The 57,671-nt window shown below is 66.2% G+C and carries 51 protein-coding genes, 2 tRNA genes and 1 pseudogene (1 of these 54 running past the window's edge); 25 read left to right on the top strand and 29 right to left on the bottom strand.

From position 1 onward, the window contains the following. Positions 1-719 precede the first annotated feature (719 nt). A complete protein-coding gene (gene purU, locus ACX9NE_RS16840) occupies positions 720-1,592 on the top strand; it encodes a formyltetrahydrofolate deformylase (protein ID WP_459364819.1) in 873 nt (290 codons plus the stop codon). Here the strand turns inward: purU and ACX9NE_RS16845 are convergent. Next, positions 1,589-2,647, bottom strand: coding sequence for an NAD-dependent epimerase/dehydratase family protein (locus ACX9NE_RS16845; protein WP_459364818.1), 1,059 nt, complete (start codon positions 2,645-2,647; stop codon positions 1,589-1,591). The two genes, purU and ACX9NE_RS16845, sit on opposite strands and share 4 nt — an antisense overlap. A gap of 84 nt (positions 2,648-2,731) precedes the next feature. On the opposite strand from ACX9NE_RS16845, the gene ACX9NE_RS16850 reads away from it, so the two are divergent. Continuing rightward, positions 2,732-3,019: a metallophosphoesterase gene (locus ACX9NE_RS16850; protein WP_459364817.1), complete on the top strand. Its 288-nt coding sequence runs from the start codon at positions 2,732-2,734 to the stop codon at positions 3,017-3,019. A gap of 199 nt (positions 3,020-3,218) precedes the next feature. Here the strand turns inward: ACX9NE_RS16850 and coaD are convergent, their stop codons facing one another. The 6 genes from coaD to ACX9NE_RS16880 form a co-directional block, all read right to left on the bottom strand. Beyond that, a complete protein-coding gene (gene coaD / locus ACX9NE_RS16855) occupies positions 3,219-3,704 on the bottom strand; it encodes a pantetheine-phosphate adenylyltransferase (protein WP_459364816.1) in 486 nt (161 codons plus the stop codon). A gap of 100 nt (positions 3,705-3,804) precedes the next feature. After that, on the bottom strand, positions 3,805-4,359 hold the full coding sequence (gene rsmD / locus ACX9NE_RS16860; RefSeq protein ID WP_459364822.1) for a 16S rRNA (guanine(966)-N(2))-methyltransferase RsmD: 555 nt from the start codon (positions 4,357-4,359) through the stop codon (positions 3,805-3,807). Continuing rightward, positions 4,356-7,739 carry a pyruvate carboxylase gene (locus tag ACX9NE_RS16865; RefSeq protein ID WP_459364815.1) on the bottom strand — a complete coding sequence of 1,128 codons (3,384 nt, stop codon included), beginning with the start codon at positions 7,737-7,739 and terminating at the stop codon, positions 4,356-4,358. The genes rsmD and ACX9NE_RS16865 overlap by 4 nt, the downstream gene beginning before the upstream one ends. A 13-nt stretch (positions 7,740-7,752) precedes the next feature. Beyond that, positions 7,753-8,376 (bottom strand): vitamin K epoxide reductase family protein, encoded by a 624-nt coding sequence (locus tag ACX9NE_RS16870; protein WP_459364814.1) that lies wholly within the window; start codon positions 8,374-8,376, stop codon positions 7,753-7,755. A gap of 4 nt (positions 8,377-8,380) precedes the next feature. Beyond that, on the bottom strand, positions 8,381-9,148 hold the full coding sequence (locus ACX9NE_RS16875; RefSeq protein WP_459364813.1) for a DsbA family protein: 768 nt from the start codon (positions 9,146-9,148) through the stop codon (positions 8,381-8,383). A gap of 72 nt (positions 9,149-9,220) precedes the next feature. Beyond that, positions 9,221-10,339, bottom strand: a complete 1,119-nt coding sequence (locus ACX9NE_RS16880) for an alpha/beta hydrolase (protein ID WP_459364812.1) — start codon at positions 10,337-10,339, stop codon at positions 9,221-9,223. A gap of 322 nt (positions 10,340-10,661) precedes the next feature. Between ACX9NE_RS16880 and ACX9NE_RS16885 the strand changes: the two genes are divergently transcribed. Then, positions 10,662-11,510 carry an aldo/keto reductase gene (locus ACX9NE_RS16885; RefSeq protein ID WP_459364811.1) on the top strand — a complete coding sequence of 283 codons (849 nt, stop codon included), beginning with the start codon at positions 10,662-10,664 and terminating at the stop codon, positions 11,508-11,510. 12 nt (positions 11,511-11,522) lie between these two features. On the opposite strand, the gene ACX9NE_RS16890 is transcribed toward ACX9NE_RS16885, so the two are convergent. The 3 genes from ACX9NE_RS16890 to ACX9NE_RS16900 are packed head-to-tail and all read right to left on the bottom strand — an operon-like array spanning position 11,523 to position 16,116. Next, positions 11,523-12,236 (bottom strand): HNH endonuclease family protein, encoded by a 714-nt coding sequence (locus ACX9NE_RS16890; RefSeq protein ID WP_459364810.1) that lies wholly within the window; start codon positions 12,234-12,236, stop codon positions 11,523-11,525. Beyond that, the gene (recG, locus tag ACX9NE_RS16895; RefSeq protein WP_459364809.1) at positions 12,233-14,464 is read right to left on the bottom strand and encodes an ATP-dependent DNA helicase RecG; all 2,232 of its coding nucleotides are present in this window, start codon (positions 14,462-14,464) and stop codon (positions 12,233-12,235) included. Before recG ends, ACX9NE_RS16890 begins: the two co-directional genes overlap by 4 nt. After that, positions 14,464-16,116 (bottom strand): DAK2 domain-containing protein, encoded by a 1,653-nt coding sequence (locus ACX9NE_RS16900; protein ID WP_459364808.1) that lies wholly within the window; start codon positions 16,114-16,116, stop codon positions 14,464-14,466. The genes recG and ACX9NE_RS16900 overlap by 1 nt, the downstream gene beginning before the upstream one ends. Before the next feature lie 214 nt (positions 16,117-16,330). Here ACX9NE_RS16900 and rpmB point away from each other — a divergent pair, with 214 nt between their 5' ends. From rpmB to ACX9NE_RS16925, 5 genes are all read left to right on the top strand, one after another. Beyond that, on the top strand, positions 16,331-16,525 hold the full coding sequence (gene rpmB, locus ACX9NE_RS16905) for a 50S ribosomal protein L28 (protein WP_036354526.1): 195 nt from the start codon (positions 16,331-16,333) through the stop codon (positions 16,523-16,525). Positions 16,526-16,800: 275 nt separating this feature from the next. Continuing rightward, the gene (locus ACX9NE_RS16910; RefSeq protein ID WP_459364807.1) at positions 16,801-17,244 is read left to right on the top strand and encodes a nuclear transport factor 2 family protein; all 444 of its coding nucleotides are present in this window, start codon (positions 16,801-16,803) and stop codon (positions 17,242-17,244) included. A gap of 29 nt (positions 17,245-17,273) precedes the next feature. Further along, positions 17,274-18,410: a sulfotransferase family protein gene (locus ACX9NE_RS16915; RefSeq protein ID WP_459364806.1), complete on the top strand. Its 1,137-nt coding sequence runs from the start codon at positions 17,274-17,276 to the stop codon at positions 18,408-18,410. Then, the gene (locus ACX9NE_RS16920) at positions 18,407-19,651 is read left to right on the top strand and encodes a DUF1214 domain-containing protein (protein ID WP_459364805.1); all 1,245 of its coding nucleotides are present in this window, start codon (positions 18,407-18,409) and stop codon (positions 19,649-19,651) included. Before ACX9NE_RS16915 ends, ACX9NE_RS16920 begins: the two co-directional genes overlap by 4 nt. Next, positions 19,651-20,481 carry an oxidoreductase gene (locus ACX9NE_RS16925; RefSeq protein ID WP_459364804.1) on the top strand — a complete coding sequence of 277 codons (831 nt, stop codon included), beginning with the start codon at positions 19,651-19,653 and terminating at the stop codon, positions 20,479-20,481. Before ACX9NE_RS16920 ends, ACX9NE_RS16925 begins: the two co-directional genes overlap by 1 nt. A gap of 1 nt (position 20,482) precedes the next feature. On the opposite strand, the gene ACX9NE_RS16930 is transcribed toward ACX9NE_RS16925, so the two are convergent. Further along, positions 20,483-20,833, bottom strand: a complete 351-nt coding sequence (locus tag ACX9NE_RS16930) for a nitroreductase family protein (protein ID WP_459364821.1) — start codon at positions 20,831-20,833, stop codon at positions 20,483-20,485. Further along, positions 20,830-21,443: pseudogene (locus tag ACX9NE_RS16935) on the bottom strand (zinc-binding dehydrogenase). The gene ACX9NE_RS16930 and the pseudogene ACX9NE_RS16935 overlap by 4 nt, the downstream one beginning before the upstream one ends. A gap of 196 nt (positions 21,444-21,639) precedes the next feature. On the opposite strand from ACX9NE_RS16935, the gene ACX9NE_RS16940 reads away from it, so the two are divergent. The 4 genes from ACX9NE_RS16940 to ACX9NE_RS16955 all read left to right on the top strand — a co-directional run bounded on the left by ACX9NE_RS16940 (position 21,640) and on the right by ACX9NE_RS16955 (position 25,766). Beyond that, entirely contained in the window at positions 21,640-22,014 is a 375-nt protein-coding gene (locus ACX9NE_RS16940) for a hypothetical protein (RefSeq protein ID WP_459364803.1), read from the top strand. Beyond that, a complete protein-coding gene (locus ACX9NE_RS16945) occupies positions 22,011-24,380 on the top strand; it encodes a TPR repeat region-containing protein (RefSeq protein WP_459364802.1) in 2,370 nt (789 codons plus the stop codon). The genes ACX9NE_RS16940 and ACX9NE_RS16945 overlap by 4 nt, the downstream gene beginning before the upstream one ends. An 8-nt stretch (positions 24,381-24,388) precedes the next feature. Further along, positions 24,389-25,189 carry a hypothetical protein gene (locus tag ACX9NE_RS16950; RefSeq protein WP_459364801.1) on the top strand — a complete coding sequence of 267 codons (801 nt, stop codon included), beginning with the start codon at positions 24,389-24,391 and terminating at the stop codon, positions 25,187-25,189. Between the two features lie 181 nt (positions 25,190-25,370). Further along, positions 25,371-25,766, top strand: coding sequence for a hypothetical protein (locus ACX9NE_RS16955; protein WP_459364800.1), 396 nt, complete (start codon positions 25,371-25,373; stop codon positions 25,764-25,766). A gap of 12 nt (positions 25,767-25,778) precedes the next feature. Here the strand turns inward: ACX9NE_RS16955 and ACX9NE_RS16960 are convergent, their stop codons facing one another. The 4 genes from ACX9NE_RS16960 to ACX9NE_RS16975 are packed head-to-tail and all read right to left on the bottom strand — an operon-like array spanning position 25,779 to position 28,513. Further along, positions 25,779-26,564: a hypothetical protein gene (locus tag ACX9NE_RS16960; RefSeq protein ID WP_459364799.1), complete on the bottom strand. Its 786-nt coding sequence runs from the start codon at positions 26,562-26,564 to the stop codon at positions 25,779-25,781. Continuing rightward, complete coding sequence (locus tag ACX9NE_RS16965) at positions 26,561-27,244, bottom strand: uracil-DNA glycosylase (protein WP_459364798.1); 684 nt, start codon at positions 27,242-27,244, stop codon at positions 26,561-26,563. Before ACX9NE_RS16965 ends, ACX9NE_RS16960 begins: the two co-directional genes overlap by 4 nt. Further along, the gene (locus ACX9NE_RS16970) at positions 27,241-27,531 is read right to left on the bottom strand and encodes a DUF1330 domain-containing protein (RefSeq protein ID WP_459364797.1); all 291 of its coding nucleotides are present in this window, start codon (positions 27,529-27,531) and stop codon (positions 27,241-27,243) included. Before ACX9NE_RS16970 ends, ACX9NE_RS16965 begins: the two co-directional genes overlap by 4 nt. Before the next feature lie 19 nt (positions 27,532-27,550). Further along, positions 27,551-28,513, bottom strand: coding sequence for a thiamine-phosphate kinase (locus tag ACX9NE_RS16975; protein ID WP_459364796.1), 963 nt, complete (start codon positions 28,511-28,513; stop codon positions 27,551-27,553). Between the two features lie 174 nt (positions 28,514-28,687). Here ACX9NE_RS16975 and ACX9NE_RS16980 point away from each other — a divergent pair, with 174 nt between their 5' ends. Further along, positions 28,688-29,197 (top strand): DUF3515 domain-containing protein, encoded by a 510-nt coding sequence (locus tag ACX9NE_RS16980; RefSeq protein WP_459364820.1) that lies wholly within the window; start codon positions 28,688-28,690, stop codon positions 29,195-29,197. On the opposite strand, the gene ACX9NE_RS16985 is transcribed toward ACX9NE_RS16980, so the two are convergent. Beyond that, positions 29,194-30,303 carry a D-alanine--D-alanine ligase family protein gene (locus ACX9NE_RS16985; RefSeq protein ID WP_459364795.1) on the bottom strand — a complete coding sequence of 370 codons (1,110 nt, stop codon included), beginning with the start codon at positions 30,301-30,303 and terminating at the stop codon, positions 29,194-29,196. The two genes, ACX9NE_RS16980 and ACX9NE_RS16985, sit on opposite strands and share 4 nt — an antisense overlap. 78 nt (positions 30,304-30,381) lie before the next feature. Then, complete coding sequence (locus ACX9NE_RS16990; RefSeq protein ID WP_459364794.1) at positions 30,382-31,389, bottom strand: NAD(P)H-dependent glycerol-3-phosphate dehydrogenase; 1,008 nt, start codon at positions 31,387-31,389, stop codon at positions 30,382-30,384. Between the two features lie 127 nt (positions 31,390-31,516). Here ACX9NE_RS16990 and cofC point away from each other — a divergent pair, with 127 nt between their 5' ends. The 3 genes from cofC to mutT1 all read left to right on the top strand — a co-directional run bounded on the left by cofC (position 31,517) and on the right by mutT1 (position 35,458). Further along, the gene (cofC, locus tag ACX9NE_RS16995) at positions 31,517-32,164 is read left to right on the top strand and encodes a 2-phospho-L-lactate guanylyltransferase (RefSeq protein WP_459364793.1); all 648 of its coding nucleotides are present in this window, start codon (positions 31,517-31,519) and stop codon (positions 32,162-32,164) included. Positions 32,165-32,242: 78 nt separating this feature from the next. Next, a complete protein-coding gene (locus tag ACX9NE_RS17000; protein ID WP_459364792.1) occupies positions 32,243-34,438 on the top strand; it encodes an RNA degradosome polyphosphate kinase in 2,196 nt (731 codons plus the stop codon). A gap of 63 nt (positions 34,439-34,501) precedes the next feature. Beyond that, on the top strand, positions 34,502-35,458 hold the full coding sequence (gene mutT1, locus ACX9NE_RS17005) for an 8-oxo-(d)GTP phosphatase MutT1 (protein WP_459364791.1): 957 nt from the start codon (positions 34,502-34,504) through the stop codon (positions 35,456-35,458). 59 nt (positions 35,459-35,517) lie between these two features. Here mutT1 and ACX9NE_RS17010 read toward each other — a convergent pair whose 3' ends face one another. From ACX9NE_RS17010 to leuC, 3 genes are all read right to left on the bottom strand, one after another. Continuing rightward, positions 35,518-36,180 carry an HU family DNA-binding protein gene (locus ACX9NE_RS17010; RefSeq protein ID WP_459364790.1) on the bottom strand — a complete coding sequence of 221 codons (663 nt, stop codon included), beginning with the start codon at positions 36,178-36,180 and terminating at the stop codon, positions 35,518-35,520. Between the two features lie 212 nt (positions 36,181-36,392). Then, positions 36,393-36,989 carry a 3-isopropylmalate dehydratase small subunit gene (gene leuD, locus ACX9NE_RS17015; RefSeq protein ID WP_459364789.1) on the bottom strand — a complete coding sequence of 199 codons (597 nt, stop codon included), beginning with the start codon at positions 36,987-36,989 and terminating at the stop codon, positions 36,393-36,395. Positions 36,990-37,026: 37 nt separating this feature from the next. Continuing rightward, entirely contained in the window at positions 37,027-38,466 is a 1,440-nt protein-coding gene (gene leuC / locus ACX9NE_RS17020; RefSeq protein WP_459364788.1) for a 3-isopropylmalate dehydratase large subunit, read from the bottom strand. An 80-nt stretch (positions 38,467-38,546) separates the two neighbouring features. On the opposite strand from leuC, the gene ACX9NE_RS17025 reads away from it, so the two are divergent. Together ACX9NE_RS17025 and ACX9NE_RS17030 are read left to right on the top strand one after the other, a co-directional pair. Continuing rightward, complete coding sequence (locus ACX9NE_RS17025; RefSeq protein ID WP_459364787.1) at positions 38,547-39,248, top strand: IclR family transcriptional regulator; 702 nt, start codon at positions 38,547-38,549, stop codon at positions 39,246-39,248. Between the two features lie 31 nt (positions 39,249-39,279). Beyond that, positions 39,280-39,792 (top strand): PPOX class F420-dependent oxidoreductase, encoded by a 513-nt coding sequence (locus ACX9NE_RS17030; RefSeq protein ID WP_459370829.1) that lies wholly within the window; start codon positions 39,280-39,282, stop codon positions 39,790-39,792. Between the two features lie 17 nt (positions 39,793-39,809). Here the strand turns inward: ACX9NE_RS17030 and ACX9NE_RS17035 are convergent. The 4 genes from ACX9NE_RS17035 to ACX9NE_RS17050 form a co-directional block, all read right to left on the bottom strand. Further along, positions 39,810-39,882 (bottom strand) — tRNA-Glu (locus tag ACX9NE_RS17035). Positions 39,883-39,965: 83 nt separating this feature from the next. Continuing rightward, positions 39,966-40,037 (bottom strand) — tRNA-Gln (locus ACX9NE_RS17040). Positions 40,038-40,174: 137 nt separating this feature from the next. Next, entirely contained in the window at positions 40,175-41,647 is a 1,473-nt protein-coding gene (gene gltX / locus ACX9NE_RS17045) for a glutamate--tRNA ligase (protein WP_459365175.1), read from the bottom strand. After that, positions 41,644-42,441 (bottom strand): fumarylacetoacetate hydrolase family protein, encoded by a 798-nt coding sequence (locus ACX9NE_RS17050; RefSeq protein WP_459365174.1) that lies wholly within the window; start codon positions 42,439-42,441, stop codon positions 41,644-41,646. Before ACX9NE_RS17050 ends, gltX begins: the two co-directional genes overlap by 4 nt. A 1,085-nt stretch (positions 42,442-43,526) precedes the next feature. Here ACX9NE_RS17050 and ACX9NE_RS17055 point away from each other — a divergent pair. Further along, positions 43,527-44,798, top strand: a complete 1,272-nt coding sequence (locus ACX9NE_RS17055) for an MFS transporter (RefSeq protein ID WP_459365173.1) — start codon at positions 43,527-43,529, stop codon at positions 44,796-44,798. 229 nt (positions 44,799-45,027) lie between these two features. On the opposite strand, the gene ACX9NE_RS17060 is transcribed toward ACX9NE_RS17055, so the two are convergent. Beyond that, complete coding sequence (locus ACX9NE_RS17060; RefSeq protein ID WP_459365172.1) at positions 45,028-47,481, bottom strand: PE family protein; 2,454 nt, start codon at positions 47,479-47,481, stop codon at positions 45,028-45,030. 82 nt (positions 47,482-47,563) lie between these two features. On the opposite strand from ACX9NE_RS17060, the gene ACX9NE_RS17065 reads away from it, so the two are divergent. After that, positions 47,564-47,737, top strand: a complete 174-nt coding sequence (locus ACX9NE_RS17065; protein WP_459365171.1) for a hypothetical protein — start codon at positions 47,564-47,566, stop codon at positions 47,735-47,737. A 649-nt stretch (positions 47,738-48,386) separates the two neighbouring features. On the opposite strand, the gene ACX9NE_RS17070 is transcribed toward ACX9NE_RS17065, so the two are convergent. Beyond that, on the bottom strand, positions 48,387-49,397 hold the full coding sequence (locus ACX9NE_RS17070) for a 3-isopropylmalate dehydrogenase (protein ID WP_459365170.1): 1,011 nt from the start codon (positions 49,395-49,397) through the stop codon (positions 48,387-48,389). A gap of 76 nt (positions 49,398-49,473) precedes the next feature. Then, complete coding sequence (gene serA, locus ACX9NE_RS17075; protein ID WP_459365169.1) at positions 49,474-51,060, bottom strand: phosphoglycerate dehydrogenase; 1,587 nt, start codon at positions 51,058-51,060, stop codon at positions 49,474-49,476. Between the two features lie 310 nt (positions 51,061-51,370). On the opposite strand from serA, the gene ACX9NE_RS17080 reads away from it, so the two are divergent. Further along, the gene (locus tag ACX9NE_RS17080; RefSeq protein WP_459365137.1) at positions 51,371-52,801 is read left to right on the top strand and encodes a phytoene desaturase family protein; all 1,431 of its coding nucleotides are present in this window, start codon (positions 51,371-51,373) and stop codon (positions 52,799-52,801) included. 100 nt (positions 52,802-52,901) lie between these two features. On the opposite strand, the gene ACX9NE_RS17085 is transcribed toward ACX9NE_RS17080, so the two are convergent. Further along, the gene (locus ACX9NE_RS17085) at positions 52,902-54,215 is read right to left on the bottom strand and encodes a hypothetical protein (RefSeq protein WP_459365138.1); all 1,314 of its coding nucleotides are present in this window, start codon (positions 54,213-54,215) and stop codon (positions 52,902-52,904) included. 544 nt (positions 54,216-54,759) lie between these two features. On the opposite strand from ACX9NE_RS17085, the gene ACX9NE_RS17090 reads away from it, so the two are divergent. From ACX9NE_RS17090 to ACX9NE_RS17105, 4 genes are all read left to right on the top strand, one after another. Continuing rightward, positions 54,760-54,972, top strand: coding sequence for a type II toxin-antitoxin system VapB family antitoxin (locus ACX9NE_RS17090; RefSeq protein ID WP_459365139.1), 213 nt, complete (start codon positions 54,760-54,762; stop codon positions 54,970-54,972). After that, the gene (gene vapC / locus ACX9NE_RS17095; RefSeq protein WP_459365140.1) at positions 54,969-55,373 is read left to right on the top strand and encodes a type II toxin-antitoxin system VapC family toxin; all 405 of its coding nucleotides are present in this window, start codon (positions 54,969-54,971) and stop codon (positions 55,371-55,373) included. The genes ACX9NE_RS17090 and vapC overlap by 4 nt, the downstream gene beginning before the upstream one ends. Positions 55,374-55,540: 167 nt before the next feature. Then, positions 55,541-56,296, top strand: a complete 756-nt coding sequence (locus ACX9NE_RS17100) for an NERD domain-containing protein (protein ID WP_459365141.1) — start codon at positions 55,541-55,543, stop codon at positions 56,294-56,296. Next, a protein-coding gene (locus ACX9NE_RS17105; RefSeq protein ID WP_459365142.1) for a hypothetical protein crosses the window boundary here: on the top strand, positions 56,227-57,671 show its 5' portion. 184 nt of this gene lie beyond the right edge of the window; the window shows 1,445 of its 1,629 coding nt (coding positions 1-1,445); its start codon is at positions 56,227-56,229; the stop codon falls past the right edge of the window. The genes ACX9NE_RS17100 and ACX9NE_RS17105 overlap by 70 nt, the downstream gene beginning before the upstream one ends.

Raw genomic sequence — 57,671 nt, forward strand, 5'->3', positions numbered from 1 at the left:
AGAGCGGCCAACCCCTGGTCGAAATCCAATAGTCCGAGCCTCCGGGCTAACCAGGGCGATTCACACTGTCGCCTGCTGGCCGACTCCGGGGTGGCTTGTCGGCCGGCCACCACCGCCTTATGCAAGGGGTGGCTGAAGAGAGGCCTGCGTAACCGAAAGTTGGTGTGCCCTCCTTGCTTCCAATTGAGTTACATGAAGAAGGGTTGGTGCTGTTTCGGTGACGACAAATATCCACATTCGCCGGGTAGTGATTGCCGTTGATCCTCACAAGGCGTCATGGACCGCTGCCGCTGTCGATGCCACTTTGGTCCCTTTGGCTACCATTCGCGTCCCAGTTAGCCGCGATGGTTACCAGACGCTGCGGCGTTTTGCTCGTCGATGGCCCCACGCAGACTGGGCTATCGAAGGAGCCCTCGGTCTCGGTGCCGCCAATTACAGCGCGAAGCTCAGGGATTCAGGGCTGACCCGGCGGGACACATGGGGGCGGCTCAGAAGTCCCGCGCGGCCGGCTAAAACCCCTACACCGACACTTCGGACTAAGTCACTCAACCGGGCCAGCTAACAGCCACCATATAACCGAACCACCAAAACATTGACACAGAGAGGCGCCACCCCGAAAAGCTGCTCGCACCCGACGACGAAGACGACCCATAGCTGCCATCACGCCCAGACCGCGGCGGTATCCTGGCCTGCGGAAATTCACGGCGAAAGGGACCTGGGTGTCAACACCGAATGAGCCCGCCGACATCGGACGGTTGTTGCTTCGCTGCCACGACCGCCCCGGCATCATCGCCGCGGTAAGCACCTTCCTCACTCAGGCCGGGGCCAACATCATTTCGCTGGATCAGCATTCTACGGCGCCCGAGGGCGGAACCTTCCTGCAGCGGGCCATCTTTCACCTGCCGGGGCTGACCGCTGCGATCGACGGATTGGAGCGCGAGTTCGCCGATACCGTCGCCGTCAAGTTCGGCATCGACTACCGGTTCACCCAGGCCGCTAAGCCCAAGCGGGTGGCCATCATGGCGTCGAAGGATGATCACTGCCTGCTGGACCTGTTGTGGCGCAACCGACGTGGCGAACTGCAGATGTCCATCGCCATGGTGATCGCAAACCACCCCGACCTGGCCGAGCGGGTGCGGCCCTTCGGCGTGCCGTTCGTCCATATCCCCGCCACCCGTGACACCCGTGCCGAGGCCGAGCAGCGTCAGCTCCAATTACTCAGCGGCAACGTGGATTTAGTGGTTCTCGCCCGGTACATGCAGATTCTGACACCGGAATTTCTGGACGCTGTGGGGTGTCCGCTGATCAACATCCATCACTCGTTTCTGCCGGCGTTCGTCGGTGCGGCCCCCTACAAGCGGGCTCGGGAACGAGGCGTCAAACTCGTCGGCGCCACCGCGCACTATGTCACCGAAGTCCTCGACGAGGGCCCGATCATTGAGCAGGACGTGGTCCGCGTGAGCCACACCGACACCGTCGACGATCTGGTGCGTGTGGGTGCGGACGTCGAACGCGCGGTACTGTCGCGTGCGGTGTTGTGGCACTGCCAGGACCGCGTCATCGTGCACGACAACCAGACCATCGTCTTCTAGGCTCTGGCGGTGTCGACCGCCGTACTGCCGAATCGGGCGCCGAGGGCTGCCCACACATCGGCATACTGGCCCGGCGATTTGCGATACGCCGATTGCCGTTTGATGAACTGACGCACCATCGGAACGATCAACCGTCTCGGATAACGCCTCCAGCCGGCCTGGGTACGCATCTCGGCGATCATGTCGGGCCACGAATGGTGTTGGAATTGCAACACCTGCTGCGCCCTCGACACATCCATCCAGTCGGCGTTGGGGTACCAACAGTCGTCGCTGTTGGGGTCGCCAGGCCGCCCCTGCGGCACCGCACCGGCCATGCCCTGAGCGGCCACCAGGGCCGGCGCAATCTCACCCTGCCGCAACAGGTGTGACTCGTCGCCGCCGATCAGAAAGATCTCGCCGACCACGTCGCGTTGTGCGGCGGTCGCGAAAGCCGCTGCCACATCGCGGGTGTCGACGGCATGCACCCGGCCGTCCGACGGTAGCGCGCTGCCGAAGTACATCATGTCGCGCGAGAAGGGCATCGCACGCGGGTCGACACTGAACACACCGCCAAGCCGCAACACCACCCAGTCCAGGGTCGAGGCCCGCACGATTTCCTCGGCTTCGAGCTTGTGTCCCCCGTACAGCTCGCAAGGCCGCAACGGAGTGTCCATCCCCACCAGCTCGGGATGCCGATAGGGGTTGCGGGAGCCGTATATCGCGGTGCTGGAAGCATGCAGGAAGCGTGGCGGTTGCGGTTGATCCGAGGCGGCGCAGACCAGCGAAGCGGTGGCGCCCACATTCAACTTACGGGCGAAGGCGGCGTCGCGGTAAATCAACGGCGGGATCACGGCCGCCAGATGGACGATCACGTCGGGTGACACTTCCGCTACCAGAGACCGCACCTGCGTAGGTTCGGTCAGGTCGATTCGCCGGGTCTGCACGCGCGGCGGCAACACGTCATAGGTTTTGTGGTGCGCCGTGGCGATCACCCGCCAGCCGTCGGCCGCGAATCGTCTGACAGTCTCGGTCCCCACCAGACCGAAAGCACCGGTGATCAGCACGGTCCCCGACATGGCTGTTCCTCGATCCCGTCGCGCAACTCTGGGCAGGACGGTAACGCAAACGGTGGTCGGTCCGCTATACCGCTCGGCGCCTGGGTGCGAGGATGGTGCCGGCCGGGCTACGACATCGTCGGCGACATCCACGGCTGCGCTTCAACTCTGCAGACGCTGCGGGGCTATCACGATCGGGCGGGCACCCTCCGCCATCCACAGCGCCAGACGATCTCCGTCGGCGACCTCGTCGACCGCAGCAGTGAGCAACTGGGCGTGCTCGAGATCGTCAGAGGCATAGTCGACGGCGGCAGCGCCCGGATCGTCATGGGCAACCATGAATTCAACGCAGTCGGTGACGCGACCGAACTTCCGCCGGCAACGGTTCCGTGAAAAGCGTTGCACAGCAACTCGGTACGAACGAATTCAACACCCCGGACCGACGCCTGCACCAAGGGCCACCCGCGCTACGAAACCGTCGAATCCGAGATCAGACAAGGACAATCACCTGCCGGCGCAGCCAGGATACGCCGGTGGGACAACAGTGCGACCACACTGCGCGAAATGGCCGAAAAGCAAAGGCTTTCCCGGCCTAACCATTCTGCCGCGCTGTCCGTTCACGCAGACGCCTGTTGACCGGTTCGGGCAGTAGCTCGGTCACATCGCCGCCCAGCATCGCGACTTCCTTCGCCAGCGATGACGAGACGAACGAATAGCGTGGGGCGGTCGCCACGAAGAACGTATCGACGCCGGCCACATGCTTGTTCATCTGGGCCATCTGCAGCTCGTATTCGAAATCGGTGCCGGTGCGCAGGCCCTTCACGATTGCGTTCATTCCCTGGGACCGGACGAAATCGACGACCAGACCCTGCCCCGATTTCACCCGCAGGTTGGGCAGGTGAACAGTCGACTCCTCGATCATCGCGATGCGCTCGGCGAGGTCGAACATGCCCTGCTTGGCAGGATTGATCAGGATCGCGACCACCACCTCGTCGAATTGCGCAGCGGCGCGTTCGAAGACGTCGATGTGGCCCAACGTGACCGGATCGAAGGACCCGGGGCATACCGCGCCACTCATCTGCGTCGCTCCTCTTCATCGCTGCGTCCCCCGCAAGCAAGTGGTGCCCCCACTGCATCGTCGCCGACGCGGCTCATGGTCAACCACGCTAGCAGCGCACTCAGCCCCGTTCGGCCAGCTCCAAACGAGTGTCGCCGTAAACCCGCGCCGGCCACACCGACCAGCCCTCCGGCCAGGTCAGCGGCGTGCTTGCCACACCACGCTCCACCACCGCGACAGTGCCTTCCCGCACCCAGGCGTGCGTACCCAACGCATCCAGGACTGCGCGGACCTCACCGGATTCGGTGTCGTAGGGCGGGTCGGCGAACACCAGGTCGACGGGTGAGGACGTACCGGCCGCCAGCACCGTGGCCACCGTCGCGCGCCGCAATACGGCACCCGGCAAACCGACGGTGGCGATATTGCGCGCCAGAACGGCCGCAGTGCGCTGGTCGGACTCCACGAACAGCGCTGACGCGGCCCCGCGCGAGAGCGCCTCCAGCCCGAACGCGCCCGAACCGGCATAGAGATCGAGCACCGCCAGTCCGGCGAAGTCCACCCGCACTGTCAAAATGTTGAACAGCGACTCGCGCACCCGGTCGGTGGTCGGCCTGGTTCCCCGCGCGGGAACCGCGAGGCGCCGGCCGCCGGCTGAACCGCCGATGATGCGCGTCAGCCCAGCACCACCAGCAGGTCCCCGCCTTCCACCTGGGCGGTACTCGACACGGCGACGCGCTCCACGGTGCCGTCGCTGGGCGCGGTGATCGGAGCTTCCATCTTCATCGCCTCGATGGTCGCGATGGTCTGCCCGGCGCTCACCCGGTCGCCGTCGCGGACGCTGACGGTGACCACGCCGGCGAACGGCGCCGCAACGTGATTCGGGTTGCCGCGGTCGGCCTTCTCGGCGGCCGGCACCGCGCTGGCGATGCTGCGGTCGCGCACCAGCACCGGCCGCAGTTGACCGTTGATGATGCACATGACGGTGCGCATACCTCGCTCGTCGGGTTCGGAGATGGCCTCCAGCCCGATCAGCAGCTCCACACCGCGCTCCAATGTCACCCGGTGCTCTTCGCCCTGGCGCAACCCGTAGAAGAACTGGTTCGCCGACAATTGCGACGTGTCGCCGTAGGTTTCGCGGTGCTCTTCGTATTCCTTTGTCGGGCCGGGGAACAACAGCCTGTTCAGCGTCGCCTGCCGCTTCGGACCCGGCGCCGCCAGCGCGTTCTCGTCATCGGCGCTCAACTGCGGGGCGGGCTTGGCCGGTGACCGGCCGGCCAGCGCCGCCTCGCGCAGCGGCTCCGGCCATCCGCCGGGCGGGTCGCCCAATTCGCCCCGCAGGAAGCCCAGCACCGAATCGGGGATGTCGAAACGCGCTGGATCCGCGGCGAATTCGTCGGCGCTGAGTCCTGAGCCCACCAGCGCCAAAGCCAGGTCACCGACCACCTTCGACGACGGAGTCACCTTGATCAACCGACCGAGCACCCGGTCGGCCCCGGCGTACGCCTCTTCGATCTCCTCGAACCGGTCCCCCAGCCCCAACGCGATCGCCTGTTGGCGCAAATTGGACAACTGGCCGCCGGGGATCTCGTGGTGGTAGACCCGGCCGGTGGGGCCGGGAAGCCCAGATTCGAAGGGCCCATACACCTTTCGCAAAGCCTCCCAGTACGGCTCCAGGGCGCACACCGCCGGCAACGATAATCCCGTGTCGTATTGGGTGTGGGCGGCGGCGGCCACAATCGAACTCAAGGCGGGCTGGCTGGTGGTGCCCGCCATCGGTGCCGCCGCTCCGTCGACGGCGTCGGCCCCCGCCTGCCACGCGGCCACGTAGCTGCCGAGTTGGCCACCCGGCGTGTCGTGGGTGTGCACGTGCACCGGCAGATCAAAGCGACTCCGTAACGCGCTGACCAGCGTGCCAGCGGCGGGTGCCCGCAGCAGTCCGGCCATGTCCTTGATCGCCAGCACATGAGCACCGGCCGCCACGATCCCTTCGGCCAGCCGCAGGTAGTAATCGAGGGTGTAGAGCCGCTCCCCCGGATCGGAAAGGTCGCCGGTATAACACATCGCGACTTCGGCTATCGCGGAACCGGTTTCCCGCACCGCGTCGATGGCCGGGCGCATCGAGTCGAGATTGTTGAGTGCGTCGAAGATCCGGAATATGTCGACGCCGGTGGCCGTCGCCTCCTGGATGAACGCCGACGTGACGATCTCCGGATAGGGCGTGTAACCGACGGTGTTTCGGCCCCGCAACAGCATCTGCAGGCAGATGTTCGGGATCGACTCGCGCAGCGCTGCCAACCGCTCCCACGGGTCTTCTTTCAGGAATCGCAGCGCCACATCGTAGGTCGCACCGCCCCAGCACTCCACCGACAGCAGCTGCGGCGTGGTGCGCGCCAGATACGGTGCCACCATCAGCAATCCGCTGGTACGCACCCGGGTGGCCAGCAGCGACTGATGCGCATCGCGGAACGTCGTGTCGGTGACTGCCACCGCTGGTGAGTCCCGCAGCCAGCGCGCGAAACCCTCCGGACCGAGCTCGGCCAAGCGCTGCCTGGATCCGGCCGGCGGTGGGGCGTCGCGATCGATCTCCGGCAGCTTGTCCTGCGGGTACACCGTTGACGGCCGGGTGCCGTGCGGTTTGTTGACGGTGACGTCGGCCAGATAGTTGAGGATCTTGGTGCCACGGTCGGCAGACGTACGCGCGGTCAGGAGTTGCGGCCGGTCATCGATGAATGACGTTGTGACGCGACCGGCCTGGAAGTCGGGATCGTCCAGAACCGCTTGCAGGAATGGGATATTCGTCGATACCCCGCGAATCCGGAATTCCGCCATTGCTCGGCGCGCCCGGTTGACGGCGGTCGTGAAGTCGCGCCCGCGGCAAGTCAGCTTGACCAGCATGGAGTCGAAGTGGGCACCGATCTCGGCACCCAGGTTGGTGCTGTCGTCCAATCGGATGCCGGCCCCGCCCGGCGTGCGTAGCGCGCTGATCCGGCCGGTGTCGGGACGGAATCCGTTGGCCGGGTCCTCGGTGGTGATTCGGCACTGCAATGCGGCGCCGCGCGGTCGGACAGCGTCCTGGGTGAGGCCGAGATCGGCAAGCGTCTCCCCGGCTGCGATGCGCAGTTGGCTGGAGACGAGGTCGACGTCGGTGATTTCCTCGGTGACGGTGTGCTCCACCTGAATTCGTGGATTCATTTCGATGAAGACGTAATGGCCGCCTTCGTCGAGCAGGAATTCCACGGTGCCGGCGCAGCTGTAGCCGATCTGGCGGGCGAACGCGACGGCGTCCCCGCAGATCTTCTCGCGCAGCTCCGCGGCCAGGTTCGGCGCCGGTGCCAACTCGATGACCTTCTGATGGCGGCGCTGCACGCTGCAGTCCCGCTCGTAGAGGTGGATCACGTTGCCGTGCGTGTCGGCCAGGATCTGCACCTCGATATGACGCGGGCGCAACACGGCCTGTTCCAGGTACACCGTCGGGTCCCCGAAAGCGGATTCGGCTTCCCGGCTTGCGGCTTCGATCGCCTCGCGCAACGCGGCACTGTCGGCGACGCGGCGCATTCCCCGTCCACCGCCGCCGGCAACGGCCTTGACGAACAACGGAAATCGCATGGTCTGCGCGGCCGAGACCAGCTCGTCCACCGAGGACGACGGCGCCGAGGACTCCAGCACCGGCAGCCCCGCTTCCCGGGCTGCCGCGATCGCCCGGGACTTGTTGCCGGTCAGCTCGAGCACCTCGGCGCCAGGGCCGACGAAGGTGATGCCGGCGGCCGCGCATGCCGCCGCCAAATCCGGGTTCTCCGAGAGGAATCCGTATCCGGGATAGACGGCATCGGCACCGCAGCGGCGCGCCGTTTCGACGATCTCGCCGACGGACAGGTACGCGCGCACGGGGTGCCCGACTTCGCCGATCTGATAGGACTCATCGGCTTTGGTCCGGTGCAGCGAGTTGCGGTCCTCATACGAATACACGGCGACCGTGGCCACGCCGAGTTCGTAGGCGGCGCGAAACGCGCGGATGGCGATCTCGCCACGATTGGCCACCAGGACTTTGGAGATCACCCTCGACCCCTTATCAGATGAGCGTCGACCAATAGTTCCAGAAGCGAACCAGAATCAACAGGAAAACGGCGGTGAACCAGAACGTGACGATCGACCATCGCCAGCCGAACAGGATGCGCAGTCCGGCGCGGTCCTCGAGTGCCGGACGCAGCAGGATGGATCCGACTACCACCAGCATCGTGATGGTGACGGCCCAGACCACCATGCAGTACGGGCACAGCGCTCCGATGCGGTACAGGCTCTGGAAGATCAGCCAGTGGACGAATCCCGCACCGACGAGCAGGCCGCACCACAGCCCGGCCCAATACCACCGGGGCAGCGGCACTTTCGCCACCGCGAGGACGCCGGTGACCACCGCCACCGAGAAACCCGCAATGCCCACCAGGGCGTTAGGAAAGCCCAGCAGCGACGCCTGCGTCGTCACCATCACTGAGCCGCACGACATGACCGGGTTGATGTTGCAGGACGGCACAAAAGAGGGATTGCGCAGTATCTCGATCTTTTCCACGGTCAGTGTGAGCGAGGCGAGCAGGCCGATCACGCCGCCGATCAGCACCCACCAGGCGCTGAGCACGGGCACCCAGACGCCCCCCGGTTTCAGCTGGCCGGACTCCTCGGCAACAACGTCGACTGACACGTGGTCACGTCTTCGCCGTGGCCGAAGCCTCGTCCATGCCCGGGATGTTGCCGACGATCGACCTGATCTTGGTGACGAACGCATCGGGTGTTGACGGGTCGTAATCCTCCCCGTTGATGCGAATGGTCGGGGTGGCGCGTATTTTGCTGGCTGCGGCCAGCCCGTTGACCTTGGCGATGTATTTGCCGCTGTTGATGCAGTCAGGCACCTGGCCCGCCGCGCCGGCTTCACGCGCAATCTCGATCAACCGCGCATTGTCGGGGAATTTCGTGCCCGTCTCGGCGGGCTGGATGTCCTGGCTGTACAACGCCGAATGGAACCGGCGGAACGCCTCGATCGACTCGTCGGCGACACAGTACGCCGCCGCTGCCGCGCGCGACGAATAGTTCTGGGTCCGCGGGCTGTCCAGGATGGTCACCATCGAGTAATCGGCGGCGATGGCGCCGATGTCGATCAGCTTGGAGATGGTGGGCCCGAAGCCGCGCTCGAAGTTGCCGCATGCCGGACAGAGAAAGTCCTCGTAGAGCGCGACCAGGGCCTTGGGCTTGCCTCCGGATTGGCCATTGTCGGTGACCAGCTTGCTCGAAGCGACCCGGACCGCGCCCACGCCGCCGGCCTCGGTCTTCTTGTGGTTGGACGTCACGATGTAGAAAACCAGGACGACAGCGAAGATCACCACGATCGCGGTGCCGCCGATCTGGATGAGCCTGCCGAGCTTGCCGTCGCCGGACTTCAGGTCGAGTCGCGCGGGGCGCTTGGGTTTGTCCGCCACTGGATCCTCACGTTTCGTCAGCTGCACGCGCAGTCGGGCGCCTCTAGACTACCGACGCGCCGGTGCAACCGGTCAGCACCGGCTCAGGTGCGCCCGCAACGCCGAAATCAGCTCGGTGGTCCCCGCCGCACTGCCGCCCCCGAGCTGGAACAAAATGGCGAACCCGTGCGTCAAAGAACCCATGTACCGCAGGTCCACGTCGGTGCCGGCATCACGCAGCGCGGTGGCGTAATCCTGCCCCTCGTCGCGCAGCGGGTCGAAACCGGCGACCGCGATCAGCGCGGGCGCCAGCCCCGACAGCGACTCGGCCCGCGCCGGCGACACTCGTGGATCGCTGGCGTCGATCCCCGATTTGCGCAGATACTGCGCCGTGAACCAGTCGATGTCGCGTTTGGTGAGCAGGAATCCTCGCGCGAACAGACTCAGCGACCGGGTTCGTGCGGTGAAATCGGTGCGCGGGTAGATCAGCCACTGCAGCACGGGTGTGGGCCCACCGCGGTCGCGTGCCATCTGGCTGACCACGGCCGCCAGGTTGCCGCCCGCGCTGTCCCCGCCGACGGCGACCCGTCCGGGCGCCGCACCGAGTTCCCCGGCGTGCTCGCAGGCCCATTCGAACGCGGCGTAGGCATCCTCGACCGCCGCGGGCGCCGCATGCTCGGGAGCCAGCCGGTAGTCGATCGACAAGACGTGGGTGGCGGCGTCGCGGCAGGTCAGACGGCACAGCGCGTCGTGGGTGTCCAGGTCGCCGATCGCCCAGCCACCGCCGTGATAGAAGACCAGCAGCGGCGCGGGTCCCTCCTGGGACGGCCGGTAGTGGCGAGCGCGAATCGCACCGGCCTTCCCCGGCAACGAGAGTTCGCCCACCTCGACGTGAACCTGCGGTCCGGGCATCGACTCCATGTTCAGACGCATCATCGTCCGGGAGGCGGCGACGTCGTCGTCGACGACCAGGCCGTCGACTCCGGCCGCCCGCAGCCCCGTCAGCATCAGCTGCAACGTCGGGTCCAGGGTGTTGCCGTCGATGATTACCGCACGGCCACGGGTCAGCAAGCGTTTCGCGGCGGTCGGAATCCACGGAATGACTTTGACGCCAACGGTTGTGACGGTGTTCTGGATGCGCGCCATCCATCCGGCGGATGCACGCGTTGCTCCGGGATGGAGGTCTTGCGTGTCTGGCAGACTCTTGGTCATGGGACGCTCCCTGTAAGGACTTCGATCACGCTAAACGACGGCATATGAGTTCCCGTCGACGGGCTGCGGCCACCGCGCGGCCACCGATCCCGGCATACCCCGCGACCAACTGTACGTTGCGGGCACGTCGTCGCATTCAGAGCCGGGTCGCCCAAGCCCTGCGTCGTCGCGAAGGTTTGCAGCCGGAGACTCGCCGATGGTTGATTAGGTGGCATATCCAACTCGGTAATATCGTGGTCCCCGAGTCGGTGACCTTTGGACGACGGAACCCGGATTGGACACGATCCGAGAACATTCACTTCAGACAGGTAGGTGAAATCACGTGACTGGCGAGTCGGGCACCGCGGCCATTCCCTCGATTGCCCTCAACGACGAGAACACGATTCCGGTACTCGGGCTCGGCACCGCGGAACTCTCGGAAGACGAGACCGAACGCTCGGTGTCGGCCGCGCTGGAGATGGGTTGCCGCCTCATCGACACCGCAGCCGCTTACGGCAACGAGGCCGCCGTCGGCCGCGCAATCGCATCCTCCGGCATTCCACGCGCGGAGATCTTCGTGACGACGAAGCTGGCCACCGAGGATCACGGCTTTCAAGGTTCGCAGGACGCCTGCCGGGCCAGTCTGGACCGGCTCGGACTGGACTACGTCGACCTCTATCTGATCCACTGGCCCGCCCCGTCGCAGGGCAAATACGTGGACTCCTGGGGCGGCCTGATCCAGTCCCGCGGCGAAGGACATGCCCGCTCCATCGGCGTATCCAACTTCACCGCGGAATATCTGTCGATGGTCATCGATCTGACGTTCGCCACTCCGGCGGTCAACCAGATCGAACTGCACCCGCTGCTCAACCAGGACGATGTGCGCAAGGCAAACGCCGAGCACCAGATCATCACGCAGTCCTACACTCCCCTGGCTCTCGGCAAGCTGGCTGACAATCCGACCGTCACTTCCATCGCCGGCGAGTACGGCAAGACGCCGTCGCAGGTGCTGTTGCGCTGGAACGTGCAGCTGGGCAACTCGGTGGTATTCCGTTCGGCCAATCCTGAGCACATCGCCGGCAACCTGGACGTGTTCGGCTTCGAGCTGGCCGCCGAGCACATGGCGGCCCTCAACGGGCTCAACGACGGCACCCGGCTGCGCCCGGATCCGGAAACCTTCGCCGGGACGTAGAGGGCGCACACCTCATCCGGCCGGGCAGGTCGCCGCCGCGCGCCGCAGCACGTCACTCGAGGCCTGGTCGACCGGCAGCGCGTAGCCGCGCAGGACGGCGATGAACTGCACCGCGTACTGGCATGCGAATGCGGCATTGGGCGGCATCCACAGTGCCGGTGGCGCATCACCCTTGTCCTGATTGGCCTGTCCCTGCACAGCCAGCAGATTCGCCGGATCGTTGGCGAAGCGCACCCGTTCGGCGGGTGGCCAGCCGCTGGCACCCATGTCCCAGGCGTAGGCCAAAGGCACCAGATGGTCGATCTGCACCGCCTCACCCACCTTGGCGCCCCGCTGGAAGGCGATGACGGTGTTGGTGTAGGCATCGTGCAGGGTGCCGCTGGCCACGGCGTCCGGGCACCGCTTGGTGTACACGTGCGTGAGGTCCACGAGATCGCGGTTGAGGATGTCGTCGCGGGTGTCGCAGCCGTTGTGTCCACCGGGGGCGTCGTTGTCGTCGGTCCAGGCGTCGCCGAACGCCGAGCGCAGATAGTCGTAGCGGTGCAGGCGCAGCGGGACGACGGCGATGCCGGCCAGCACGTCGGTACCCGGCGCGACCGTCGGAACGTCTGCGCGAGCGGCGAACTCGTCGGCATGCCGTGCCGCGGACGATCCCAGCGTCTGGTAGGCGACCACCACAGCGATCGCCGCGACGGCGGCCAGCCACCACAACCTTCGGAATCTCACGACTTGTCCAGGTATTCGATGCGATCGGAACTGGTGAACGGCGCTGCCATCAAGGCCAGATCGGGGTTGGCCGCGTTCTGGTCATAGGCCGCCAGGCAAAAACGCCGGGCCGCCTCGATGACCTCCAGGTGGTCGGCCAGCGACAGCAGGCGCAGCGTGATCGCCCTGCCGGATTGATTGCGGCCCAGCACATCTCCTTCTTTACGCTCACGGAGATCCAGCTCGGCGAGCGCGAACCCGTCCGTCGTCCGGGCGACCGCCTTCAACCGCTGACCGGCGTGCGACCCCGCCGAACTCCAGGTCGCCAGCAGACACAGGCTCGGATGCTTTCCGCGACCGATGCGGCCGCGCAGCTGATGCAACTGGCTGATCCCGAACCGGTCGGCGTCCAGCACCAGCATCACTGTCGCATTGGGGACGTCGACTCCCACCTCGATCACCGTGGTGCACACCAGCACATCGATCTGGCCGACCCGGAAAGCCGCCATCGCGGCGTCCTTCTCCTCGGCGGGCAATCGTCCGTGCATGAGACCCAGGCGCAGGTCTGCCAACTCTTTGGCGTGCAGCCGGGCGAAGGTGCCCTCGGCGGTCGCGGAGGGCCTCGGACCGTCCGGTTTCGTGTCGGCCTCGCTCTCGTCGATGCGCGGCGTCACCACATAGGCCTGGCGGCCGGCGGCGACTTCCTCCCGAATGCGCTGCCAGGCCCGCTCGAGCCACCCCGGCTTCTCGTTGACGAAGATCACACTGCTGGTGATCGGCTGGCGGCCCCGCGGCAGTTCCCGCAGGGTAGACGTCTCCAGATCGCCGTAGACGGTGAGTGCCACGGTGCGCGGTATGGGCGTTGCGGTCATCACCAGCAGATGCGGGGTGATGCCGGCGGGAGCCTTGGCGCGCAACTGATCGCGCTGTTCGACCCCGAACCGGTGCTGCTCGTCGACCACCACCAGTCCCAGTTTGTGAAACTCCACCGACTCTTGAAGCAACGCGTGGGTGCCGATGACGATGCCGGCCTCACCGCCGGCGATTTCGGCGCGCACCTTCTTCTTCTGCGCCGCCGCCATCGACCCGGTGAGCAGCGCCACCCGGGTGGCTCGGTCCTCACCTCCGAGCTGACCCCCCATTCCCAGCGGCCCCAGCACGTCGGTGATCGACAGACGATGTTGTGCCGCAAGGACTTCCGTCGGCGCCAGCAATGCGCACTGATACCCCGCATCCACCATCTGCAGCATCGCCAGCACCGCGAGGATCGTCTTGCCGGAGCAGACCTCACCCTGCAGCAGCCGGTTCATCGGACGGGTCGACGAGAGGTCTTCAGACAATACGGCCAGCACCTCGCGCTGGCCGGCGGTCAGCTCGAACGGCAACCGCCGCACAAGCTGCGCCGCCAGACCATCGCGCTGCGGCGGCGCCGCCGGCCCTGATTGGGAGAGCTCGCCGTGCCGGCGGCCGACCAGTGCCCACTGCAGGCCTACGGCCTCGTCGAAGGTCAGCCGGCGGCGAGCCTGCTCGCGTTGCGTTTCATCGTCGCCGAGGTGAATCGCGCGCAGCGCCTCGTCTTCGGGGATCAGGTCATGTTCGGCACGCAGGGCCGCGGGCAACGGATCGTGCACCGGGTCCAGGACCTCGAGCACCTGCCGGACACATGCGTAGATGTCCCAGGTCTGCAGCCTCGCGCTGGCGGGATAGATCGGGTAGTAGGGACGCTCGAACTCCTCCATCGCCACTTCGCCGCGGGACTTCTCCGAGGCGTTGGCGATGCTGCGCAACGACTTGCTGCCGGCGGTTTTCCCGTCGGCGGAATCCAGGACGAGAAACGCCGGGTGGGTGAGTTGCATGGCGTTGCGGAAATACTCGACCTCACCGGACAACATCACCTTGGTTCCCTTGGTCAGGGCTTTGATGAGGAAGTCCGCATTGAAGAAAGTGGCGGTCACCTTGCCGCTGCCGGATCCTACGGTAATCCGCAGAAATTTCCTGGGTTTCTGGTTCGGCGTCTTCTTCTTCATGGCGGCTGACATCGTGTCGGTGATGACATCGACGACGGTGATGTGTTCGCCGGCCTCGGGTCGCTCGTCCTCGACACTGCGCGTCCCGGTACGCGCGACGTAGGTCCGCGGGTAGTGCCGCAGGAGGTCGCCGACCGTCTTGATGCCGAACACCTCGTCCAGCAGCCCGACGGCCTTGTCGGTCAGCAGGTAAACGAGGCGATCCCCCAGCCCGACCCCCACTACTCCACCCCGATCAGCAGCACGTCCCCGCGATGGCCGGTGCGATACATCACCAGTTCACTGCCGGGGTGGCGGTCGTGCATGTGCCGCTCCAGGACTCTCCCCATCGCCTCGGCATCGGAGGGGGCAAGCTCGGCGCCCGTCAGCACGGTCACCAGATCGCCGCCGGACGCCAGGAGCAGGTCCAGCAGGCCGATCGCCGCGCCTGCCACATCCTCGGCCACGATCAGCACCTCGTCGCCGGCGATGCCCAGCCCATCGCCGGGCTTACAGGTTCCGGCCCAGGTCAGCGCTTTTTCGGTGGCGATGCGCACCGACCCGTGCCGCGCGGCGCCGGCGGCGCGGGCCATGGAGTAGCCGTCGTCGACGGCCTGGCGGCCCGGGTCGTGGACGGCCAGCGCAGCCAGGCCCTGCACCATCGATCCGGTCGGCACCGGCACCACGTCGACCCCCCAGCCGATCGCGGCGGTGCAACCGGCCACCAACTCCTCGGCGGCCACATACCCGTTGGGCAGGACCATCACCTGGGCGGCGCCGGTGTCCACCACCGCGCGAACCAACTGGTGCGCGCTGATATCGGTGCCGGGTTCCGGCCGCAGCACACAGGCTCCCTCGCCGGCGAACAACTCGTAGGCGCCGTCGCCGTCGACGACGGCCAGTACCGCGCGCTCACGAGTCCAGCTGCCCGCGGGTAGTCCAGCGGCACCGGAACTGAGCGCAGACACCACGATCCGGGTCACGCGTCCCGCCGCGAGACCTGCCTCGATGGCCGCGCCGGCGTCGTCGGTGTGGACGTGCACCGAGTGGCTTTCCGAGGGCGCCGCCGCGATCGCCACCGAATCGCCGAGTTCGCCCAGCCGGTCTCGCAGTGTGTCGGCCGCCGCCGCGTCGCAGCCGGCAAGCAGGTACATCACCTCGAATTGCGGGGCCGGGCGCGCGGTGTGGGTGTCGGCGGGCCGGGACTGCGGTGCCGGCTCATAGGTCGGCCGCGCGGGCGCGCTGCCGGTGATGGTCGAGCGCAAGGAGTCCAATATGACCAGCAGGCCGCGCCCGCCCGCATCGACCACACCGGCGTCGGCGAGCACGTCGAGCTGCTCGGTTGTCTTCTCCAACGCGACCACCGCCGCGTCGCCCGCGTCGACCACGGCGCGCGACAGGGTGTCACCGGCCGTGGCCGACTGCTCTACGGCGGCAGCGGCGGCCCGCAGCACCGAGACGATGGTGCCTGAAACCTCGTCGCCGCCCATCGACGCGACGACCAGCTCGACGCCTCGCCACAACGCCGCGCCGAGCGTCGCCCCGTCGATGGCACGCAGGACACCGCCGGAGTCGTCGGCGGCGTCCGCAGCCACCTCCGCGATACCCAGCAGAATCTGGGACAGGATCACCCCGGAATTGCCCCGAGCTCCGGTGACGGCTCCCGCCGCGAGCGCCGCCGCCACCGCGGCGACGTTCTCGTCGTCATCGTGGGTGTCGAGCTGCGCCAGCGCCGCGCGCATCGTGAACAGCATGTTCGCCCCGGTGTCGGAATCGGCGACCGGGAACACATTGAGCCGGTTGATCTCGTCGATGTGGGTGATCAGATCGCTGACGGCGGTGTGCGCCCAGTCCCGCAGGGCCGCGCCGTTGAGCAGACGATCCGAAGTTCCCAACCCGACCCCACCTCCCGATAACCATGCTGTCGGCCGCCGGTGCGCGCCAGCGTAGCCGTCCAAGAGCCTAGTCAGCGGGTACGACGGTTGCCGTCACCGTTTTGGTGGATGCAGACCACAGTCGGTATCCTGGGACTCCCTGGGCTAACGTGTGCTATTCCGGCTCAGTCCGGACGACCCGGGCCCCCAGCAACAGACTTGAGGAGTTTGAACTATGGCCGCTGTGTGCGATATCTGCGGGAAAGGCCCCGGCTTCGGTAAGTCGGTGTCGCACTCTCACCGCCGCACCAGCCGCCGGTGGAACCCCAATGTTCAGACCGTGCACGCCGTGACCCGTCCCGGCGGCAACAAGCAGCGTCTGAACGTGTGCACGTCCTGCATCAAGGCCGGTAAGGTCACCCGCGGCTAGATCGTGTCGCAGGCGGGGCTCGATATCAACGAGCCGGTAAATCTGGCGCGGAAGTGCGAGTAGGGCCCACCAAAAACGCAGCCTCGGTGAAGGGCCGCCCCGCGTGCAGGCGCGGGCTTGTCGAGCCTGCAAATCTGGCGCGGAAGTGCGAGTAGGGCCCACCAAAAACGCAGGCTCGATGAAATGCGGGTCGCCGTGTCGCGCCGGCTCGGCCTCCAAGTAACGTCACCGACGGGTTTGGCGTCAACAAGGAGTACAGCCGAGGTGGGTCCGACGTGAGTGACAGTGCACTGGCAATCACCAACCTGATCTACACCTACGCGCAACTCCTCGACCGCGGCGACCTGGACGGGGTTGCAAGGCTCTTCGAACACGGCCGCATCTGCGGAGTAAAGGACGGTCCGCCGGAGACGGTGTTCGCCGGCGCCACACGGGTGCGCCAGATGTATGACATGGCAACTCGTATCTACGAGGACGGCACCCCCAAGACCAAACACAACACGACCAACGTTCAGCTGCACATCGACGAGGCGGCGGGGACTGCACACAGCACGTCGTATTACTGCGTCACGCAGGCCACCCCCGACCTGCCGTTGCAGGTGATCGTGACCGGCCACTACAAGGACACCTTTCACCGGCTCGACGGGGTGTGGTGGTTCGACAGCCGCACCATGTTCGTCGACCAGGTCGGCGACGTCAGCCAGCACCTGAAGCTCTAGTGGCGACACCGTTCGACTCCGCTGCGGTGATGGCAGAGGCCCAACGCAAGGAGTCGCTATCCGACTGGGGCCCCGGCGAATTCGAAGGTCCGCTGCGGGTGCTGCTGGCTGACTACGCCCACGCTGACCTCAACGCTATCGGCACGCACCTCCTGAGATCCGGAATCGTGCACAGCCTGCGGATGCGACTGCGCACGCAGGAGTGGATCCGGCGGCACCCGGAAATTCTCGACGAGCAGATTGCCGCACCGATCGTCGTCGTCGGAATGATGCGCAGCGGAACAACTCTGGTGCAGCGGCTGTTGGCGGCCGACCCCAGGTTTCTCTGTGCGTACGGCTGGGAGGTGGTCGAGGTCGCGCCCCGGCTCGGCCAGGAATTCACCGGTGTCGACCCGCGCATCGCGATCAGCGAAGCGCGCGAAGCGAAGTCGCGCGAACTGGCCCCCGATCTGTTCACCATCCATCCGATGTACGCGCGGGAAGCCGAGGAGGAGATCGTCTTTCTGGCCGACGCGTTCCTGTCGCACGTCCCGGAATCCGGTGCGCACCTGCCGCACTATCGCTGCTGGCTCGACGAGCAGGACTTCACCCCGGCCTATGTCTATCTGCACCGCATGGTGCAATTCCTGCAGTGGCAGAAGCGCCGGCGCGGTGTGCACGGGCAACGCTGGGTGCTCAAGTCGCCCGCGCACCTTGGCTACCTGGATGTGTTGCGGTCGAGATTCCCGGATTTGCACGTCGTACACATGCATCGCGACCCGGGCACCACAATCGCCTCGGGCGCCAGCTTGAACGCGACCTTGCACGCGATGCACGCGGACACCGTCGATCTGCACCGGGTGGGCGCCGAATGGTTGCAGCGCATGGGGTGGAGCAACGACCGGGCGATGGCGATCCGGGACGGCGGGGACGCTGGCCCCGTCACCGACATTCACTTCAACGACGCGGTCGCCGATCCGATCGGGCAGGTGGCCCGGATCTACGAGGCCATCGACGTGCCGCTGACCGAGCAGGCGCAGGACGCCATGCGGCACTGGCTGCAGGTGCGCCCTCGCGAAGGGCAGCGCCCACCCTACCGGCTGACCGACTACGGTCTGCGTCCCGAGCAGGTCGACGAGCGATTCACGTTGTACAACAGACGTTTTCGAGACAGGAGCAACGCGTGACCGACCACCCGGTCGCTACGGCGTCCCAACACGAGCAAGAACTGGCCGCCCTCGAGCTGAGCGAGCACCCCACCGTCAAAGCCGCTTACCGCGACGTAGCTCAGACCTGGCTGGGCCGCGCCAAGGCGTCCGAGGCGATGCGCGAACGGTTCGACGACGCGTTCGCCGAAGTGATGTTCTCGGCAGCGGTGTGGTCGTCCAATCAGGACAAGCTGCGGCCCAAGGTCAGCTGCATCACCCGGTTGGCGCACCCGGTGGAAGGCCGGCGTATTCCCGGATCCCGCTGGGGCATCGACAATCCGGACAGCGTGTACCGGGTGATCCCCATCTCCGGCGACGAACGCTACGAGATTCATGGCCGGGTCGGTGAGCACCGGATGACGGAGAACTACTTCACGCTGTGGGACGCGCACATGGGCACGGTCGACGTGCTCAACGGCCGCACCATTGCGCTCGACTCCGACGGCAGCTTCACCATCACCGTCGACTCCGACCCGGCCGACGGCCGCCCCAACCACGTGCGAAGCACCCCGCAGGCGCATGAGTTCTACATCCGCGACGTGCTGCTCAACTGGGATCGCGACGACCCCAATCACTTTGAGATACAACGGCTGGGCGGTTCCCCTTCGGCGCCGGCGCGCAGCCGTGATCAGCAGGCGGAGGCGACGGCGTCGATGATGGCGTACTTCGCGAACTTCACCGGCAAGCTCAGCCACGGCGCGTACAAGATGCCGGCCAACCAGTTCGACCTGGCCTGGTCCGCGAACACCGACGGCGCGATGCGCAACCAGTTCTACGTGATGGGCCGCATCGATCTCGCACCGGACGAGGCGTTCGTGGTGGACCTCAACGATGGTGGCGCCGAATACTTCACGGTGCCGCTGAGCAACATCTGGGGCACCACGCTCGACATCGTCGACCGCACCGGCAGTCTCAACAAGGCGCAGTCAACGGTCAATGAGGATGGAACCTACACCTATGTGATCGCACCCGAGGATCCCGGCGTGGCGAACTGGATCGACACCGACGGACTGCGCGAAGCCATCCTGACGCTGCGGATGGCGGAATTCGGCGAGACGGGACCGCGTGCGGGCCTCGGCGCGCACGGGCGGGTGGTCAAGCTGGACCGGCTTGACGCCGAGGTACCTCACCTGCCCCGGGTAAGCGCCGAGCAGCGGGCGGTGGAACGTGCCGACCGGCGAGCGGCTTACCTCCGGCGGCTGCCGGAAGGGACCGCCTGATGACACGGTGGTTGGTGACGGGGTGCTCCACCGGGTTCGGCCGCGAGATCGCCCGCGCGGCTTTGGAAGCGGGCCACAGTGTGGTGGTGACCGCGCGACGGGCCGAGGCGGTGCGGGACCTGGCGGACGAGTTCGGCGACCGCGCCGTGGCGGTAGCGCTCGACGTGACCGACGCCGCTCAGATCGCGCCCGCCATCGACGCGGCCGAGCGGGCCTTCGGCGGGATCGACGTGCTGGTCAACAACGCCGGCCACGGGTACCTGTCGGCGGTCGAGGAAGGTGAGGACGGCGAAGTCCGGAAACTGTTCGACGTCAACTACTTCGGTGCCGTCGACATGATCAAGGCGGTGCTGCCCGGGATGCGCGCGCGCCGCGCCGGCCACATCGTCAACATCTCGTCGATGACCGGCCTGGTGGCCAACCCCCCCAACGCGTACTACTCGTCCACCAAGTTCGCGCTGGAGGCGGTGACCGAAGCCCTGGCCACCGAGGTACGACCGCTGGGTATCAAGGTGACCGCCATCGAGCCGGGCGCGTTTCGCACCGACTGGGCGAGCCGATCGATGAAGGAAACCGGCACGCCGATCGCCGATTACGTCGACGTGGCCGCGCGCAAGGACCTGATCAAACAGTTCGCCGATCACCTGCCGGGCGACCCACGAAAGGTCGCCGAAGCGGTACTGATGGTGACCGAACTCGACGATCCGCCACTGCGATTGCTGCTGGGCCGCGACGTGCTCAAAGCGATGCGGGACAAGATCGCCGCGATGTCGGCGTCGATCGAGGAGTGGAAGGCCGTGACGAAAAACGTGAACCTCCCGGGCGCTTAGCTCATTCGTCGAGGAACACGGCGTGCTGGTCCGGGCGATCGCGGCCGATGCGCAGTGAGTTGGCCGGAAAACCCGGGTCAGGGTAGCCCACGGCCAGACCGCACAGGATGCGCACATCGGCCGCGATGCCCAGTTGTTCGCGCAGGGTGTCGGGATAACCGGCGATCGAGACTTGCACGCAGGTGCCGAGTCCGCGAGCGGTCAGGGCCAGCAACAGATTCTGCAGAAACATCCCGACACCCATGCTGTCGACCAGGTCGAGGTCTTGATGCATGAACACGACGGCGACCAGTGGAGCGCGGAAGAATTCCCTCGAGGTCGTACACGCCCTTGATCCTGACAGGACCGTCAGTCGCGGATGACCAGGACAGTGTTTCCGGCCCGCCGTCCCGGGCGCGAACCGCTTTCGAACGCGTCGCGGCCCTGCGCGAGCGGGAAGGTGCGGGCGATCTCGACGTGCAGCCGGCCGTCATCGACGAGGGTCGCCAGTTGGGTGAGCTGCTCCCGGTTGGCGGTGACGATGAAGAACGTTGCCGTGACCCCGAATTCGCGGGCCTTGCCCGGAGGGGGCGGCGCGCTGAGGGTGACGAGGCGGCCGCCGCGGCGCAGGACACCGTAGGAGCGGTCCAGGGTCTGACCGCCGACGGTGTCGATCACGACGTCGTAGCGCGCACTCATCTCGTCGAAAGCCGTTGTGCGGGTGTCGATCACGCGCCGGACGCCGAAGCCGCGGACCAGTTCCGCGGTTTCGGTGACAACGCCAGACACCTCATGGGACACGATCGTCGGCGTCCGGTCGAAGCCGTCACGCGTCCACGTCTCTTCCCACGTCAATTCGTCAAACGTGATGGCCGCGGCGTGCACGGCGATCAGCATTTCGCCGGCTGCGGGAACCGGCAGCGGCGCCGACTCGACTATCAGAACCTGCGCCCGCCGCGCCGCTGCGCGCGCAGCGCCGTCATCTCACTCACGTGCGGCAATCGGGCACAACGACGTCAGGCGAAGCCAGATCTCGTCGGCGGGAGCCGTGCACAGGGCACGGCGATTACGCGGGGGCCCATGTACCCGACATTAGCGGGACGCACAATTCGTGAGTATTTGACATCTACCCCGATTGCTAGGGTTTTCAAGAGTCGGCTCTTGTCGGGAGGAGAAGTAGTGACGATTTTGCGGGTGGAGATGGACCGCTTGGCCGGATTGGCTCAGGCGTTGTACGGGCTGGCCGATGAGGCTGGAGGGCTCAGCACGGCGAAGTCGGCGTCCAATCCGCTGGCGTTGGCGGTTGCTGCGCAACGCGGGTTGACGTCCATGGGCAAAGATGCGCCCACGGCGGTGACCGAGGCGTTCAGCATCGACCACGACCTGGTGGCGGGACAGATGATTCCCGCGGTCAAGGAAAGGCTGCACGAGACCGGAAGAGTTCTGGCGGACACGGCGAACAAGTTCCGTGACGCCGACGAGGTGAAGGTCAGTGTCGGCACGGCGATGAGCGCTTACATTAACGCCACCGGAGACTGGAACGTACCTGCGTGACGCTTTCCCTTTCCCAGATCATGTCGTGGGATCCGTCGGTGCTCACCGAAATCGGCAACGGCTGGACGAACTTGGGATCAAAGGTCGAGGACTTGTTCACTCGCTACAGGTCCTCCGTGGTCGCGATCAACGGCGGGCATTGGGAGGGTGCCGCCGCCGATGCGGCAGTGCATCGTGCCGAGTCGGATCAGCGGGCGGCTCATCAGTTGGTCGGTCACCTGAACCGAGCCGCAAAGGTTGCCACCGACGGTTTCGCCGTCATCAACGAGCCCTTGCAGCGGACCCGCACAGCTGTCGCCGAGGCAACCAACGCCGGCTATTTAGTGCGTGAGGACTTGAGTGTCTATAAGCCCGGTAAATCAACCGAGGACGACGAGAAAGCCATGCGGCGGTTTGCCGAGCGAATCACTTCTGCCGCCAACGCCACCGAAGCAGCCGACGCCTCGGTCAAGAACGCGCTGAGCGCCACGAGGGGAGATCTGCGGGCCGCGTTCACCAGCGCGGCGGCGTTGGGCGGTGCGCAGGCCCGTGCCGACGCGAAGGATATCCTGAAAGACCCCTCACATCTGACGCCTGAAGAGCTTCAGCGGCTGGCCGCGGCGGGTTCGCTGACCCCCGAACAACTCGACGCCCTGCAGGCCGGCGACGAGGTGAACATCCCCGCCTCGCAGATGGAGTATCTGAACGGGCTGGCTCGGTCTTTGGACGGAAAGACCCCCGACGAGATCGAGGCAATTCTCAACGCCCTGCCCGGCGACGCTCGCCACAGTGTCGCCAATGCTTTACAACTGGTCTCCAACGAGCGGGTGACGTCGAATATCGCCGGGGACAAGGACATCCCTACTACCGGTGGCTTGGCGTTGCTGCCCGACAGGTACCGGCAATCGCTGTCTCGCGGGGATCTGGTGGTCACGAAATCGGTGGGGCTCAACGCCACGTTGCTCAACGGGGTGAAGGACAACCAGTCGATCGCCCGGGTCGCGGGCATGGCCGAAGACCGATACAAGGCCGGTTCCGCGCTGGACCAGCGACTAATGGATGTCGGACGCCAGTATCTGCATGCCCAGGTCCGCTCTGAACAGGACTTCAACGGGCTCCTGAGCATTGATGCGAATGCACTTGAGGCGTACACCGCCGGGCACAGCGGCCACCCGGTCGGCGTGACCGAAGACATCTTCCGAGCCGTGGCGCCCGACAAGATCGCGCTGCACGACGCCGTGCTCGACCCATCCCACGGCCAGGATTTCGTCACCGATCTGCTCACTCACCGCTCCTGGGGGGACGGCGGCGCGGCCGCCAAAGCACTCTTCACCTTCAACCCGGACGAGCAGTTCGTGCACCCCGGCGAGTCACACGCAGGTTATGCAATGGCGGCCAGAGACGGGGAGATCATGCAGGCAGTCGCCCAAGCGATGAGCACCGATGCCGCCCGGAATTTGATGTTGGACGTGCCGGGATCCAACCACCACAGCGTCGGACAGCTCAACCCCGAGCTGATGCGCCAGGTCGCCAGCAGCATGGCGCCCTATATTCCGGACATGGCCGGAGCCAGCGCACCACCGGACCGCCAAACCGCGGGATTCCACGTGGGATTGGGCGACCATAACTGGACCAACGCCGACGGCCGGCACGGTGGTTTGGTCAATATCATGTCGATCATGGACTCGGATCTGACCAAGAACCCGAGTCATCCCGGAGCGGGCGAAATCTTCAACGCGGGCGCGGTTGCCGCGATGACCGGTCAAGAGGGCCTCTTCGCCCACGACCCGCACGCACCCAACGCCGGTTCACACTTGATCGCCTCGGGCATCATTCAAGGTGCATTGGATCAGGGGTTGATGACGGCCCTGCAACACGATGCCACCAATCATCAGGCCAATCTCCACGAGGTCTGGCAGCACAAGAAGGACGCGTGGGATACCTGGCAGCGACTTGCCGGGTTAGCGGAAGGCGAAATCAAGAAAGCCGGGCCATTCGGTAAAGCATTCGGCTACGCCGACGAGCTGCTTGGTGATCAGATCAAGGACGGCCTCAAGAATGATTTCGTGGGTAAAGAACCGGACAAGAACGTCACAGTAAGTCAGCTCCCCGCTCCCAACTGGGAGAGGCTGTACAACCAGACTCTTGCACAGGTACCGGGGACACTCAGCCCCGAACTCCGCGCCCAGTATCCATGGGCCTTCGGCGGCGATGGACACTTGCTGAACTATGAACAGGCACTGGCCAACGCCGAACTGGCAAACGTACGGAGCACCGAGGTGGCGAACACCTACAAGGTCCTGCTCAATTCGTTGAGTGACGACGCATGGGAAACCTTCAGCCAGGCATACGCCGAGGTCACCGGCGTCGTGGTTCCGAAAGGCTAGTGGCAGCGATGCGTGCGCGCCTGCTGCTTGACGTTGTGACTATTGTCGCCGCGGCAGGATGCTCAAGCGGGCCCGCCCAGCTGCAGGCGGGGCCGACGACCGTCGAGCAATTACACCCGCAGTTCAGTCATGTCTGGACCGCTGCGGCGCAGATCGATGTATTTTCCCGCCCCGCCGAACTTGTCCGCGCGACGAGAGAAGCGCTCGAACTGACAAATATTTATGGTCCAGATAAAACTTTCCCGGGCTACCTGGTTGCGACCGGCGGCCCCCGATTTCCGGGCGACGCGAACTATCAATTCAACACAACGCAATCCAGCCCCGGATATGTCGAGATCGGCAAATCGCCGCGAACGCAGTATCTCTATATCGCCGAGCTGACGATCTCGGCCGACCACAAGAATATCGAGGCGATTGTCTGCGGATACACGATCGCCGCGCCGCAGAACACCACCGGACTCAACCCGAACACGCTGCGCGATGCCCGGCGTATCGAATTATCGGGCCCCGCCTCCGACACCCAGCCCACCAGCCTGGTCGACGACCACCCCGATCGGGTCGATCCCCGCGCCGAAATGCCACCGAGCTGGAACGTCTTTCAGAGCTGGCACATCACCAAACTGGTCGACTTCGAGCCCGCAGGCATCCCGGCGAGGTGCGGCGACTGGTGGCATTCTCAACTCCCCTACCTCTGGCGGCCGCCGGGTGAAAACTTTCTCAACCCACCGCCCGACGACCCCACTTTTCAAATGCCCCGCGAGCCAGTCAAACCGCAATTCCCCGAATGGATCAAAGCCAATCAGATGTGAGCGCTCAATCGTACGTCGACCGCACATTCGGCAGCAGCCGCTAACGAGTTTGGAGGACTTTCAGTTGCCGAGAAAGGCGGTCTTCATATTAGCTGTCGTCACGGGTATCGCATCAGCCGGACTCACGTTTCTGTCGTGGGTACGGTTTTACGACATTGGGCTGTATTGGAATGCTTTTGGTGTGTACGCCGGCGAGAACAACGAATACTTCGCAAGGATCGGTCCACCGCTTGGTCAGCTCATCAACACCGTGCCGGGGTGGGTTGTGCTGATCGCCTCGCTCGCGGCCACCGTCGCATTCGCGACCGCGACACGAATGCGCTGGCTCGGCCTCGCTGCACCCATCTTCGCGCTCGTCGCGTTCGTCGAAGTGATCGCGTGCCTGATCCATCCGGCGTTCTTGATCGGCGATCTCAAAGCGTTCGTCAGCCCGGCCGACCCTGACCGCGCCTTCCTCAATACTGGCGTGGTGATCGCCGAAGTCGCGACCACCGGCGTACTGCTGATCTGCACAAGCCTCATCGCAATATCAGGCATCCGACGCGCGCGCGCCGAACGTCGATCACCAGCAGTCTGACACCATCCGAGTTCAGCCGAGCCCGCGGCGTCTGCGCAACACGGCGACATCCTCGGCGATCAGATTGTCGATGCGGTCGGCAAGAGCTTGTGCCGTCACCGGCACCGCCCGTTCGAGGTCGGGTGTGAAAAGGTAGTCGCCGTCGTCCCGTAGCCGCACGCAGACGGCGACCTTCTCACACCAATCGACCCCCCACTCGCGTGCGGGTACGCAGCGGGACTGCACCGTCGTCATCACTGCCACGTCGCCCGCCGATACCACGTGCTCGCGTCGGCGCGTCGGCGCCACCCGCGAGGACACCTGCAACTCAAAATCGTCGTCGTCCTCGTCTATCGGGACACTGCTAGTGAACCTATCCAGGTATCCCGGAATCACAATCTCCGAATGAGTGCCGGCGGCAACTAAATTCACCGATCCGGCGATTGCGGCACCCAGGTCATAGGGCGATAGTGCGAACACGTCGACAACGTCTTCGCCCGGCCGCTGGGAGGCAAAGAACCCCAATTCGCCTGCGCGATAAGCCAGTATCCGCAAATCGGGATCCTCAGATGTGAAGTTCACCCGGCACTCCACCCAGATGTCGGCCTCCGCATGGGCTCGCACCCACGACTGGAACACGCGCAGGTCTCCCGAGTCGAATCGCTCCGCCACGCTCGAGGCATTCATCTCGGGGACGGCGACAGGCTGAGTCCGCCAGAACGGATACGGCAATCCGTCCCGGCCCTGCACGTCGCAGATTCCCAACAGGTCGATCAGTGTGATGCTGCCGACTTGGTCCACTCGTACGGTCGTCGTCACGGCAGCCGCCAATCGATCGGGTCGGCCCCCATGCCGGTGAGCAGCTCATTGGCACGACTGAACGGCCGCGATCCGAAAAACCCGCGCGACGCCGACAATGGCGACGGGTGCGCCGATTCGATCGCGACGCAGTTGCCGGCGGCGAGCATCGGCTTGAGCGTCGACGCGTCGCGCCCCCACAGGATCGCCACCATAGGCTGCTCGCGCCCCACCAGAGCACGAATCGCGCACTCGGTCACCGCTTCCCATCCCTTCCCCCGGTGCGACGCCGGGTTGCTCGGACGCACGGTAAGCACCCGGTTCAGCAGCATCACACCGCGCTGGGACCAAGGCGTCAGGTCGCCGTTGGACGGCTGCGGGAAACCGAGGTCGGTGCTGTACTCGTCGAAGATGTTGGATAGGCTGCGCGGCAACGGACGCACATCGGGCGCCACCGAGAAGCTCAGGCCGACCGCGTGGCCGGGCGTCGGATAGGGATCCTGCCCGACGATGAGCACCCGGACACTGTCGAACGGAAATGTGAAGGCGCGCAACACGTTCGGACCCGCCGGCAGATATCGCCGGCCGGCCGCGATCTCTTCACGCAGGAACTGACCCATCTTGCCCACCTGATCGGCCACCGGCGCCAGCGCCGTCGCCCAGCCCGATTCGACGAGTTCGTTCAGCGGGCGCGCGGTCATTGCAGTCCCGTCACCAACAGCACCACGGAGTCGGCGCCGGCCCGGCGGTCCTTCGAAATCTCCTGATATTCCGGCGATTGCGCCCAGTTGCGGAACGCGATCACGTCGGGAAACGACATGAGCACCACTTTCTCGCGGTCCCACTCACCCTCCACCACTTCCGGTGACTCATCGGCAGCGAGCACGGTTCCGGCGTAACGACGGAAAACGTCCATGAATCGCGCTTGGTAGCGGTCATAGGCCGCCCGGTCGGTGAACTTCAGCTGGGCAATCGCGTAGACGGTCATCGCCGCCACCCTAGCCACCCTAAAACGACTGCCACCCCGCGTACCCTTCCCACTCCCGGCCGTCGACCGTTACCCGCGCCGGCCCGTCGACCACCTGCCCGATCACCCGCCATCCGGCCGGAACCGCATCGGCGAAGCATGCCGCCAAAGCGTGGTCCTCACCGCCGCCGAGTACCCACCCCCACGGGTCGGCACCGGCGGCAGCGGCCGCCTGGGACACCGCGTCGCAGTCGACGGCCAACGCTTCGGCGGACAAGTCGATTCCCACCCCGGAAGCCGCCGCCACGTGCCGCAGATCGGCCACCAGACCGTCGGAGACGTCGATCATCGCCGAGGCGCCGCCGTTCGCGGCCATCGCCCCCTGCCCGTAGGGAGGCGCCGGCACCAGATGCCGGTAGCGCAACTCGCCGAAGTCTTCGATCTTGCTGCGCCACAATGCATATCCAGCCGCCGAGCGTCCGAGTTCGCCGGCGACGGCGAGCACCGAACCGGCGCGCGCACCCGAGCGCAAGACCGGTGCACGGCCCTCGAGATCGCCGAGCACCGTCACCGACACCACCCATTGCGCACAGTTGACCAAGTCCCCGCCGGCGATACCGGCGCCGATCAGGTCCGCTTCCGCCCACATGCCGTCGACCAACGCGCTCAGCTGGGCAGCCGGCATCGAATCGGGCGCTCCGAAAGCGACCACGAAGGCCGTCGGGCGCCCCCCCATCGCTTCGATGTCGGCCGCGTTCTGCGCAATCGCCTTGCGGCCCACGTCAAACGGCGTCGACCAGTCAAGCCGGAAGTGGCGATCCTGCACCAACATGTCGGTCGACACGACGACACGGCCGTCGCCGGCCGAAACCACCGCCCCGTCATCGCCGGGTCCGACCGTCACGGCGGCAGGTTGCCTGCGACCCCGCACCAACTGCTCGATCACGGCGAACTCACCAACCTGGTGCAAGGTAGGGGAATCCCCCGATGCGTCGTCGCGCACGTCACCTCATCTCTGCGCGCCTCGGCCGTGCGGACGGCCGTCCGACCTGCGGTAAGTTGGGTTCCAGCCCGTTCGGGCGGACCGCGTCAGTGTAATCGTGGCCATGCGCCCGACTGCAGAGGAGACGACCAGGTGACAGGCGACGCCGATCTCGGCGGCCCGCCCCGCGCTGTCATGATCGCCGCGCTGATGCTGGGCGTGGTGACCATCGGAGCCATCCTGGCGCTCGCGGCGACCCTACACACGCGGCAACAACCGATCGCCATTCCCGGCGCGGACGCACCGCAAGCCGGCAATGCGACATGCCAGTCGCTGATGGCGGCTCTACCGGAGCAACTCGGGGATTTCCGCCGCGCCGACATAGCGCAACCGGCACCGGAAGGTGCGCGGGCGTGGCGGTCCGGGGCCGATGCCGATCCGGTGATCCTGCGTTGCGGACTGCCGCGACCGGACGATTTCGTGGTGGGCTCACCGATCCAGGTCGTCGACAGAGTGCAATGGTTCCGGGTGACGGAGCAACAGTCAACGGACGCAGGCAGATCCACCTGGTACACCGTCGATCGTCCGGTGTACGTGGCGCTCACCCTGCCCGGGAATTCGGGACCTGCGCCGATTCAGGAACTTTCAGAGATCATCGACCGCACCATCCCCGCGGTGCCGATCGACCCGGCGCCCGCTCGCTAACGCAGGCCCACGCCGCGGGCCAGGGCGGTGTCCACCATGGTCGCCAGCAGGGTCGGGTAGTCCACGCCACTGGCCGCCCACATTCGCGGGTACATCGAGATGGTGGTGAACCCCGGCATCGTGTTGATTTCGTTGATCACCGGCCCCTCCTCGGTGAGAAAGAAGTCAACTCGCGCCAGGCCCTGGCAGTCGATGGCCTGGAATGCCCGAATCGCCAACTGGCGCAACGCCTCAGCGGTGTCGTCGTCGACCTTGGCCGGAACATCCAACTCGGCCGCGTCGTCCAGATATTTGGTCTCGAAGTCGTAGAAGGAGTCTTCGCGTCCCCGTACGCCGGCCACCCGGATCTCCCCCAACGTGCTGGCTTCGATTGCGCCGTCGGGCATCTCGAGGACACCGCATTCCAGCTCACGGCCGTGGATGGCCGCCTCGACAATCACCTTCGGGTCGTGCCGACGGGCCGCGGCGAGCGCAGCGGGCAGATCGTCCCAGCTCGCCACCCGGCTGACGCCGATCGATGACCCGCCACGCGCGGGCTTGACGAACACCGGCAAGCCCAACCGCTCCCGCTCCTGCGGATTCAGCGTCGGATGCGATGGACGCAATACCGCGTGGGCGCCGACGGGAAGTCCCTCGGCGAGAAGCAGCTTCTTGGTGAATTCCTTGTCCATGCCCGCGGCACTGGCCAGCACGCCGGCGCCCACATACGGCACGCCGGCGAGTTCGAGCAGTCCCTGAATGGTGCCGTCCTCACCGTAGGGTCCGTGCAACACCGGGAACACCACGTCCACCGCGCCCAAGACTTCCGAAGCCCCGGGTGTGAGTGACACCAGCTGGCCGCCGCGTTCGGGACTGGCCGGCAAGGCCAGCTCGGTGCCCGAATCGGCAGTCACTCCCGGCAACTGACGGTCGTTGATCGCCAGCGCGGCGGGGTCGCCGTCGGTGAGCACCCAGGAGCCTTGCGGGGTGATGCCGATCGCCACGACATCGAAACGCTGAGGATCCAGGTTGCGCAGGATGCTGCCCGCCGACACGCACGAAATGGCGTGCTCGTTGCTGCGTCCACCGAACACGACGGCGACGCGAACGCGTTTGGTGGCGGTCACAACCTAAAGAGGCTACCGGGTCAGCGGCACACAAGTGGGCGTTGCCGCACCGAGCTGGGGTTATGGGGCGGCCACGCGCTATTCGGGCTTGGTGCTGCGGCCCAGCAGCAACGCGATCGCCTCGCTCACCGAAAGTCCCTTGTGGCACACCCGGTGCACCGCGTCGGTGAGCGGCATCTCGACGTCATAACTGGACGCCAGGGCGAGCACCGACTCGCACGACGTCACGCCCTCGACGACGTGACCGTCCTTGCCGTGCAGCGCCGTGTCCATGGTGTCGCCGCGGCCGAGGCGCTCGCCCAGCGAGCGGTTGCGCGAGTACGGGGATGTGCAGGTGGCCACCAGGTCGCCGACCCCGGCCAGCCCCGCCAGCGTCGCGCCTTTGGCGCCCAACGCCAAACCCAACCGCATGATCTCGGCCAGCCCCCGGGTGATGATGGCCGCCGCGGTGTTCTCGCCCAGCCCGACCCCGACCGCCATCCCGCACGCCAGGGCGATGACGTTCTTGCACGCCCCGCCGATCTCGGTCCCCACCACGTCGGAATTGGTGTAGGGACGGAAGTACCCGCTGTTGAGGAACCGTTGCAGCGCCACGGCGCGCCCGGAGTCGCTGCACGCGACAACGGTGGCGGCGGGCTGATTCTCCGCGATCTCGCTGGCCAGGTTAGGCCCGGAAATGACCGCAACCTGCGCGGCGTCCACGCCGGTGACCGACACGATCACCTGGCTCATCCGCATCAGCGTGCCGAGTTCGATGCCCTTGGCCAGGCTGACCAATGTCGCGCCGTCAGCCCACATGCCGTTCCACTGCTCGAGGTTGGCGCGCATCGTCTGGGCCGGCACGCCCAGCAGCACCGTGGTGGCGCCGGACAGCGCTTCTTCGGCGTCGTTCGTCGCGCGAATGCCGTTAGGCAGCAACGTTCCCGGTAGATAGTCGGGGTTGTACCGGGTGGAGTTGATCTTGTTGGCGACGTCCGCGCGCCGGGCCCACAAGATGACCTCACCCCCGGCGTCGGCAAGCACCTTGGCCAGCACCGTGCCCCATGCGCCCGCGCCCATCACCGCGACAGTTCCCGTACCGGCCATCCACCACCCCTAATGCGTCCACCCAGTGCCGCCGTTACGCAACCGCAGCCGATAAACAGTAGTCCCAGCGACCGGCCGCCGTCACATCCGGCGTGTTCCCCCGAAACGACGCTGGCAGGATGAGCACATGAGCGGCGCACCCGGAGATGTCGGACTGATCGTCGCCGTCAAGCGACTGGCCGCCGCCAAGACCCGGCTGGCCCCGGTCTTCTCGGCGCGCACCCGCGAGAGTGTGGTGCTGGCCATGCTGGTGGACACTCTGACCGCGGCAATGCGGGTGGATTCGGTGCGTTCGATCACTGTCATCACCCCCGATGACGACGCGGCCGCCGCCGCCAACGACCTCGGCGCCCGGGTGCTGGCCGACCCGACGCCCTCGGACGACCCGGACCCGCTGAACAGCGCCATCACCGCCGCAGCCCGCTCGGTCGCCGTCTCGAATCCCAATATCGTTGCACTGCAAGGCGATCTACCGGCGTTGCAGACGCGGGAACTCGCTGAGGCGATCTCGGCGGCGCGCCACCACCAGCGCAGCTTCGTCGCCGACCGGCTGGGCACGGGCACCGCCGCGCTGTGCGCTTTCGGAGCCGCACTCGACCCCCGGTTCGGACCGGAATCCGCCGCGCAGCATCGCCGTTCAGGCGCCATCGAACTGACCGGGGCCTGGCCGGGCCTACGTTGCGACGTCGACACGCCCGCTGATCTGGCGGCCGCGCGCCAGCTGGGGGTCGGTCCGGCGACCGCGCGCGCTGTCGCCCATCGTGCGGTGAGGTGAGCGCGTCGCAGGCGACCGGGGGGTGAACGGCATCCCAATGACATATGGATCTCCGGGGACAGCTGGCCGCATCAGCAGGTGATAGGCAATGATCGCAGGGTGACGGATATCGAAGCCACCCCAGAGGCAGAGGCACGTCCCGACGAGCACGCGTGGCACCCTGGCGACTCGGCTCCCGCGGCACCGCCGGCTGCGACCCCCGCCGCGATCACTGACGCGTTACCGGAGGAGCGCTACCTCAACCGGGAACTCAGCTGGCTGGATTTCAACGCTCGGGTGCTTGCCCTGGCTGACGACAATTCGATGCCGCTGCTCGAGCGGGCGAAGTTCTTGGCGATTTTCGCCTCCAATCTCGACGAGTTCTACATGGTTCGGGTGGCCGGCCTCAAACGTCGCGACGAGATGGGGTTGTCGGTCCGATCCGCGGACGGGTTGACGCCGCGCGAACAACTGCGCCGCATCGGCGAACAGACTCAGCAGATCGCCAGCCGCCACGCGCGGGTGTTTCTTGATTCGGTGCTGCCCGCTCTTGAAGAGGAGGGCATCTCCATCGTCACGTGGGCCGATCTGGACGAGGCGGAGCGGGAGCACTTGTCGACCTATTTCCACGAACAGGTCTTCCCGGTGCTCACCCCGCTGGCGGTAGATCCCGCCCACCCCTTTCCCTTTGTGAGCGGCCTGAGCCTCAACTTGGCGATCACGGTGAAACAACCCGAGGACGGCACCCAGCATTTCGCGCGAGTCAAGGTGCCCGACAACGTCGACCGGTTCGTCCAACTCGAGGCCAGAGACGGTGACGACGAGGTGGCCGTCCGGTTCCTGCCAATGGAAGAGCTGATCTCGGCCCTGCTGCCGGTGCTCTTCCCCGGCATGGAAATCGTCGAACACCATGCTTTCCGGATCACCCGCAACGCCGACTTCGAAGTGGAGGAGGATCGCGACGAGGACCTGTTGCAGGCGCTGGAGCGGGAACTGGCCCGGCGGCGGTTCGGTTCGCCGGTGCGGCTGGAAGTGGCCGACGACATGACCGAGAGCATGCTGGAACTGCTGCTGCGCGAGCTCGACGTCCATCCGGGCGACGTCATCGAAGTGCCTGGGCTGCTGGATCTGTCATCGATGTGGCAGATCTACGGGTTGGATCGGCCGGCGCTGAAGGACCGGGCCTTCGTTCCGGCCACCCACCCCGCCTTCGCTGAGCGGGAGACACCCAAGAGCATCTTCGCCACGCTGCGCGAAGGTGACGTGCTGGTGCACCACCCGTACGACTCGTTCTCGACCAGCGTTCAGCGGTTCGTCGAACAAGCCGCGGCCGACCCGAATGTTCTGGCGATCAAGCAGACGCTGTACCGCACCTCGGGGGATTCCCCGATCGTGCGGGCGCTGATCGACGCCGCCGAAGCCGGAAAACAAGTCGTGGCAATGGTTGAGATCAAGGCGCGCTTCGACGAGCAGGCCAACATCCGTTGGGCGCGAACCCTCGAGCAGGCGGGCGTGCACGTCGTCTACGGCTTCGTCGGGCTCAAGACACACTGCAAGACCTGTCTGGTGGTGCGTCGCGAAGGCCCCCACATCCGGCGGTACTGCCACGTCGGAACCGGCAACTACAACGGCAAGACGGCGCGGCTGTACGAGGATGTGGGTCTGCTGACCGCAGACCCCAATATCGGCGCCGATCTCACCGACCTGTTCAACACGCTGACCGGGTACTCGCGAAAACTGACCTACCGCAATCTGTTAGTGGCTCCGCACGGCATTCGCACCGGCATCATCGAGCGCGTCGAACGCGAGGTCGAAGCGCACCGCCGCGGCAACGACGCGCGGATCCGGCTGAAGATGAATGCCCTCGTCGACGAGCAGGTCATCGACGCGCTATATCGCGCATCCCAGGCCGGCGTGCGAGTGGAGGTTGTGGTGCGCGGTATCTGCGCGCTACGCCCCGGCGCCGAAGGCCTTTCCGAAAACATCTTCGTCCGCTCGATTCTCGGCCGTTTCCTGGAACATTCGCGGATCCTGCATTTCAACGCCATCGACGAATTCTGGATCGGCAGCGCCGACATGATGCACCGCAACCTGGACCGGCGCGTCGAGGTCATGGCCCAGGTCAAGGACCCGCGGCTGACCGCACACCTGGACGATCTGTTCGAGTCCGCGTTGGATCCGTCCACCCGCTGCTGGGAGCTCGGACCCGAAGGCCAGTGGACGGCGTCGCCGCGGGAGGGCGAGAGCGTGCGCGACCACCAGGCTTCGCTCATGGAACGGCACCGTAGCCCGTAACCCGTCCTGGCACGGCATCCACCAGCGCGAGCAATGTGGCCGAATTGACCTGCAGGAGTGACGGTGTCGATCCAGAACTCGTCGGACCGCCGACGCCCGGGGAGCCGGGTCGTGTATGCGGCGGGCGCGGTGCTGTGGCGACCCGGGAGCGGGCAGGGGTCCAGATCGGAGTCCGATTCGGTCGAGATCGCGGTAATTCATCGACCCCGGTATGACGACTGGTCACTGCCCAAAGGCAAACTCGATCCCGGCGAAACCGCCGCCGTTGCCGCCGTACGCGAGGTGCTCGAAGAGACCGGCCATCACAGCCGGCTGGGCAGGTGCCTCACCACAATCACCTACCCGATCGACCAGGGCGTCAAGCGGGTTCACTATTGGGCCGCCCGCAGCACCGGCGGCGAGTTCACCCCCGGACACGAGGTCGACCAACTGATCTGGTTGCCGGTCGCCGACGCCATGAAAAAGCTCGACTATGCACCTGACCGAAAGGTGCTGCGTGGGTTCACCAAACAACATCCGGACACCAAGACGGTGATAGTGGTACGACACGGCACCGCGGGCAGCAAGTCCCGGTATCGCGGCGACGACACCAAGCGACCGCTGGACAAGAAGGGACGCGCGCAGGCCGAGGCACTTGTGGGTCAGCTGCTGGCGTTCGGCGCCGACCACGTATACGCGGCGGACCGGGTGCGCTGCCATCAAACGGTGGAACCCGTTGCCGCGGAGTTGGGCGTGAACATTCAGAACGAGCCCCTCCTGACCGAGGAGGCCTACGCCAAGAATCCCAAGCGAGGCCGGCAGCGCGTTCTGCAGATCGCTGGGCAGGCAGGCACACCCGTGATCTGCACACAGGGCAAGGTGATTCCGGACCTGATCGAGTGGTGGTGCGGACGCGACGGAGTCCGCCCCGACAAGTCGCGCAATCTCAAAGGCAGCACCTGGGTGTTGTCATTGTTCGCGGGCCGCCTTGTCGCCGCGGACCACATCGGCGGCGCACTGGCCGCGAACGTTCGCGCCTGACAAGCGAATACCCCCCGCAAGGCAGTACTGCCCGCCGGAGGGTATTTGCGTGCTAGGAATTACTTGCGGCCGCGCCGGGTACTAGCAGCCTTTTTGGCCGGAGCCTTCTTGGCCGGAGCCTTGGTCGCGGCCTTCTTCACCGGAGCCTTGGTCGCGGCCTTCTTCACCGGAGCCTTCGTCGCGGCCTTCTTCACCGGAGCCTTCGTCGCAGCCTTTTTAGCGGCGGGGGCCTTGGTCGCAGCCTTCTTCACCGGAGCCTTGGTCGCAGCCTTTTTAGCGGCGGGGGCCTTGGTCGCAGCCTTCTTGGCCGGAGCCCTGGTCGCGGCCTTCTTGGCCGGAGCCCTGGTCGCGGCCTTCTTGGCCGGAGCCTTCTTGGCGGCCGTCTTCTTCGCCGCACTGGCAACCACGCCTCGCTTCACCGCGGGGCCTTCGGCCGGGAGCTTTTGTGCGCCAGCCACAACCGCTTTGAATTGAGCTCCGGGGCGGAATGCCGGAACAGACGTCGGCTTCACTTTCACCGTCTCGCCGGTGCGCGGATTGCGGGCTACCCGGGCCGCGCGGCGACGCTGTTCGAAGACACCGAAACCGGTAATGGTCACGCTGTCGCCCTTGTGGACCGCACGCACAATCGTGTCGACGACATTCTCGACAGCGGCGGTCGCCTGCCGACGGTCTGAGCCCAATTTCTGTGTGAGCACATCTATGAGCTCTGCTTTATTCATCCAACCCTCCGAGGCCAGTGGTCCGCTTTTGGAACCGACTAGTGCACTACGGTAAACCCTCAACTGGCAAATTGCCAAGAGCCACGCGCAATTTCAGGCCGCAAATGCCGTTGCGAGGCCGCCATTTCAGCAATCCGATTGCCGCCCTTGGTCGCTGGCGCGGCCTCGAAATGCCCCCGGATTAGCGCGTCAATTCGGCGCTGTCCGACGCTTCAGGAAGTCGGCAGAGTACGCGGTTTCCACCCCGGTCGGCCCGCCTCGAAGGCCTCGATCTTGTCGAGTTTCTGCAGCGTAAGGGCTATATCGTCGAGTCCGTGGAACAATCTGAAGGCGGTGTGATCGTCAATCCTGAACGGCAACACCGACGTTCCCGCGGTGATATTTCGATCTTGAAGATTGACAGTGATTTCCAGCCCGGGACTCTGCTCGATGAGCTTCCAGAGAAGTTCGACGCCATCTTGGTCGACTTCGGCCGCCAACAGCCCCGCCTTGCCGGCGTTGCCGCGAAAAATGTCACCGAAGCGGGACGAGATAACCACTCGGAATCCGTAGTCCAGCAGCGCCCAGACCGCGTGCTCGCGCGAGGATCCGGTACCGAAGTCCGGCCCGGCGACCAAGACTGAGCCACGGTCAAAGGGGCTGAGATTGAGCACGAATGACGGATCTGAGCGCCAACTCGCGAACAAACCGTCTTCGAAACCGGTTCGTGTGACCCGCTTCAGATACACAGCGGGAATGATCTGGTCGGTGTCGACATTGGACCGTCGCAGCGGCACCCCGATGCCGGTGTGGGTGTCAAAAGCTTCCATGCTGTTCCCCTGATTCTTCAACGTGAATTCAAGTCGGCTAGTTCAGATCCGCCGGCGCCGAAAGCCTGCCGCGGACCGCGGTAGCTGCGGCGACGGCCGGCGAAACCAGATGCGTGCGGCCGCCCTTGCCCTGCCGCCCTTCGAAATTACGGTTGGACGTCGCGGCGCAACGCTCCCCCGGCGCAAGCTGATCGGGGTTCATCCCCAGACACATCGAGCAGCCGGCCTGCCGCCACTGCGCTCCCGCCGCGGTGAAGATTTCGCCCAGCCCTTCGGCTTCGGCTTGGGCGCGAACCCGCATCGAGCCGGGCACCACGAGCATCCGCACACCCGGAGCGACCTTGTGACCACGCAAGATATCGGCCACAACCCGCAGATCCTCGATGCGGCCGTTGGTGCACGATCCGACGAAGACCGCATCGACCGGGATATCGCGCATCGGCGTACCGGGCCGAAGGTCCATGTACGACAACGCTTTCTCCGCGGCCTGGCGCTGTGCGTCATCGTGCATCGATTCAGGGTCTGGCACCGCGGCGCTCAGCGGCACACCCTGGCCCGGATTGGTCCCCCAGGTGACGAACGGGCTGAGTGTGGCCGCGTCGAGGTGCACCTCAGTGTCGAAAACGGCTCCGGGGTCGGTGCGCAGCTGCTGCCAATAGGCCAGCGCCGCATCCCAGTCGGCACCGGTAGGCGCGTGCGGACGCCCGCGCAAGAATTCAAAAGTTGTGTCATCGGGTGCCACCATGCCGGCACGTGCGCCGGCTTCGATGCTCATGTTGCAGATCGTCATCCGGCCTTCCATGGACAGCGATTCGATGGCACTGCCGCGATATTCGATGACATGACCCTGTCCACCGCCGGTTCCGATCTTGGCGATCAGCGCCAGGATGACGTCTTTGGCCGTGACGCCGGGAGGCAACGGACCGTCGACGTTGACCGCCATTGTCTTGAACGGCCGCAGCGCAAGCGTCTGGGTGGCAAGGACGTGTTCGACCTCAGAAGTACCGATACCCATGGCGATTGCCCCGAACGCGCCGTGCGTGGACGTGTGACTGTCGCCGCACACAATGGTCATGCCCGGTTGGGTGAGGCCCAATTGAGGTCCGACGACATGGACGATGCCCTGTTCGATATCTCCCATCGAGTGCAGGCGCACACCGAATTCGGCGCAGTTGTGCCGCAACGTCTCGACCTGTGTCCGTGACACCGGGTCGGCGATCGGCTTGTCGATGTCGACGGTGGGCACATTGTGGTCCTCGGTGGCAATCGTCAGATCGGTGCGCCGCACCGTCCGGCCGGCCAGGCGCAGACCGTCGAATGCCTGCGGACTGGTGACCTCGTGCACCAGGTGCAGATCGATGTAGATCAAATCGGGGGCGTCGGTGCCGCCGGACACCACAACGTGGTCGTCCCAGACCTTCTCGGCCAGCGTCCGCGGCCGGGCCGCGTCGGGTGGATTGTGCGTCTGCGTTGTCATCACCATCTCGATTCACTCATGCGCGGCTCGCCGATCCATCCGGGCTGGGTTCTCACATTGCGAGACGCTAGTATCTTCTTGTGAGACAGCATAGCGGTATCGGAGTCCTCGACAAAGCCGTCGGCATCCTGCACGCGATCGCGGAATCTCCCTGCGGGCTAGCCGAACTGTGCGAGCGCACCGGCTTGCCCAGGGCCACCGCCTATCGCCTGGCAGCTGCCCTCGAGGTGCACCGCCTGGCCGGGCGTGACGAGGACGGTCGATGGCGCCTGGGGTCCGCGGTCACCGAACTCGCGGTGCACGTCAACGATCCATTGCTGGCCGCGAGCGCCGCGGTGCTGCCGCAACTGCGGGAGACCACCGGGGAGAGCGTGCAGTTGTACCGTCGTGAGGGCACGTCACGCGTCTGCGTCGCCGCCTTGGAACCACCTGCGGGCCTTCGCGATACCGTCCCGGTCGGGGCGCGGCTGCCGATGACCGCCGGTTCGGGCGCAAAGGTGCTGCTGGCCCACAGCGACCCCGCCACTCAGAAAGCGGTGCTGCCCAAGGCGATGTTCACCGACCGGGTACTCGCCGAAGTCCGCAAGCGCGGGTGGGCACAGAGCGTCGCCGAGCGCGAACCGGGAGTGGCAAGCGTCTCGGCACCGGTGCGCGATGGGCGCGGCGTTGTGATCGCGGCAATCTCGGTATCCGGCCCGATCGACCGGATGGGCCGGCGACCGGGCGCACGCTGGGCCGCCGACCTTCTGGCTGCCGCCGAAGCGTTGACACGGCGCCTCTAGATCCGTGGCGGTCACCTGACACACTGACGCCATGGGAACGAATCAGCGCGCGAGCATCGTCATGTCGCAGGACGAGATCACCGACTTCGTGAACCGCAGCCGGACCGGAACGCTGGCCACCATCGGTCCCGACGGACAGCCGCATCTGACGGCGATGTGGTACGCGGTGGTGGACGGCGAGATCTGGCTGGAGACCAAAGCCAAGTCGCAGAAGGCCGTCAACCTCAAACGCGACCCGCGGGTCAGCTTCCTCCTCGAGGACGGCGACACCTACGACACCTTGCGGGGCGTGTCGTTCGAAGGCGTGGCCGAGATCGTCGATGACCCCGACGCGCTGCACCGAGTCGGAGTCAGCGTGTGGGAGCGCTACACCGGCCCCTACAGCGACGACATGAAGCCTTTTGTGGACCAGATGATGAACAAGCGGGTCGGCGTGCGCATCGTCAGCCGGCGCAGCCGGTCATGGGATCACCGCAAGCTGGGTCTGCCCAGCATGCCGGTGGGTGGTACGACAGCGGCGGCCGCACGGGGCGGCGGCGAATAGCCGCAGAATTCGTTTTGTAGCCCCGATGGGATTCGAACCCACGCTACCGCCGTGAGAGGGCGGCGTCCTAGGCCGCTAGACGACGGGGCCAGAAACGATCCGAGGAGTCAGCATAGCCCAACCCGGATACCCCGCCTAATCGCTCGGATCTGCCCGGCGCCGGTGGAGTTTTGCTGGGGTACCAGGACTCGAACCTAGAATGGCTGAACCAGAATCAGCTGTGTTGCCAATTACACCATACCCCATCTGCGACCTGAAACCACTGGTCAGAGCGCATTTCCCGGGTTGACACCCGGGGCCGTTACGCCACTGGACCCACGCCGTTTCAAGCCTTTGAAGCCGCAGTGCACACTACCAAAGACTCTCGGCTCCTTACGCACGCCTACGCCGACCCGATCTGCTCACGCGCCGAGCGCAGCCGGTTCAACGTCCGGTCGCGGCCCAGTAGTTCCAGCGACTCGAACAGCGGCGGACTGATCGTGGTGCCCGTGGCGGCCACCCGGATCGGTCCGAAGGCCTTACGCGGCTTGAGCTCCAAACCGTCGATCAACGCGGTTTTGAGCGCGCCCTCGATGTGCTCCGTCGTCCACTCCGGGATGCCGTCAAGAGCCGCGATGGCCGCGTCAAGCACCGGCGGAGAATCGGAGCCCAGCTCCTTGGCCGCGGCCCTGGGATCGAGCGCGTACTCGTCGTCGTTGAAAAACTTCAGCAGGCCCCAGGCGTCGCCGAGCACCACGATGCGGGTCTGCACCAACTCGGCGACCGTCTTGAAAGCCGCGTCGTCCAGATCCAGTTGATGACCGTGTGTATTCAGGTAATCGCGCAGTCGGCCCGTGAAATCGTCGACAGCCAGCCGGCGGATGTGCTCGGCGTTGATGGCGTCGGCCTTCTTCTGGTCGAAGCGCGCCGGGTTTGATGTGACGTTGACGACATCGAATGCGGCGATCATCTCGTCGAGGCTGAATAAGTCACGGTCGTCGGCGATCGACCAGCCAAGCAATGCAAGATAATTCAGCAGGCCCTCGGGAATGAATCCACGATCGCGATGCAGGAACAGATTGGACTGCGGGTCACGCTTGGACAGCTTCTTCGTCCCCTCCCCCAATACCGGCGGAAAATGCCCGAATTGCGGGATGCGCTCGGCCACCCCGATCCGGATCAACGACCGATACAGCGCGATCTGGCGTGGCGTCGACGGCAGCAGGTCCTCACCCCGCAGCACGTGGGTGATCTTCATCAGTGCGTCGTCACACGGGTTGACCAAGGTGTACAACGGATCTCCGCTGGCGCGCGTCAAGGCGAAGTCGGGGACCGTGCCGGCCGCGAAGGTGGTCGTTCCGCGCACCAGGTCTTCCCAGACGAGGTCTTTGTCCGGCATCCGTAGGCGCACCACGGGCTTGCGGCCCTCGGCGAGGTATGCCGCGCGTTGCGGATCGGTGAGCTGCCGGTCGAAGTTGTCGTAGCCGAGCTTGGGATTACGTCCCGCCGCGACGTGGCGGGCCTCGACCTCCTCCGGCGTGGAGAAGGCGTAGTAGGCCTCCCCCGCCTCGAGCAACCGGGTCACGACGTCGCGGTAAAGGTCTTTGCGCTGCGACTGCCGGTATGGCCCGTAGGGCCCACCCACCTCGGGTCCCTCATCCCAGTCCAGGCCGAGCCAGCGCAAGGCGTCGAGCAACGCCAAATAGCTTTCCTCGCTGTCCCGCTCGACGTCGGTGTCCTCGATGCGGAAGACGAAGGTACCGCCGGTGTGCCTGGCGTAGGCCCAGTTGAACAATGCGGTACGAATCATCCCGACATGGGGTATCCCGGTGGGCGACGGGCAGAACCGAACCCGGACATGCTCTGCGGTGGTCACGACTTTCCTTTGCGGACAACAGGATTGGTCAGGGTGCCGATACCCTCGACGGTGACCGAGACGGTGTCCCCGTCCTCGATGGGACCGACCCCCGCCGGAGTTCCGGTAAGTATGAGATCGCCTGGCAGCAGCGTCATCACCGCCGATATCCACTCGATGATGTCTCCGACGTCATGGATCATCAGCGAGGTGCGGGCGTCCTGTTTGACTTCGCCGTTGACCTCGGTGCGCAAGGCTAGATCGCCGGGGTCCAAGGGATTCAAGTCGGTGACGATCCACGGGCCGACCGGGCAGAAGCTGTCGTGCCCCTTGGCTCTGGTCCACTGGCCGTCAGCCTGCTGCTGGTCACGAGCCGACACGTCGTTGCCGATGGTGTAACCGAGGATATTCTCGGCGGCCTGATTCTTGCTGACGTCCTTGCACGCGCGGCCGATCACCACCGCCAGCTCGCCCTCGAAGTGCACGGGTGATGCGTTGGCGGGCAAACGAATCGGTACATTCGGACCGATGATCGCGGTGTTGGGTTTGAGAAAGATCACCGGGTCGGCCGGTGCCTGACCGCCCATCTCGGCGATGTGGTCGGCGTAGTTCTTGCCGATGCAGACAACCTTGCTGGCCAGGATCGGGGCCAGCAGCCGGACATCGGCCAGCGGCCAGGAACGGCCGGTGAAACTGGGCGTGCCGAAGGGGTGCTCGGCAATTTCGCGGACCGTCATGCCGCTGGGGTCGTCGAGTTCTCCTTCGATGCTGACAAACGCGACTCCATCGGGGCTGGCGATTCGTCCAAGGCGCATTCGGATGAGCCTAATGGGAGTCGATCGGCGTGTCCTTAACGGGGATCTTGTTGTTGAGCGGATCGGGTGATTACCGAGCCCGCCTGTCGGTGCGCACTATTCGAGCCTGAAGTGATGGTCGATTCCCAGGGCTACATCGTGCCCCGACCGGTTGACGAAGTCATCTGCAGCGCTCATGGGATGTCGGGCCGGTTTGAGCACTGCTCCATTAGGCCGGCGCCGGGTGTCTTTCGGCTCGAACAGGTTTCACCCAACACCGGGCCGAGGGAGGTCGATCACATGCGGCTCGCCGGAGACGATTGGGCAGAAGATCATCACGGCGTACACCTGATGGACGACACCGGCGGTCGGCTGGTGTTACGGAGCCTACCTGCTGCCTGGCTGCGATCGGACAAGCCGACGCCAACGGCCTGCCCTCGGCGCTGCGCGAGCACTACCAGCGGCGCTGGAGGTGTTCCAGGATCTGGCCGACCGGAACGCCCTGGCCATTCGGGGCCGCGCCCCGACCCCCGCCGACGCTGCACGCCGAACCTGGCCAAGATCCGAACTGCACTCAAAACCGCTGGGCGCCAACGCAACCTCGACACCCGGGCACTGCAGAGCAAAGCGCTGCTTCGCACCGAGCAGCGTGCCGCGCCCGCCCCGGTACGCTGCGGTCGGCCTCATCGCCGAGCTGAACCGCCAGATCGCCCGCCTCGGGGCCGAGTTGGCGACACAAGGTGAGGCACACCCGGACGCCAACGTCTACGAACTCCCTGCCAGGACTTGGCGTCATCCTCCGGCGCCCGGGTGCTCGGTGGTTCGGGAACGACCCGAACCGCCACACCACGGCCAAGTGGTCGCAAGAACTATGCCCGAAAATCACCCTCGACCATCGCGTGGGCGGTAAACGCGCGGTGCTGGCCCGCCACGTCCGCAACCGTCAGCTAGGATGCGATCGACCACGGGGGCTTCCTGCGTCCTGACCACCAGCCCCGGCGCCCGAGACTGCCACGACCGGCACCGTGCCGCCGGGACCTGCGCCGACCTGGGTCGGGGCTGTGCTTCTGCGCGAGTCACTCCTACTCCTGTGCAAGCATGAGTAGATGTCGACGGATCCGACGAGTGCGGCCGCGCGCTGGTCGATCGTTGCTGTTTCGCTGGTCGCGACCACGAGTTGCTTCCTTTTCATCAACGGCATCGCATTCTTGATCCCGCGGCTGGAAGCGGCTCGCGGAACGCGCCTCGACCAGGCGGCTCTGTTGGCATCGATGCCGAGTTGGGGCATGGTCGTCACCCTGGTGGCCTGGGGCTACGTTCTGGACCGTGTCGGCGAGCGGATCGTGTTGACCGTCGGCTCGGCGCTCACAGCGGCCGCGGCTTACGCCGCCGCCTCAGTTCATTCCCTGCTGATGATGGGCGTCTTCCTGTTTCTTGGCGGGATGGCCGCCGCCAGCTGCAACAGCGCGGGTGGCCGGCTCGTGTCGGGGTGGTTTCCGCCGCAGCAGCGCGGACTGGCGATGGGAATCCGTCAGACCGCGCAACCGCTCGGCATCGCGTTGGGCGCGTTGGTGATTCCCGAGCTCGCCGAACGCGGCGCGTATGCGGGTTTGATGTTTCCGGCGGTGATGTGTGCTGTCGCGGCGGTGGTCAGTCTCGTCGGCGTGGTCGACCCGCCACGCAAGTCCCGACAGTCAGCCTCCAACGACGAATTAGCCAGCCCGTATCGGGGGTCGTCGGTGTTGTGGCGAATCCACGCGGCGTCGGCGTTGCTGATGATGCCGCAGACGGTAACGGTGACCTTCATGCTGGTCTGGCTGATCATTCACCATGGCTGGTCAACAGCCGCGGCCGGCGCTCTGGTGACCATTTCCCAGTTGATCGGCGCCGGGGGCCGCGTTCTGGTCGGCCGCTGGTCAGACCGCATCGGCTCGCGGATGCGTCCGGTCCGGTTCATCGCCATGGCTTCCGCATTGACGCTGTTTCTACTGGCTATCAGCGATCAACTCAATTCGCGATACGACGTGTTGCTGATGGTCATCATCTCGGTACTGGCGGTGCTCGACAACGGGCTTGAGGCCACCGCTATCACCGAATTCGCTGGGCCGTACTGGAGCGGACGCGCGCTGGGCACCCAGAACACCACCCAGCGGCTGATGGCGGCGGCCGGACCACCAATGTTCGGCGCGTTGATCACCGCCGCTGCCTACCCTGTGGCTTGGGGATTGTGCGGCTTGTTCCCACTGGCCGCGGTGCCGTTGGTGCCGACCCGGGTGCTGCCGCCAGGCTTAGAGACTAGAGCCCGGCTGCAATCCGTTCGCCGGCATCGCTGGCGCCAAGCCGTTTGGCCCCGCGAGCTGCCGGATCGACCCCGATGACCGGGAACCCGTTAGCCGGTTCGGCCTCGCCCGGGAGCACCGGAAAAGAGCGCCTGCACCGATTACCGGTTGGTGCCTCGGCTCACCGCAGCTGGTAGCTCCGCCTGGCGAGGGGAATCCGGCAGACGCCCCGCCGCCGGGAGTCGCGTTGGCCGCCTTCCATCTATAGACCGGCTGACAGCCCGGCAGAGATCAGTGCCGCCGTCTCCGGCTCCGATCCGCCTACCAGCTATGGGGAACCGTTCCTCCCCGGTGTGCCGCCAAACTGGCCGGCGCTGCCACCCTTGCCGCCGCTTCCGCCGTTGACGCCGTTGCCGCCGTTGCCGCCGTCGCCGAAGAGCGACGCGGTGAAGGTGCCGTTGATAACTAACCCGGCGTTACCGCCGTTACCGCCTTTGGCGGCACCGACGCCGCTGCCGGCGTCACCGCCGTTCCCACCCGCGCCGAAGATTCCGAGGCCGGCGCCGCCTGCACCGCCACTGCCGCCGGTACCAGTGGGAGCACCACCGCCGTTCCCGCCGACACCGCCCAGGCCGACCCCGGTCCCCTCGGCCCGGCCACCAACACCACCGTTACCGCCAGTGCCGCCGGTCCCAGTGGCGGCCCCGCCATCCCCGCCTGCGCCGCCGAAGCCCGCACCCCAGATCGCGGCACTGAAGCCACCATTGCCACCGGCCCCGCCGGTGCCGCCGATTCCGGTGGCGGCCCCACCAAGCCCGCCGGTGCCGCCGTGGAGCACGGCGAACCCGAAGATGGCGGCCGGGGCAGCGGCGATACCGCCGAAACCGCCGCCGCCGCCGGTCCCAGTGGTAGCTGCGCCACCAATGCCGCCGGCACCGCCCAGGTTCAACCCGAGCGCAGCGATGCCGTAAGAAACGGCGGCACCGCCCACGGAGCCGGAGCCGCCACTAATTCCGCTGCCGCCGTGCCCGCCGGCACCGCCGATGGCGATGTTGATCCCGAAGGGACTGCGGGCGATGCCATCGCCGCCGGAACCGCCGGATCCGCCGGTTCCCGCAGCAGCATCGCCGCCTTGCCCGCCGCTCCCGCCCAGGCCGAAGAACAGGCCCTCTGCATTGCCGCCAAAACCGCCGCGCCCGCCGTTTCCGCTGGTAGCGGCGCCGCCGGTCCCGCCGGCCCCGCCGACCGCGACGAATGCGCCTATGGCCGTGCCGCCGCCGCCGCCGCTGCCGCCGTTCACCACGCCGCCGATGCCGGCGTTGCCGCCGTTCCCACTAGCGCCGATCAAACCCCCGAAGCCGCTGCCGCCGACACCGCCATTGCCGCCGGTACCGGTGGGAGCGGCCCCGCCGGTACCTCCGGCAGCACCCACGCCGGCCAGTAACCCGAGGCCGGTACCGCCGGCACCGCCGGCGCCGCCGGTCCCGGCAGCGGACCCACCAACCCCGCCGGTGCCGCCGACGCCCGCGCCCACGACCGCGATACCGAAGCCACCAATGCCGCCGGCGCCGCCGGTGCCGCCAATCCCGGTGGCGGCCCCACCCACCCCGCCGGCGCCGCCGTCGGCCCGGCCGAACCCGACGAAGTCGGGGGCAATCGCGAAGCCGCCTGGACCGCCGACCCCGCCCGTCCCCGTGGTCGCTGCTCCGCCAGTGCCGCCCGCGCCACCCTGGATCACGTTGATTGCCACGAGGCCCGAGGAACCGGCGATGCCGCCGGCGCCGCCGGCGCCGCCGTTAGTCCCGGCGCCGCCGTGCCCGCCGGCACCGCCGGTGGCGACGTCGATGCCGAAGGGGCTGCTGGCGCCGCCCGAGCCGCCGGCACCGCCGGTCCCGCCGGTGCCGGTGGAGGCGTCGCCGCCGTGTCCGCCCGCCCCACCCTGGCCAAAGAACAGGCCCAGTGCGTCGCCGCCGGCGCCGCCCGCCCCGCCGGTTCCACTGGTAGCGGCCCCACCGGCCCCACCGGCCCCGCCGATAGCTACGAGTGCGCCGCCGGCGCCCCCGGCGCCGCCCGCACCGCCGTTCCCGCCTCCGCTGGCGGCCCCGCCAGGCCCGCCGTTGCCCCCGAAACCGAACAACAGCGCGTTGCCGCCCGCCCCACCGGGCCCGCCGCCGAACCCGCCGGGCCCGCCCGCACCACCGCTACCCCACAGCCACCCACCGGTGCCGCCCTTGCCGCCCGACGCGCCGGCACCTCCGGCCCCGCCAGTCCCGCCGTTTCCGATCAGTCCGGCGGACCCACCGGCACCTCCGGCCTGCCCGGAGGCACCTGAGCCACCATTGCCGCCGTTACCGAACAAATACCCCCCAGGCCCGCCGGCTTCCCCGGTGCCCGGGGCGCCGTTGGTGCCATTGCCAATCAGCGGGCGGCCCAACACGGCGGCTGCGGGCGCATTGATGACGCCCCGCAGGCTTTGCTCCAGAGTCTGCAACGGCGAGGCATTAGCCCCTTCGGCGGCCGCATAAGTCCCCGCGGCCCCGGTCAACGCCTGCACAAACCGGGCCTGGAACGCCGCCATCGCAGCGTTCAGCTCCTGGTACTGCTGGGCATGGCCGGAAAACAACGCCGCGATGGCGGCTGACACCTCGTCGCCAGCAGCAGCCACCAACGCACTTGTCGGGGCCGCAGCCGCCGCATCGGCACCGGCCAGCGACAAACCAATGCCCGCGAGATCCGCTGCCGCCTTCGCCACCACGTCCGGCACTGCTATCACAAATGACATCCGACACCTCTGACACGTGATCCGACTGTCGTCCGAAAATTGCCGACGCGCGCATGGTAGCGCTCCTGGCGGCGAATTAGCTATGGTCAGCAACTATTTCGCTCAGCTGCTCGGAGCCGGCAATGTTGGCCAGTCGGCTAACGAGGCGTTGCTGGCCAGGGTGTCGGCCGCCGCCGAAGGCCGCCAGGATTTCGTCGTTGAACGACAAGCACAATCCCAGGCAACATCCGCCGCCGACGGCCCCAGGCGACACTGAGGCCACTGGTCCGGAGATGTCACCGATTCGCAAGCTACCAAGCTGCAGAAGCTGGCCACATCGATTCGAATTCGGGTGTTTCGCGATTCGAGGCAAGCGGGCGTCGTGGCTTGAATAGCATGCCATGCAACATTTTTCGCGATCTGCTGCTGATTTGCCATCTCAACAGGCGGGCACACCCCGCACGCGTGGCATCGGGCCGAACTATCGACATCACGAATAGTTCCAGAAAGGCCGAGAAGAGAAGTGGTGTAATTGATTTCGGTGCCTGAGAAGCCGTGCCCTGCGGGCCGCCACCATTCACAGACGGCACGTACGCCACAGGATGGGCCATCGACGGCGGGCTCTGCCGCCATCCATGCGTTCCGGCGCGTTGCCTCCGGCGCTCGACCACGGGTTGGCGCTCACTGCGATCGCGGAGTTCGCCGGGCGGGCCCGGGGCGGTCGGGCGATGGCCGTGCAGAACACCACCCGAACGCTTTCCGCCGCGATCGCGGCATTAGCGGGTATCCGTTGGCGATCTCGGGAACCGGGCCGTTCTCGTACTGCCGCTTCTGCTCGTGCCGATGGCGCCCACGCATAGGCCAACGAGACCGAATCGCACAACGACTCCGTGCGCCCCGGCCTAAAGACCAGAAAACCGCGCCACCTATAAAGCCGCCACAATCCGTTCGCCGACAACGCTGGTGGGAGGCCGTTCGTCCGCGCGACTTGCCAGGTACGCCGCCACCGCCCGGTCCACCCGCGCGGCCGCCTCGTCTTCGCCAAGATGGGCCAGCAGCAACGCCACCGACATGATCGCGGCGGTGGGATCGGCGATGCCCTGTCCCGCGATGTCGGGAGCGCTGCCGTGCACCGGCTCGAACATCGACGGGTTAGTCCGGGTTGCGTCGATGTTCCCGCTGGCGGCCAGGCCGATACCTCCGGACACCGCCGCGGCCAGATCGGTGATGATGTCGCCGAACAGGTTGTCGGTGACGATGACGTCGAATCGTCCGGGGTCGGTGGCCAGGAAGATCGTCGCCGCATCGACGTGCTGGTAGGCGACTTCGACGTCGGGGTACTGCTCGCCGATCTCCTGCACGGTCCGCAGCCAGAGTCCTCCGGCGAACGTCAGCACGTTGGTCTTGTGCACCAGCGTCAGATGCTTGCGGCGCCTCATCGCGCGCTCGAAAGCGTCGGTCACCACCCGGCGCACCCCGAACGCGGTGTTGACGCTTACCTCGGTGGCGACCTCGTGCGGCGTGCCGACGCGGATTGCGCCGCCGTTTCCGGTGTAGGGCCCCTCGGTGCCCTCGCGCACGACGACGAAGTCGATGTCGGGGTTTCCGGCCAGCGGACTCGTCACGCCCGGGTACAGCCGCGCTGGACGAAGGTTGACGTGGTGATCCAGCTCGAAGCGCATGCGCAGCAACAGCCCCCGCTCGAGCACGCCGCTGGGGACCGACGGGTCACCGATCGCGCCGAGCAGGATCGCGTCGTGCTGGCGCAGCTCGGGTACCACCGATTCCGGCAGCACTTCGCCGGTGGCATGGAATCGTCGGGCGCCCAGGTCGTATTCGGTTTTCTCCACCCCGGGCAGAACGGCGTCGAGGACCTTGATCGCCTCGGCGATGACCTCCGGTCCGATCCCGTCGCCGGCGATGACGGCGAGTCTCATCGGCGCCGCTCCCCCTCATCGCTGCGTCCCCCGCAAGCGGGTGGTGCCCCCACTGCATCGTCGCCGGCGAGCTTCGTCACGAGAAATCAACCACTTCGAGCTTGTTGGCGCCCACCGCCTCGGTGATAGCCGAGCGCACATCGGCGGGCACATCCTGGTCGAGCCGCAAAACAACAGTGGCGCTCGGGCCCTCGGTGTCCTCGGACAGCTGCGCCGCCTGGATGTTCACCCCGGCCGCACCCAGCAACGTCCCGATCTTGCCCAGGGCGCCGGGCTGGTCGGCGTAGTTGATCACCAGGTTGATGCCCTCGGCGCGCAGGTCGTAGCTGCGGCCGTTGATCTGCACGATCTTCTCGACCAGCTGGGGCCCGGTCAGGGTGCCTGCGACGTTGACCACCGAGCCGTCCGAACCGACCGCGCGAACGTCCACCACGCTGCGGTGGTTGGGGCTTTCGGTGGCCTTGCTGATCTCGGCCGTGACGCCGCGTTCGGCGGCCAGCGCCGGCGCGTTCACGAACGTCACCGCGTCTTCGATGACTGCGGAGAACAGACCGCGCAACGCCGACAGCTTCAGCACCTCGACCTCTTCGGCAGCCAGTTCACCGCGCACCTGCACCGACAACGACGCGGGCAACTCGTCAGCCAGCGCCGCCGCCAGCACGCCGAGCTTGCGCACCAGGTCCAGCCATGGCGCCACCTCTTCATTGACCACGCCGCCGCCGATGTTGACCGCGTCCGGGACGAACTCGCCGGCCAGCGCCAGCCGCACGCTCTCGGCGACGTCGGTGCCGGCGCGGTCCTGTGCTTCGGCGGTGGAGGCGCCCAGGTGGGGCGTGACGACCACCTGCGGCAGCTCGAACAACGGGCTGTCGGTGCAGGGTTCGGTAGAGAATACGTCGAGGCCTGCGCCGCGCACGTGGCCGCTGGTGACGGCGTCGGCCAGGGCAGCTTCGTCGATCAAACCGCCGCGGGCGGCGTTGACGATGATGACACCGGGCTTGGTCTTGGCCAGCGCCTCCTTGCCGATCAGACCGGCCGTCTCCGGGGTCTTGGGCAGGTGCACGGAGATGAAGTCGGCGCGTTCCAGCAGCTCGTCGAGCGGCAGCAATTCGATGCCCAGCTGGGCGGCGCGGGCGTGCGACACGTACGGGTCGTAGGCGACGAGATGGGCGCCGAAGGCCGCGATCCGCTGGGCGACCAACTGCCCGATGCGGCCCAGGCCCACCACGCCGACGGTCTTGCCGAAGATCTCGGTGCCCGAGAACGACGACCGCTTCCAGGTGCGGGCGCGCAGAGTGGCGTCCGCAGCCGGGATCTGACGGGATGCGGCCAACAGGAGAGCAATTGCGTGCTCAGCGGCGCTGTGGATGTTCGAGGTGGGAGCGTTGACCACCAGCACGCCGCGCGCGGTCGCGGCGTCGACGTCCACGTTGTCCAGGCCGACGCCGGCACGGGCGACGATCTTGAGCTTGGGCGCCGCGGCAAGCACCTCGGCGTCGACGGTGGTGGCTGACCGCACCAACAGGGCGTCGGCCTCGGGCACGGCGGCCAGCAGCTTCTCCCGGTCCGGCCCGTCTACCCAGCGCACCTCGACCTGGTCTCCCAGGGCAGCGACGGTCGATTGGGCGAGTTTGTCGGCGATCAAAACAACAGGCAAGTTCACGCGGACAGCCTAGCGGCGACCGTAAGGCCGACGGAGTCGGGCGCAACGGGTCGCCGCCATCAGGCCCCGCGGGGCGACGACGCGGGCCGCTCGGGCCCGCTGAGGAGCGCCGCCATCAGGCCCAGCGGGGCGACGACGCGGGCCGCTCGGGCCCGCTGAGGAGCGCCGCCATCAGGCCCAGCGGGGCGACGACGCGGGCCGTTCGGGCCCGCTGAGGAGCGCCGCCATCAGGCCCCGCGGCGATCGCGAGCGCGGCGCAGCCGGGCGAAGCGGGTCGCCGCCGTCAGGCCCCGTCGGCTCTAATCGAGGTATGGACGTCACCGTCGTGGGGAGTGGGCCCAACGGGCTCGCACTGGCCGTCATCTGTGCTCGCGCCGGCCTGAAGGTGCAGGTAGTGGAAGCCCAACCCACCTTAGGCGGCGGTGCCCGCAGCCTGGCCGACGTCGAGTTTCCCGGAGTTCTGCACGACGTGTGTTCGGCGGTGCACCCGCTGGCGTTGGCGTCGCCGTTCTTCGCCGAGTTCAACCTGGCCGCCCGCGGCGTCACACTCGCGGTCCCGGAAATCTCCTACGCCAACCCGCTGCCGGGCCGGCCCGCGGCCATTGCATACCGAGATCTGGCGCGGACCAGCGCTGAATTGAAGTCTGGTGCGTCCTGGCGACGGCTGATGGGCCCACTGGTGTCGGACTCCGAGGAGGTCGTCAAGTTCCTGCTCGGTGACAAGCGCTCGGTGCCAACCTCGGTGCTGCCGGTGCTGCGGTTGGGTCTGCGAATGCTGGCGCAAGGTACCCCGGCCTGGGGCACATTGGGTGGCGACGACGCCCGCGCGCTGTTCACCGGCGTTGCCGCGCATGTCATTTCACCCCTGCCGTCGTTGACGTCAGCGGGGGCAGGCTTGATGCTCGCGACGCTGGCCCATTCGGTCGGGTGGCCGATTCCGTTGGGCGGCACTCAAACCATCACCGATGCGTTGATCACGGACCTACGTGCCCACGGCGGCGAGTTGACCGCGGGCGTCGAGATCACCGACCCGCCGACCGGTGTCGTCGCGTTCGACACCGCGCCGACGGCGCTATTGCAGATCTATCGTGACGCACTTCCGTCTCGTTACGCTAAAGCTCTGCGGCGCTACCGGTTTGGATCGGGAGTGGCAAAGGTGGACTTCGTCCTCAACGACGACATCCCCTGGTCGGATCCGCGCCTCAACACCGCGCCGACCTTGCACCTCGGCGGTACCCGCGAGCAGATGGCGCACGCCGAGGCAGCTATCGCGACCGGCCGTCACGCGGAGTGGCCGATGGTGCTTGCCTCCTTGCCGCACCTCGCCGACCGTGGGCGCATCGACGCCGCCGGCCGTCGCCCGTTCTGGACCTATGCGCATGTGCCGTCGGGGTCCACCGTCGACGCGACGGAGGCTGTCACCCGCGTCGTCGAACGTTTCGCCCCGGGATTCCGCGACATTGTGGTGGCAGCTCGTGCAGTACCCGCCGCCCGGATGTCCGATCACAACGCGAACTACGTCGGCGGCGACATCGCGGTCGGCGGAAATTCGCTGTGGCATGCCGCAGCCGGTCCGACGCCGCGGTTAAATCCTTGGTGCACACCGATTTCCAAGGTGTACCTCTGTTCGGCGGCCACACCGCCGGGCGCCGGAGTACACGGAATGGCGGGCTACTACGCCGCCCGGACGCTGTTGCGACGTGAGTTCGGTATCCGGGGCGTGCCTCAGCTGGCTCCATGATTCGATGAAGCGCCACTCAAACGAAGCGTTGCACCCCTCCAACGACGTTGCTCCAAGCGGTCATTCGCTTCAACGATGGTCCGGGGGACGCAAACAACTGCTAGGCCACGGCCGTCGCCGGCAACACCACCAATGAGCCATCCGCGCTGCGGACGATGTCTATCGCGACGTCAGACTTTCGACCACCTCCACTGACGCTGGGAGCGAGCTCGCGCAGGCGGTACGACGTGTTCAGTAGGGCATCCACCTCGCCGCGGGTGAACATGATCTCACGCATGCCGCGAGGGCGAGTCAATCTCAGCGACGATAGGCGCTGCAACACACCGGCGATGTCGGATTCCAATTCGACCACCCGTTGTTGATCGGCTTTCAAAGACCGCACGAAACTCTCGAACGGGTTCGATTCATCCATTTGCGCATGCTCCACCGCCTGAAGTACCAGCACGCGCTTCTTGAGCGCGATCGCCAACTCGGCGAGATCCAGGTGGGCACGAAACAGCCCACCTTCATCCGTGTCAACACCGTCGAATTTGGTTCGCAACATCCCGATTTCGACGGGACCCTCGCCAAATTCCGCAAGAGCAGCCTGCCACTTCTTGAGGCGACTGTCCGCCTCTGCGACAGCGGTGTCGATGGCGTATACCGCGGGGCTCAGGCCCACCGAAGCGCCGATGCGTCCTTGATCCAGCAGAATGCCGGTGGCCTTTTCAATGGCTGCCCGACAGCCATTGAGCGCTGACCGTTCGCGTTGGAGATTGTCATCGTGCAGTTCTTCTAGCAGCGAGGTGATCTTTTCGATCGCCTCCTGGCGCTTCTGGTCGGCGTATGCGCTCACGCCGACCGCCACCGCCATCAGAACGAGCGGCGCCGCGACGGTCAATGCGCCCGCTCCGGCCGCTGCTACTCCTACGGTGGCCGCCGATCCGCTTGCAGCGCCAGCTGCCGCCGCTTCCCGGGCGGCAACGGGAACGAAAGTCGCTTGCGCTGCAATGCCGGATGACCCCATCAGAGCGCCGTGCACCCCACCCGACGCCGCCTTCGACGCCATCGGTTTGACCAACCCACTGCCAACCTCGGCCGCGACCTTCGCTGGGACGACCATCCGGTACAGCGCCTCGCCGCCCGTCCCTGCGACAGTGGCAGGTGTCGATTCCGACGTCTGCTTGATCAGCTGCGACAGGTGTGTGGCCAACGGGCTCGCGGCCTCCAAGCGCAGGCCTTTGCTGCGGTCGAGGCTCTTGGGCAGCGGGTGGGCTTCCAGCGTCACAATCGGCGCGTCCGCCATCGCCGCCAGGACGGTTCGCAACTCGTCGAGCCGATCCGGAGACATAGTGTCACCGTCGAACGGTAGAGCTTTGACGTCGCGTGTAGCCAAAGTCCACACCGGCACGAGCGTCGTTTTGCTATCCCCCATTGCTGGACCTTTCTCGCATCCCCTAAACACCATTATCGGCAACCCCCACCACTCATGGCCCTACCGCTTACTAATCGGCGGGATAGCCAGGACTTGCCGGAGATTTTGGTCACCAACCGGTACGTGCACTGCAGCCTTGGCTGCCTTGCTGGTGAATTTCAGCAGCGGCCACTCCTTCCAGTTGCTCATGGTGTCGTTCAGCGTGCGAGCCCTTGACCTCGCACACGACGCATTCCCCGGCGCGGCGGGGATGAATCGCGCCTGACATCTATTCGAATCTGCTCATTTAGATCGAAAACGGCGTCCGCAGAGGACTTGCCGCGCCAGTTAGATCGTCAAACCAGTACCACCTGCTACCGGTGCCGGCGCCCGGAAGCGCGGCAGGCGAGCAGCCCCGTGCCTGAACCGGAGCCCCAACCACCAGCATCTCGAGTGACCACGTCATGTTGGTCGCCGATTTGCACAACTTCCTGGGCACGGGTCCCGAGACCTTTGGGCAGGCGCGTTCCACTACATTTGTGCAACAAATGTGTATCGTTGGTGTATGTCGCGAACCAACATCGAGTTAGACGACGATCTCGTCGCGGAAGTGATGCGCCGTTATGGGGTGTCCACTAAGAAGGACGCCGTCGACCTCGCGCTTCGGCGACTGGTCGGTGCGCCGTTGAGCCGGGACTTTCTCCTCGGATTGGAAGGGGTCGGCTGGGCTGGTGACCTGGATGTGATGCGGCACGACCAGCCCGGCGAATTCGCGTGATCCTGATCGACACGTCCGCATGGATTGAGTACTTCCGTGCGACGGGCTCGGCTGCGGCGCTAGAGGTGCGTCGCTTGCTGGCCGAACAGACCGACCAGATTGCGACGTGCGAGCCGATCGCCATGGAGATCTTGTCCGGAGCGGTGGATGACGCGGCACACGCCAAGCTCGAACGCCTTGTCAATGGCTTGCCCTCGCTGGCCGTCGATGCCGCGCTCGATTTTCGGACTGCCGCACAGATCTACCGCGCGGCGCGGCGAGCAGGCCAGACGATCCGCAGCATCAACGACTGCCTGATCGCAGCGGTCGCACTACAACACAACGCGCACCTGGTCCATCGTGACGCGGATTTCGACGTGATCGTCGCGATGACAGGTCTCGTCGCGACGAACTTCCGCTGAGGGGTACAGCGGAGGGCGGCAGCGCTGACCGCCACGATATGTCGGTGCCCGAAGCAATACTGCCTACCCCGCCGTCGCCGCGGCAGCTAGACCGGGCCGAACCTTCAAGGCAGCAACGCAAGTCAGTAAGTTGGCATACAGAACCGCGACAAGGGGGTGGCGTACCAGTGAAAGACGGTCGCTGGGTCACGATCGCCGACTCGCAGTTCCCGCACGAAAAGCAGGGGCTCGACGCCGTCAAGCAGAAGCTGCCCGACGCCGAGCCATTTCGCGCCTGGGCCAACTTCGAGTTCCGCGACGGCCGCGGCCGCTGGCATGAGGTCGACCTGCTGGTCCTGGCCCGCGACACGCTCTACCTGATCGAGCTCAAGCACTACCGCGGCATCCTGCGCGGCAACGACCACGTCTGGATGCGCAACGGTCACCGCGCCGAAGACTCCCCGCTACTGCTCACCCGCCGCAAGGCTCAGTACTTCTCGTCGCTGCTCAAAGACGCGATTCGCCAACGAGGCGGAGAACAAGCGCGCGACCGCATCCCCTACGTGCAGGAGCTGGTGTTCCTGCACAGCCCCGAGTTCGTGTGCGACCTACCGTCGAGCTCGCGCATCAACCGTCGATCCTGGATCGCGTTCGCGGCGAAGACAATTCGGGACGACGCCGGGTGCTGGTGCGCAAGCTGGTCCATGAAGCGCTCGGCGTCGGATCCGCTCAAACGGATCTCGGCGGCGCGGCGACCCGTACCGCAATATGGCGGGGATCGCGGCGAGAAGTCGACATCGTCTTCGGCAACGTCCGCGACGCCGGATCGCTACCCGAGCAGTCTTTCGACAACCGGTCCGGCACCTGGCGGGTGGTGGTCGACTACCCCTTCGACGAAGCCGGATACACCAGCGCCGACGACATCAGCCGCATCGACCGGCTGATCACCAGCGGCGACCGCCACACCGTGGTGTGGTTACCGCGGTTCTTCTCGGAGTCGGCGATGGACGATCTTGCGCTGTTGGTGAAGCTGGATTGGCTCTTCACCGGCAGTGGCGACCGCTGGGTCGAGAACTCCAACCACCTGGGTGCCACCGAGCAGGCTCAGGCGCGAGGAATCCTGGAGAACCATTTCCGCGGAACCATGACCAGCTTCCAAAACCTGCTCAAGCAGGCGTACGGCATCGAACCGGCCGACCCCAAGAGGATCAGCGCCGAATCCCAGCAGTTCGACGTGCTGACCTCGCTGAGCCGCGACTTTCACCCGGAGATGCCGCCGGCGGCGAGTTTGGAAGACGCGTTGCTCAAAATCATCGATCAGGCGTTCTCGGCGACCTATCCCAGTCATCCTCAATTCGACCCCGCCGCCGAGGAAGTCACCGGCCGCAACTTCGAAACCGTCCGCGACTATGTGGAGAAGGCCAGCACGCACCGCGACGGCCGCGTGCCCAGCATGCCCGGCAACGACCGCAAAGTATTACGCCGCATCGCGGGCCCGCTGCGGGTCGGCAAAGCCACCGAGGACCATTTCCTCTTCGGCGAAGACACATTCGCCTACTGGGCAGGCGAATTGGACCGCGCCGCGTACGCCGCCGACCCGTTGACCGTCGAAACCCTGCAGAAGCACATCGACAACATGTCACCGGCCTGGGGTCTGCGGCCCGAGGCACGCGATCTGGTGGTCAGCGCGTGGGCCCTGCTGCGTAAGCGGGCATGGTTCGAAGCCGGAAGTGCCATCACCGCGCCGGCGTTGGGCCGGATGCGACCGAACATCGAGCTGCGTGCCGAGGATCTGCCCGAACAACAAGCCTGGGATGACGCCCGGTCCAACGCTTCGAAACTGTTCGGCTACACCATGCCCCGCACCTATCTGACCGGGGCCAACGTTGCCGACTTCGCAACCCAGGTACGCACCAAGGCCAACGAAATCACCAGCGAACTGCGCTATCTCACCGATGACCTGCGCGCCGCCCATCGCCACCTTGCTTTCGATGCGGGACCCAATGACCGGCTGAGGGCCACCGAGAAGCTGCGCGAATTCACAGAAACCCTCTATGGCACCGTCGGTAATGTCGCCGTCATCAATGCCATGGCCAAGGTCGACCTTCCGGTCGCGGCCGAAACGGCCGGACAAATCGCCAACGACGCGGCCCGTGACACCCGAGCGCTACGCAACTTCCAGTGGAAGCTGCTGGAAAAGCTCAAGACCGCCACGCAGCGGGCGGGTGAAGCCGGTGATCAAGCCAGGGCTGTATGGAAGGCGTTGCAGGACGCGGTGTCCATCCCCGGCCGCTCACTGAGCGACGAGCTGTCGACCGG

It is taken from the genome of Mycobacterium sp. ML4 (assembly GCF_054515735.1).

Excerpts from the sequence above, each read along its gene's own strand:
- ACX9NE_RS16845 (WP_459364818.1), bottom strand. The coding sequence starts at position 2,647 with ATGTCGGGGACCGTGCTGATCACCGGTGCTTTCGGTCTGGTGGGGACC.
- coaD (WP_459364816.1), bottom strand. The coding sequence starts at position 3,704 with ATGAGTGGCGCGGTATGCCCCGGGTCCTTCGATCCGGTCACGTTGGGC.
- ACX9NE_RS16880 (WP_459364812.1), bottom strand. The coding sequence starts at position 10,339 with ATGACCAAGAGTCTGCCAGACACGCAAGACCTCCATCCCGGAGCAACG.
- rpmB (WP_036354526.1), top strand. The coding sequence starts at position 16,331 with ATGGCCGCTGTGTGCGATATCTGCGGGAAAGGCCCCGGCTTCGGTAAG.
- ACX9NE_RS16915 (WP_459364806.1), top strand. The coding sequence starts at position 17,274 with ATGGCAGAGGCCCAACGCAAGGAGTCGCTATCCGACTGGGGCCCCGGC.
- ACX9NE_RS16925 (WP_459364804.1), top strand. The coding sequence starts at position 19,651 with ATGACACGGTGGTTGGTGACGGGGTGCTCCACCGGGTTCGGCCGCGAG.
- ACX9NE_RS16950 (WP_459364801.1), top strand. The coding sequence starts at position 24,389 with ATGCGTGCGCGCCTGCTGCTTGACGTTGTGACTATTGTCGCCGCGGCA.
- ACX9NE_RS16965 (WP_459364798.1), bottom strand. The coding sequence starts at position 27,244 with ATGACCGCGCGCCCGCTGAACGAACTCGTCGAATCGGGCTGGGCGACG.
- ACX9NE_RS16970 (WP_459364797.1), bottom strand. The coding sequence starts at position 27,531 with ATGACCGTCTACGCGATTGCCCAGCTGAAGTTCACCGACCGGGCGGCC.
- ACX9NE_RS16980 (WP_459364820.1), top strand. The coding sequence starts at position 28,688 with ATGATCGCCGCGCTGATGCTGGGCGTGGTGACCATCGGAGCCATCCTG.
- ACX9NE_RS16990 (WP_459364794.1), bottom strand. The coding sequence starts at position 31,389 with ATGGCCGGTACGGGAACTGTCGCGGTGATGGGCGCGGGCGCATGGGGC.
- cofC (WP_459364793.1), top strand. The coding sequence starts at position 31,517 with ATGAGCGGCGCACCCGGAGATGTCGGACTGATCGTCGCCGTCAAGCGA.
- ACX9NE_RS17010 (WP_459364790.1), bottom strand. The coding sequence starts at position 36,180 with ATGAATAAAGCAGAGCTCATAGATGTGCTCACACAGAAATTGGGCTCA.
- leuD (WP_459364789.1), bottom strand. The coding sequence starts at position 36,989 with ATGGAAGCTTTTGACACCCACACCGGCATCGGGGTGCCGCTGCGACGG.
- leuC (WP_459364788.1), bottom strand. The coding sequence starts at position 38,466 with ATGACAACGCAGACGCACAATCCACCCGACGCGGCCCGGCCGCGGACG.
- ACX9NE_RS17030 (WP_459370829.1), top strand. The coding sequence starts at position 39,280 with ATGGGAACGAATCAGCGCGCGAGCATCGTCATGTCGCAGGACGAGATC.
- ACX9NE_RS17050 (WP_459365174.1), bottom strand. The coding sequence starts at position 42,441 with ATGCGCCTTGGACGAATCGCCAGCCCCGATGGAGTCGCGTTTGTCAGC.
- ACX9NE_RS17055 (WP_459365173.1), top strand. The coding sequence starts at position 43,527 with ATGTCGACGGATCCGACGAGTGCGGCCGCGCGCTGGTCGATCGTTGCT.
- ACX9NE_RS17060 (WP_459365172.1), bottom strand. The coding sequence starts at position 47,481 with ATGTCATTTGTGATAGCAGTGCCGGACGTGGTGGCGAAGGCGGCAGCG.
- ACX9NE_RS17065 (WP_459365171.1), top strand. The coding sequence starts at position 47,564 with ATGGTCAGCAACTATTTCGCTCAGCTGCTCGGAGCCGGCAATGTTGGC.
- ACX9NE_RS17070 (WP_459365170.1), bottom strand. The coding sequence starts at position 49,397 with ATGAGACTCGCCGTCATCGCCGGCGACGGGATCGGACCGGAGGTCATC.
- ACX9NE_RS17080 (WP_459365137.1), top strand. The coding sequence starts at position 51,371 with ATGGACGTCACCGTCGTGGGGAGTGGGCCCAACGGGCTCGCACTGGCC.
- ACX9NE_RS17085 (WP_459365138.1), bottom strand. The coding sequence starts at position 54,215 with ATGGGGGATAGCAAAACGACGCTCGTGCCGGTGTGGACTTTGGCTACA.
- ACX9NE_RS17090 (WP_459365139.1), top strand. The coding sequence starts at position 54,760 with ATGTCGCGAACCAACATCGAGTTAGACGACGATCTCGTCGCGGAAGTG.